We start from the raw sequence: 57671 nt of genomic DNA, 5'->3' as shown, positions 1-57671 counted from the left end.
CGGTAGTCGCAATCTCATATGCTTTCCTATAAAACCCTTTTCTCAATTTTTCTATGCTTTCCTGTTCCTTCAGCGCTTCGATCAGTTCTCTTTCACTGTAAACTTCAATCAGGTTGCTTTCCACGTTTTTGATAAAAGTGTAGATTTCATTCTGCATATTCTGCAATGAATTAGCGCTCTCTGCCTTAGCCCTGTCATATATAATACCAGAAGATGTTTCCTGAAATAAAATTGTCTGCAGAATTAACGCTATGAGTGTACAGCCGAGGCACATACACAAAATCTTCAATCTTAATTTCATCTTCTATCCCCCTTCTTATAACCGTTTTCATTATAGCATTTATGTAATGCTAAGAAAATAGAACAATTTATCATATAGACTTGGACTATTTTGACAGTATATCTCTTGACACTGTTGCAATACACAGAGACTCTCCTTCGTAAATAAAAAAACAGGGGCTGTGAAAAAAGCCCCTTTTGTGCCTCAATTTCTGGCAATATGTAATCATCATTTCATAACTGTCTTCCAAAACAACATTTGTAAGGACATGCTGCACGGAAATTTTTTTCCCGGTTCCTCACAAATAATATTCAATCCGTTCCTCCTCTTTCATCCCAAAAGCATCAAACACCTTATCCCGGACCACGAGAAAATCGTCGGATGTCCTGTCCCTGTGCTTTCCAAAAGGGACAGGGATAATGGTCTTGATTTTTCCGGGATTGGGTGTCATGACCACTATCCTGTCTGCAAGCGCCACGGCTTCCTCAATATCATGTGTCACAAAAACAACGGTGATGTTCTCTTCCTCTGCAATCCTGCGGATATCGTCCTGCATCTGCAGCCGGGTGATGGCGTCCAGTGCGGCAAACGGCTCATCCATGAATAAAATCTGCGGTTTTACCGCCAATGCCCTGGCAATGGAGACCCGCTGCTGCATTCCACCGGAAAGCTGGGAGGGCCTGAAATCTTTAAAACGCTCCAGGCCTACCAGCTTCAGGTAATCTTTTGCCGTCTTTGCCGCCTCACGCTTCTTCCACTTTTTCGCCAGCAGGCCCATCATGACATTTTTCTCCACACTCTTCCAGGGCAGGAGGCCGTAATGCTGGAAAACGGTCACATACTCCGGGGAAGGCTTCTCTACTTCTTTCCCGTCAATGAGGATACTCCCGCTATCCACACTTTCAAATCCTGCCAGGGCATTGAGAAGGGTTGTCTTTCCGCAGCCGCTGGGTCCCAGAAGGCAGGTAAACTCCCCTTTTTCCATGGACAGCGATACATGGTCCAGCGCCCGGAATTGTGTTTCCTCCTGCATATACTCCTTTGATACATCCTTCACTTCTATCAGGCTCATATCAGTTCCCGCCTCCTTGTGTAGTCTCAAATCCCCATATCTTTCCTGCCTGCTCCTCCCCATAGCGCATCAGTATATCCAAAACCAGCCCTAAAATACCGATCACCAGGATTGCCGCCATCAGAAGATCCGTTTCCAGACTGTTCCTGGCGTCCGATACCAGGTACCCCAGACCGGACTGCGCCCCGGCCATCTCCCCTGCAACCAGGAATATCCATGCAGTTCCCAATGCCAGATGGAGCCCTGATGCAATCTGGGGAAAGGATGCCGGAAAGATAATCCCAAAGAGGGTTTTTATCTTCCCCACCCCAAAGTTACCGGCTATCTTCTTATATACGGGATCCAGTTTCCCCACCGCGCTGACCGTGGTGAGCAGAACCGGAAAAAACGCCGCCAGGAAGATAATCACTATGGCCGGCACATCCCCTGTCCCTGCCCACAGGATAATAAAGGGAAGCCAGGCCACCGGAGATATGGGGCGCAGTATCTGGATAACCGGATTCATATAGTTCCATACTCCGGGCAGCCAGCCAAGAGCCAGCCCCAGAAGGACTGCCAGGATGGAAGCAAAGGTATACCCAATAAGAAACCTGTACATACTGGCGCCCACATCCAGCAGAAGCTTTCCTGAAAGCGCCCGGTCCGCCAGTGCATGAAATACTTCCCCCGGGCCTGGGAAGAGGCTCTTAGGGAAGATGCCGGCCCATGCCAGAAGCTGCCAGCCGAGAAGCAATACGGCAAACGGAATCACATGCGTCCTTACTCTTTTCATTTTCTGCCTCCTGTTCCCTGCTCTCCCTGTGTCTTAACAAATGCTTCATAAGAAGGTGGGTTCTGGCTCAGGCCAAAAGCCCTCTCTTTTTCACATAAGGTATCATATGCTTGCCTGCTTACAGACAAGTCCTCAAAGGAAATCCAGGCAAGGGACTGCCGGGCGACTTCCTTTTCCTGGCCCAGATATTTCTCAGCAAGAGTCTCTGCTTCTTCATCCGTCATGCTGTCGCCTGCCTGCAGATACGTCCTTTCAAACCGCTCTGCTTCCTTTTCTTTCCCCTGCACCGACTCCTTATTCCATACAATCCCGCAGCATATGGAATCCTCCCACAGTTCTCTGGATGTGGCAAATACTCTGCCTATCCCGGCGCTTACCGCTTTGGCTCCAAATGGTTCCGCCACACAGTACCCGTCAATCTGTCCGCTCTGCAGCGCGGAGGGCATCTCCGCGGGCGCCATCTCAAGTATCTGCACATCCTCTGTGGACAGTCCGTTTTTCTGCAGCAATTCCTGAAGCAGGATATTGTGGGAAGACTGCTCATTTGGAATGGCAAAGGTTTTTCCGCGAAGCTGGTCTCCCTGGGTAATGTCAGGCCTGGTTATGACCACATTCCCGTCCCGGTGCCCAAGGGCAGCCAGTTCCAGGGGGATTCCCTGTTCCTTTGCCTTCATAGCAAGTTCAATCAGCACGGACGCGCCGTCTGCCCTGCCTGTATTCAGGGCGTCCATCAGTTCCCCCCAGCCGCCGTACCTCACCAGTTCCACTTTCACATCTCCATCGAAAAGTTCCTTTGTCTTAAACAGCGGAAGGGAATGGGTGATTGGAAGATACGCTATTTTCAAAGTCACCTGTTCTTTCCCTGAATCGGCATGTATCTGATCATATTTATAGTATAATGCGCTGCCAAGCAGTAAAACCACTGTCAGAAATGCAGCAAATGCTTTTATTCTCTTCATTCCGTCTCCTTTTTATGAATCCCAGCCCAGCGCTTTTCTTTTCTCTTTCAGGTCATTCTCAATACGCTCCGCCAGGGCCATATGGTCAACATCCACAATCATTTCCGAACCCAAAAGTTCCTTTGTTCCATGTTCCAGGAACTTTGACACTTTTTCCGAACCCTGGGTGGGCGCATAGACGCTGTGGTAGGAATTCATGCCCAGAAGCCGGAAAGCCAGCGACGCACAGATGCCTTTTTCGTTGGACCACTCGGGGCTTACGAAAGCGTATGGCAGGTCTTTGATTGCATGGCCGCTTTTCGCCGCCACACCGGAAAACAGTGCGGAAGCCCGTGCATTGTCCAGGCATTCCCCCATCTGCCATACCGGGGGTACATCAGTAAGGAAGTTTCTCAGTCCCTCCCCCGTCTGTTCCAGGGCCTTTACCGAGCAGTATCCCAGCTTCATAAGCGGAAAGGACGCGCATCCGTTGGTCAGAATCAATACATTGTTCTTAAGCAGGACATCCGCCACTTCTGCCACGGCTTTTTCATAAATAATCCTGGGATTGCTGCATCCCACCAGATTTACAATACCAAGGATTCTTCCATCCTTCAGGGCTTCAGCAATCGTCTCCAGCCCGCCGAAATGTTCTGCGGCAAACTCAGCGGAAAACCCAATCTCCGCCTCCACTTCATATTTCGGGATGAACACGGGCACCTCCCGGCGTGCCTGAAAACTCTCTATGCCCCGCGTCACAATCTTCACAGCCAGGCCATGAATCTCCTCCAGATTGGAGTGGTGGTGGTCAAAGGCATAGTGCTCCGCTCCCGGCAGCCGCGCGGAATCGCTGGTGGTAACAACAGTTGTCTTAAAGCATTTCGCCACCTCCATAATAGAAGGGAACACATCCTGTACATCTGCCACCCACAGATCCAGTGCACCTGTTCCCAGCACCAGTTCCGAACCAACTGCATTGGAGAGGGGGATCACTCCTCCATAGCGGTACATGGCGGAAAGCCCGGAACAGCAGATCCCGTAGAACTGAATTCCATTTGCTCCGGCTGCTTTTGCCTTTTCCTGAAATGCTTCTGACTGCCCGGTGCGCACAATCTCGCTGACCAGCAGCGGAGAATGGCCGTGGACCGCTATGTTGACAAACCCTTTTTTCAGTGCTCCCAGGTTCATCTTCGACCTGCTTCTCTTGGGCAGCCCATACAGGCTGTCCATGGCGATGGAACTTCCCAGACAGCTGGTCCAGGCAAATGCCAGGCCTACCCTAAGGAACTGCTGCATGATATTCCTCCAGTCCCCGTCTGTTCCGGTGCTGGTCCTGTGCAAACCCTCAAATACCTCGTGGTATACACTGATTGGCAGGATATCCAACGCCGCCCATACCTCCTGTCTTTCCTTCGGTGCAAAGGACGTCAGTGTACGGTGAGCACCCGGGACAGTCCGGGACAGATCTTCCAGTAAAATATCCGCCACTTCCGCCGCCAGCCTGTTTATGCTCTTTCCCTCTGTATCTATCCCATAGATATCACATACGGCCCGGATCTTCGCTTCCCCTTCTATGGGCATGTCTAATGTCCCCTCCCCCGCTTTTTTCAGGGCAAGCATACTCTCCCGTCCCCTTGCCCCGTGGGCTGCTGCGCCTGCCGCTGCCGCCCGGAGCATATTCCTGGCAACGATTACATCTGCGTCCGCCCCGCAGACACCCCGGGGACATTTCTTTGTGATCTTGCAAGGACCCATATAGCAGTTTTTACAGCATACCCCGGCAATCCCAAAGGGGCACTGGGGCTGCTGGCTGTCGAACCGGTCAAATACGGTCTCCACTCCCATCTCCTGCAGATGGAGCAGCATTTCCCTCACAGCCGGATCCGGGGTCTGCTCCAGAACCTGCTGCTTGTCTGGAAATGTCTTCCGGTAGGCGTTCACGGCTTCCGTATAATCATGAAACCCGTCCATCCCGCCGTGGTGATGATGTGCGTGCCTCTCTGCAATAACTGTATGATTCTCCATGTATGTTCCTCCTTTAGTCTATTGGGTCGATAAAGACGATGCCGGATAGTTTTTTTAACTATCAATATGACAGGAAAAAACGGACACCCCTTTCCGGTATCCGCATCACTCGCAAACCTATGTAGGATATAACTCAGATCTTCCCATCAGGATCAGGAACCATATGGATACATGCAAAAAAAGGTTCTGTATCTTTACACATACAGCAGCACATAACACATATATATCTTTTTCCTGTAGTCCTATACTTCTGAATCATGATTTTCCCTCTTCCATTTCCTACTGTTTCTATATGTTTTGTAGTATATATTTATTGGAAGATTTTGTCAACATGTTTTTATGAAAATTTTTCTCCCCTATATCGTGCCTAAACCAGTCTTCTCTTTCACAATTGCATATATCCTGTCACATATCTGCTGTAACTTCTGTACCTGACTGCCCAAAATACGCACTGCCACATCCGATTCAGCCGTAAGCGTGACACCGCCGGAAATTTCCTGCTGTTCCTCAATCAGCCTGCGGATTTTTCCGATACATCCGGATGCATCTTCGTGAAAGAACAGGAGATTAGCAAGGTAGGAATACCCTTCAAACATTCCCACATCTTCCATAGCATTCAGGTCTGGATAGAACCGGTTGTTTTCTCTGTATATCAGTTTCCCGTGCCGCCATGCCTCTACCAGAGATAAATAATGCCGGTAGTCAAACCGCTCGCCTCTTGCTGCCCGCCCACAGGATACAATTTCCTGGTAAAACAGGCTGCTGCTTAGATCCTCCAGCCAGATTTCAGTGTGCCCCCGAAAGGCAGACTCTGCAAAAGGGATCACAGGGAGGGGACGGTACAGCAGGACAGCGTTCTTCCCCACCCTCAGGCAGGTTTCCCTGCCGGCACTGCCATTTTTCATTTTGTGGATCTTCTCATGGGACTGAGATACGCATTCCATTGCCGCACAGGATTCCGTTTCCAGATAGATCTTCTGTCTGTCTCCCTCCAGAATGCCTGCAGACGCCATAAGGGGCATAACCCTAATGCCCCCGTCAGGAAGCTTAAACGGGGACATCACTTTAAAAGGCGCAGTAAATGACAGTTCCTTCAGATAGGTTCTTCCGCCGTTTTCTCCGGCTACGACCCGCAGTTTGGACACCTTTCCGTAGGCATTTTTGCTCTCTTCCATGACATCACCCGGCCCCTTCCAGCAGCACACACTGTTTGATCCATTGAACCACCCGGTCCACGCCTTCATCATCCCGTATATTGGTAAATAAAAACGGCTTATCCCCTCTCATTTTCTTAGAGTCCCGTTCCATAATATCCAGTCTTGCCCCCACCATAGGAGCCAGATCGATCTTGTTAATGACAAGGAGATCCGACCGGGTGATACCCGGGCCTCCCTTGCGGGGGATCTTATCTCCTTCCGCCACATCAATGACGAAGATCGTGGCATCGGCAAGCTCGGGACTGAAAGTGGCGGACAAATTATCCCCTCCACTTTCAATAAAAATGATCTCAACATCAGGAAAGCGTTCTGTAATTTCGTCCACAGCCTCCAGGTTCATGGAGGCGTCCTCCCGTATAGCTGTATGAGGACATCCACCTGTTTCAACGCCGATAATCCTCTCCCTGGGCAGAATACTTTTCCTGCACAAAAACTCCGCGTCTTCTTTTGTATAGATATCATTCGTGATGACGCCGATGCTGTACTCTGCCGCCATCTTTCTGGCCAGAATCTCAATCAACGCGGTTTTGCCGGACCCCACAGGCCCGGCTACTCCTATTTTTACATATGACATAACTCCACTCCCTTTATATCTTCTGCTTTTGACTTTCCTTCATGACATATAAAGCCGTGAATACAGTCCTTCATGCTGCATACACCGTATCTCAAATCCCGGCGCAGCCGCTCCCAATTCCTCCGCTTCCATATTCTCCAGTCTCTCCATCACTTGCCCGAATACCCCATGGCACTCAAATAAAAGCTTTTGTCCGGCGGTTTGGCTTAAAGGGATGGTCTTTACACAGTTTGTCACCATGGCCGAAGCCTGGGAATACAGATAATGCTGCAATGCATCTTGGCAGGTAATCCCTGCGGCGGCACAAAAAACACCGTAAGCCACACAATGCGTCTTCGGACCGGACAGTTTCGTGTAATCCAGAAATACAGGCGTCTCATAATCAACGGAAAGCGCTTTTACCGTCTTGATAAAACGTGACCCCAATTTTTCGCCTGCCTGCCTCACTTCCCTGGCAGAACGGGAACAATGGATAATCTCCTCCAACTCCGCAATATTCTCCAGATTTTCCTTCCCCGCTTCCTCCCACGCCATACGGATGGCAAGCAACTCGTTGGGACACAGGCTGCAAAGGAGCATCTGCCTGATATAGACGGCGGCGGTCTGCTCACTGGTAACGATTCCCTTCTGAATATAGGTCTCCAAACCGTAGGAATGAGAATATCCCCCAATGGGAAAAAGTGCATCATTTATCTGCAGAAGCAGATACGCCTTTGCCTGTTCTGTCATTTCCAGCTCCTTTCCAAAGCCCCTGTAGTCTGATACTGCCTCAAAATCAATGGGTATGGCTGCTGACCGTTGACGAAACTGCCCGGTCAAAATCCAGTTTCCTTACCTCTTTTCTGGCCTGTACTCCGTGCAGCTTCTTCAAGAGCTGTATGGTTGGCTCATTATACGGGGTGATAAACTGCAGCTCTTCCTCTCCTTTTATAAGGGCAGCATGTTTATTTCCAATCTCATAGCACACCTTGTAAGCCATTTCCCGGTGGGCTTTGTCTACGTCAATAACAATCACTTCACAGGCTGGAATCTGCACGGCAATCACTTCCTGCCCCTCCTGCCACAGGACGTCTCCTTCCCGCAGGCCTTTCGTCAGGATTTCTGTCCCCAGTCGGATTCCGATTTCCCGTCCCTGCCGGGTAGTTTTTTGGTGGATGCGCTTGAATGCTTCATGCCATTCAATATCCACATAGTCCACTGTCATTTCTTTAAATTTGTCCTCGTTTACACTGCCCAGGACAGCCTCACACAAAATCATAGCGCTTTCCTCACTTTCACGATAATCTTCCCTCTCCGTCAAACGGATATGCGGAATTCCAGGGATTTCCCTGATAAAGTTAAAACAGGGAATAGAGCTGGGTCAGAGGAAGACTGCCGGCGGGCTTAGAAGTAAGATGCACTCCATCTGCTTTCACCTCATAAGTCTCCGGATCCACGGTAATCTCCGGGGTCGCATCATTATATACCATGCATTTCTTTGAAATATCCCGGGTGTGATGTACCGGAAGTATCATCTTCTGCAAGCCCAGTTTTTCCCGGATCCCGGCTTTTGCCGCCGCCTCTGACACAAAGGTGGCACAGGTACGGTACTTTGCTTTTCCATGTGCTCCGAACATGTGCTGATACATCACAGGTTCCGTGGTGGGGATAGAAGCATTGGCATCCCCCATCCTGGCAGCAAGGATCATGCCGCCCTTTATGATAATCTCCGGCTTTATGCCGAAAAATGCCGGGTTCCATATGACAAGGTCTGCCAGCTTGCCTGTCTCTACGGACCCCACATAATCAGAGATGCCGTGGGTGATCGCCGGGTTGATGGTATACTTGGCGATATACCGTTTGATCCGGCAGTTGTCATCCTCTGCTCTGTCCCCTTCTAATGGCCCCCGCTCTTCCTTCATCTTATGCGCGGTCTGCCAGGTCCGGGTGATCACCTCCCCGATCCTGCCCATAGCCTGGGAATCGGAGCTCATCATGCTGAACACTCCCATATCGTGCAGGACATCCTCCGCCGCAATAGTCTCAGGCCGGATTCTGGAGTCTGCAAAGGCAACATCCTCCGGTATATTCTTATCCAGATGATGGCAGACCATCAGCATATCCAGATGTTCATCCAGCGTATTTTCCGTAAATGGCATAGTAGGATTCGTAGAAGAGGGAAGTATGTTGTGTGCTGCTGCTGCCCGGATGATGTCCGGCGCATGGCCGCCTCCGGCTCCTTCCGTGTGGTAAGTGTGGATCGTCCTTCCGGCAATGGCCGCCAGGGTATCCTCCACACAGCCGCCTTCATTCAGTGTATCCGTATGGATGGCTACCTGCACATCATATTCGTCCGCCACGTTCAGACAGTGGTCAATGACCGCAGGAGTAGCTCCCCAGTCCTCATGAATCTTCAGTCCCATAGCTCCGGCCTCCACCTGTTCTGCCAGAGCAGCCCCGTCGGAGCAGTTGCCTTTTCCGAGGAAGCCTAAATTCATGGGGTATTCCTCCGCTGCCTCCAGCATCCGGGCCAGATTCCAGGGGCCGGGGGTACAGGTGGTGGCATTTGTCCCGTCTGCCGGGCCGGTACCGCCTCCGATCATGGTCGTGATCCCGGAGAACAGGGCACAGTCAATCTGCTGGGGGCAGATGAAATGGATATGGGAATCGATGCCTCCGGCAGTCACGATCATCCCCTCCGCCGCTAGGGCCTCCGTGGACGCGCCCACCGTCATTCCTTCTGTCACACCGTCCATAATATCCGGATTTCCTGCTTTTCCGATCCCCGCGATCCTGCCGTCCCGGATTCCGATATCCGCCTTATAGATTCCGGTGTAATCTATGACCACGGCATTGGTAAGCACCAGGTCTAAATCCCCGTCTGCCCTCGTTGTCTTCACGGACTGCCCCATGCCGTCCCGGATGGTCTTTCCGCCTCCGAATTTAATCTCATCCCCATAGGTGGTATAGTCTTTCTCAACACGTGCAAGCAGACAGGTGTCTGCAAGGCGCACCCGGTCGCCCGTTGTGGGGCCGTACATCATACTGTACTCTCTGCCGCTGATACGATAGCTCATCCTCTCACCTCCTCATCCTGAAGCATGGATTTTCCGGCCGCCCGCTCCATCGCCTGTTCCAGCCCTTTGGAGTCCGTCCTTCCCTGTGTTAAGTCATTGCAGCCGTAGACAGTCTTCCTGCCGCCGAGCTCAACCAGATTAACGCACTTCTCCTCTCCCGGTTCAAACCGTACCGAGGTTCCGGAAGGGATATCCAGACGGTATCCAAATGCCTCCGGCCGGTCAAACACCAGCAGACGGTTCACCTCGAAAAAGTGAAAATGGGAGCCAACCTGAATTGGTCGGTCCCCCGTATTGGCAACCGGTATCTGTTTCGTCTTCCTCCCCTGATTCAATATAATGTCCCTGTCCTGGGGCATGATTTCTCCCGGCTGCAAAAAATGACACGGAGCGCTTTCATACCCCTCTTTGGGCTGTATGGGATCGTGGACTGTCACCAGCTTGGTCCCATCCGGAAAAGTTGCTTCTACCTGGACGGAACCAAGTACCGGACTCACGCCGTCCATCACATCCGCTTCTGTCAGAAGCTGCCGTCCCAGTTCCATCAGCTCCACTACGGACTTTCCGTCCCTTGCCATTTCCAGAAGCCGAGAGCTTATATAAGCCACCGCTTCTGTATAATTAAGTTTCAATCCCCTGTTTTTTCTCTGTGCTGCCAGCTCTCCGGCCATATGCAGCATCAGTTTTTCCTGTTCCTTTGGTGTCAGTTTCATCCCCGGTCCTCCCCCTTAAAGTGACATAGTAGCCTGCAGGCGGTCCTGGTCTAAACATTCCGGCTCCCCATCCATGATGATTCTGCCGTTCTCCATGACATAACAGTAATCTGCGATATCCAGGACAAATTCCAGATACTGTTCTACGATCAGCACGGCCATCTTAGACTTCAGTTCTGTGATAACCCGCCCGATTTCCTGAATTACAGAAGGCTGTATCCCCTCGGTGGGTTCGTCCAGGATCAGGATCTTAGGTCCGGATACTACCGCGCGGGCAATTGCAAGCTGCTGCTGCTGTCCGCCGGACAGATCCCCGCCTTTGCGGTGCAGAAACTCCTGCAATATGGGAAAGGTTTCAAAAATAAAATCCGGAATTACGCCCTTCCCATTTCCGGCTTCCAGACCCAGGAGGATGTTTTCTTCCACGGTGAGCTGCGGAAATATCTCCCTTCCCTGCGGCACATAGCCGATTCCACGCTTCGCCCGCTCATATACGGGTAGCTTCTGCAGCTCACGCCCGTCTAAACTAATCTTCCCCTGCGGCGTCTTCACCAGTCCCATAACCGCCCTCAGTGTAGTCGTTTTGCCGGCTCCGTTCCGCCCGACTAAAGAAGTGATTCGCCCCTTCGGCGCTTCTAAATCCACATGGCGCAGGACCATCCCCTCTCCGTAGGTTGCGTATAGCCCTTCTAGTTGAAACATTCTCCTGCCTCCTCTCAGCCTCTTCCTAAATAAACGTCAATGACCTGCTGGTTCTGCTGTACCGTCTCCATCGTGCCCTCGTCCAGCACCGTCCCCTCATGGAAGACGGTCACGGTATCTGAGACATCCTTAGCAAACTGCATGTCATGCTCCACCACTATGATGGAACACTCCTTCTTAATATTCTTCAGCATCTCAGCTGTTTTTTCTGTTTCCCTTCGTCCCATGCCCGCAACAGGCTCATCCAGCAGCATGAGCTTTGGTCTTGCCGCCATAAGCATCCCGATCTCCAGCCATTGCTTTTCCCCGTGGGAAAGACTTGACGGGTATTGAAAACGTTTATCCTTGAGTCCGATGAACTCCAGAATATGATTCATATATTCCCTTTTTTCCTTTGACAGCTTTAAGAATGTGGTAGAATAAATGGAATGTTTTCTGGCAACAGCCAGTTCCATGTTCTCATCAATGGTAATCCCCCCAAAGACACTGGGAGCCTGGAATTTCCTTCCGATTCCCAGATCTGAGATCGCATACTCTTTCATTCTCGTCACATCCCGATCCCCGGAATCCCCGTGAAACACGATCTTCCCGTCTGATACCTTATTCTTGCCGCAGATCGCGTCCAGGATCGTCGTCTTTCCCGCGCCGTTAGGGCCGATAAAGAATCGGATCTCGTTTTTCCCGATGGATGTAGATACGTCTTTGATCGCTTTAAAATCACCAAACTGTATGCTGACATCCTCAATATCCAGAACAGGTGTAACTCCTGTATCCATTCTCTCCATGAGCTGTTCCATCTTAAATCCCTCCATTCTGACTCTTTTATTTGCTCCTTACAGCAGTCTTATCCGGAATCTTCTCTTCTGCGGAGGAGGTCTCCTCCCTGTGCAGCCTTAACTTTGCCCGTATCTTACCCGGGATCTCCTTCAGGGATATCACGCCTCCCGGAAGCCAGAGGATCACCACTACAAACAGGACTCCGATGAAGTAGGACCAAAGCTCCGGAAAATTTTCACTGGCTGTTGTCTTCAGGCTGTTTACTGCCAGCGCACCCAAAACAGGGCCGATGAGGGTCCCCTTGCCGCCGATAGCTACCCAGATGATCATCTCCACAGAGGGGACTACTCCCACCTCCGCCGGGGATATGATCCCCACCTGCCCTACGTAAAGGGCTCCGGCGATTCCTGCCATAAAAGCCGACAAGGCATAGACAAACACCTTATAGTTTGCTGTATTATATCCGGCAAAACCCGCCCGGTTCTCTCCGTCGCGGATAGCGATCAATACTTTTCCCACCCGTCTGCCTGTCAGGAACCGGCACAGGGCAAAAAGCAGCACCAGTACAAGCAGGGTCACATAAAACATAACGATTTTCGTCACAGGTGCATGGATATCCTGCCCGAATATGGTCTTAAAGTCAGTAAGCCCGTTAGAACCCCCGGTAAATGCCTGGCTTCCGATCAGCAGGGTGCCCATAATCATTGCCATCGCCTGAGAAAGGATGGAGAAATACACGCCGCGGATCTTGTTCGTAAAGGTCAGATATCCGATAATCACCGCCAACAGTACCGGTACCGCCACTGCCATCGCCACTGCAAATACGGGATTCCCGAAAGGTACCCAAGCCGCAGGCAGGCGGTCAAGCCCGCTCCAGGACATAAAATCCGGCAGGTTTCCCCCGGCCGCTTCTAATTTCAGGTACATGGCCATACAGTAAGCTCCCAGTCCGAAATAAACCCCATGTCCCAGACTCAGGATGCCGGTATAGCCCCAGATCATATCCAGCCCCAGGGCAATGATGGCAAAGCACATATATTTCCCAAAGAGGCTGACACGGAACATGGGCATATAGAAAGGCAGGGCTGCCAGCAGCAGAAAGATGACCGCTGCCAGGATCGTCGTCCCCTTGATTTTTTTCATTGTCTTCATATTCACACTCCTTTTTTACAAATCAGTCCTCAAGCGCCCTATTTTTCACTGCGAAAATTCCCTTTGGCCGAAACTGGAGAAGCAGAATGACACATAAGAAGATAAGCACCTTGCCTATGGAGGCTGTGGTGAAGAATTCAAAGGCTGTGCCTCCGATCCCGATAAATCCGGCTCCGAAGACAGAACCCAGCAGACTTCCTGCCCCGCCTACCACAACGGTCATAAAGGTATCTACGATGTAATTCGTGCCAAGTGTAGGGCCTATGGCACCGATCCAGGTGAGGGCACACCCCGCAAGTCCGGCCAGCCCGGATCCGATGGCAAAGGTCGCCGAGTCAATCCGTCCGGTGTTGACACCTAATGCCGCTGCCATATCCCGGTTCTGCATGACTGCCCGGATGTTCCTTCCCTGTCTGGTCCGGTACATCAGCCAATACACGCCGAAAAGGCAGAATACGGCAAGGATAAGGATAAAGATCCTCTTATAGGGAAGAGACAGCATGCCGTGAATCCTTAGACTTTTCTCCAAAAACGACGGTGCCTTCACTCCCACATTTGGGGAGCCGAAAATACTTCTGGCTGCCTGCTGGAGAATCAGGCTGATTCCCCAGGTGACCAGCAGGCTGTCCGCCGCCCTCCCATAAAGCCTGCGGATCACCAGACGCTCCAGGATAAATCCCAGAACTGCTGCCACCAGAAAGGACAACAGGATTGCCACAATGCAGTATGCATCAAATACACCGGCCGGCAGATACGCAATGAACAATTTCTGTACTATGTATGCCGTATAGGCTCCAACCATAAGGAATTCCCCGTGGGCCATATTTATAACGCCCATCAGTCCAAAGGTTACTGCAAGGCCAAGGGCGGCCATCAGAAGGATGGAGCTGACACTTATACCATTGAACAACTGCATCAGGAATAATTCCATACCAGATACCTCCTCTCAATTTTCTCTTTCAATTACTGGACGTTGGATAAGCCCTTGGCCCACTCATAGCTTTCCAGATACGGGTCTGGCTTCACCGGACCATCTGTGCTCCATACCTCATCAATCAGTCCTTCTCCATTCACCATTCCGATTCTCACCGGTTTATACATATGCTGGTTCTCTCCGTCTATGGTTATGGTGCCTTCCGGAGCCTTGAATTCAATTCCGCCTGCGGCTTCCCGTACCTGATCCACATCCGTTGTACCCGCCTTTTCTACTGCTGCTGCCCACAGGTAAACGGCATCATAACCTGCCTCAATGGGATCGTCCGTCACCCGCTCCTCTCCATATTCTGCTTTATAGGCTTCCACGAATTTTTTATTCTCCGGGGTATCCGTCGTCTGATAATAATTCCAGGCTACCAGATGTCCTTCCAGGTAAGATGCGCCGATGCCTGCGGCCTCCTCCTCCGCGATGGAAACAGACAGGGTCTGGATCTCATCCGGGGTAAGCCCCGCATCTTTATACTGTTTGAAAAATGCCACATTGGAATCTCCATTTAGTGTATTAAATACGAAATCCGGCTTTACATCCTGGATCTTGCTGATGATGGTGGTATAGTCCGTATGTCCCATGGGTGTATATTCCTCGCCAACTACCTCCATTCCCAGATCTTCTGCCTGCTTCTTCACAATGGAATTGGCAGTACGTGGAAATACATAATCAGAACCCAGAAGGAACACCTTTTTTCCGTAATTCTCATTCATATATTCAATCGCAGGTACGATCTGCTGATTAGGCGCCGCTCCTACATAGAAAATGTTTTTGGAAGCCTCCATCCCTTCATACTGGACCGGATACCAGAGCAGTCCGTTGTTGCTTTCAAAAGTTGGCAGGACTGCCTTGCGGCTGGCTGAAGTCCAGCAGCCAAATACCGTGGCAACCTTGTCATTGAGGAGCAGCTTCTCTGCTTTCTCCTTAAATGTGGCATTATCCGATGCACCGTCCTCCACAACCGGCTCGAGCTGCTTTCCTAAGACCCCGCCGGCTACGTTGATCTCCTTGATTGCCAGCAGCTCCGCATCTCTGACAGAGGTCTCACTGATGGCCATCGTCCCGCTCAGGGAATGCAGGATACCTACCTTAATGGAATCTTTGGAATCCTCCTCGCTGCCGCTTGCCGTCTCTGTCTTATTTGTTTCCTTGTCTGTAATCTCTGTCATAGCACCGCCGCTGCAGCCTGCCAGGGATGCTGCCAGCACTGCAGATAATACAATGGCTCCAAATGTACGTTTTTTCATAATGTCATCCTCCTCAAATAAGTTGAAAAACCTGACTGTCTTGTCCTCAGGATGGTTTCCCCTCTGTATCTATACAAAAAGGAAAGCCGCCATTTCCCACAATGGGATATGACAGCTTTGTCCACCGGTTTTTCTAATTGAATATATAATAATCATAATGGATATGGAAAAAATAATAAACCATAGTAATCCGGTTTTATACCCAAGAATTCCGTTTTTATCCTGTTTTACTGTTCCGATACGTGGTTGGTGTAACTCCCGTATAGCTTTTAAATAACCCGGTAAAATAGTCCACGGTGGTATATCCCAGCTCTCTGCTTATTTCGTAAACTTTCTTCGTGGTCCCTGTCAGCATCGCCTTTGCCTGTTCCATTTTGAGGCGTGTGCAATACTCGGAAATGGTGATTCCGACTATGCTTCGGAACCGTTTCCCCATATAATCCTTACTGAGCTCCATCTGCTCTGACAGGTAATCCAACAGCCGGGGACGGCATATGTTATGTTTTAGAATGGTCACCATCTTCTGTACCACCGGATCCGGTTCCCTTAGCTGATACCGGTTCACGATATTCAAATATTCCTGTAATACCCTGCTGGTGTCCTCTGGTATATTTTCCCCGATGTAGATGTCCACACCGCCCATTAGCTCCAGCCAGGGCGCCCGCTTTACCAGTTTTGCGTAAACCCCCTGCAGGACGGCCGCTGCTTCTTGCCGGTCCATAAGCGGATTATCCGGGAACACAGCCTGCAGCTGTCCGGTTAAATACCCGGCCATTTGCTGCGCAGTATGGTTCTGGTGCATCAGACGGTCATAGATTTCATCCTCCAGCGTATTCCCACCCAGGAAACGCCCGGCCAGTTCCAGGGCCTCTTCCAGTTTTTCTTCGCTAAAGGGTTTTTCTATGTATTCCACAGCCCCCAGACGCATCCCCTCCTTTGCATACGCAAAGTCGTGATAGGTGCTGGCCAGGATAACTATGGTCCGGTATCCCAATTCCCGGACTCTGCGGCACAACTCCAGCCCGTCCATGACAGGCATACGAATATCCGTGATCAAAAGGTCATAATGAGCAGCTGCCAGTTTATCCAGCGCCTCCCTTCCGTTGGCGGCAGTCCCGGCGATCCGGTACTGCCCCTGTCTCCAGAGTTTATACCGGGATATCAGGAACAGGATATCCTCATCGTCTTCCACAAACAGAATTTGATACATGGCCATTCCCCCTATCACTCATCCAAAAGCTCCAGTGCATTCTGATAATCGTATCGATTCAGAGCCGTCTCCACTGCTTCGGTTTTCCTCCATCCCAGATAAGCGGCAAAAGCAGGACGGTTCTCTTTCCATTGTTCCAGGGCTTTAAATTCTCCCCTGGCTGCGAGCTGTCTCCATTTTTTTATCTGCTCGGCCGTATCTTTTTCTGCATATATTTGTTTAACAGTACCGTACTCCCCCTGCATCTTCTGATCAATCTGTTTCCATGCCGCAAATTTTCTCTCCATCTCCCGGGCCATATTTATCAGTCCCTGTGTTCCGGAATTTTTCAGGCGGTCTTCCATGGTACAGCACGCTGCATGGATATCTTCCGCCCCCACGGCTGCCGATGCTCCTTTCAGCTTATGGAGCAGCTCCGCAGCCTCTTTCGATTTTCCCTCTTCAATATCATCTGCAAGGGTATGGAAATCCTCCGCATGTTCCAGACAGTAGATGTGGAGCAGTTCTTGCTTTACTTTCTCTGTCTCTTCCTCTGCTGTCTTTCCCAAATCCACAAATTTACCGGCTGCCTCCTTTAGTGCATCAAGGGTTATCGGCTTCACCAGTATGTCATCCATCCCGGCTTTTTTCACTTTCTCCCTTACCATTTCCTCTCCATCTGCGGTCAGGGCAATGATGTGGGTATGAATCCCTTTCTCCTTCTCACAGGCACGTATCTTTTCTGCCGCCTCATAGCCGTCCATAACAGGCATACGCAGGTCCATAAGGATCAAATCATAGGTTCCCTTTTTATATAACGCTACTGCTTCTTCCCCATGGGAAGCCGCCACCACAGACAGCCCCAAAGAATACAGCAGCCGGGTCTGCATAGTCTGATTCACCTGATTGTCCTCCACCAGGAGGACATGTCTGCCTGCCGGGACAGGAACGGCCCCCTTTCTCCCGCCTGTCCCTTCTTGTAAGGGCAGTTCTGCGGTAAAGGTACTGCCCGTCCCTGTACTGTCCGCTCTTACCCTGCCGCCCATCAGGCCTGCCAGGCTGCGGCTTATGGGAAGCCCCAGTCCGGTTCCCCCATACTGCCCGGTCCCTGCATCACCTGCCTGTTCAAAAGGTTCAAAAATCCGTTCCAAATCCCTGGATCGGATCCCGGGTCCGGTGTCCTTCACAACCAGAAACAGACTCCCCTCTTTGGTATCATCCGGCTTCCTTTTCCAGGACAGCGTGACTTCGACACTGCCTTTCTCTGTAAACTTGACTGCATTGGAAACCAGATTGGCGGCAATTTGACGAACCTTACCCTCGTCCCCTATGAGGACAGGCGGGATATTTCCTTCTGTCCGGAGCATAAATTCCAGTTTCTTCTCTGCTGCCAGATGCCCAAAGCCGTGCTCCAGATATAGCAGAAGACTTTCTGACGTCCACTCTTTGCAAATAAGCCTCTGCCCGGTATTTTTCAGCCTGGCATAATCCAAAAGATGGCTTACCATTTCCATAAGATGCCGGGAGGCATACTTCATACAGGACACATACTCCTTCTGTGCCCGGTCAAGCCTGGTCTGCTCCAGTAGAGTTTCGTATCCAATCACGGAGTTTAAAGGTGTCCGGATTTCATGGCTCACTGACGCAAGAAAGTCATCTTTTGCCTTCAGCGCCTGATTGACGGACTCCCCAAGTTTGTGGATTTCCCGAATCCCGAATGGTACCAGAGGCTCCCTGTCTTTTTCGCCCAGACAGCTATGGTAACGCATGACCGGACGGATCACAAGCCGATAATAGGAGAGTATCATGAGCAGGAATACCACAACAGCTGCGGCTTGTAGAGACCATTGCAGTGTTAATGCCCGGGAAACACCTTTATCTGCCCGCTCCAAATCTCCATCCAATTCCTCTTCCGCCTGTCTCAGAAATTGTCTGGTGTACTGTCCGATCACTTCTTTCTCAGATAGATATTCTTTCCCGAACAAAAGCTCTACTGCAGCCATATGTCTCTCCTCAGGACTCATAGATTTTTCAACGGTATTCAGTATGTATCCTTCCACCTCCGGAGACAGTGCGGTCTCTGTTAAGGCAGAGGCATCTGACGCAAGGCACATCGCACGGGTTTCTAAATAAATCAGCAAGTCTGAATAATTTTTTGCAGATCTCAATAGCCGGACTCGCTCTTCTGATATCCCCACCCTTTCCAGCTTCACAAAAGCTTCTTCCCTGCGCTTCCCGGTATGGACCTCCTCCCAATGCCCCTTAAGACAATCCGGATTCCCGGTTATTACGTAATTTCTCGCCTGCTCAGACAAATAATCAGCAGCCGCTTCCAGATCATCGCACAGCTCCCCGCACAAAAGGCGCCGCTCCTGGATATCCTGCTGTACGGATGCCGCCTTCTTCAGATTCCAGGTCCCTACGGCCATGAAAAAGATCATGAAAACCATCAGCGGCACCCATATACAATTCAGTTTTTTCTGGCTTATTTTGTACGCCTTCATTTTCCATCCACCCTTTTCTTGAATAATGAATTATCGTGTAGTAAAATAAAGCCCAAATACAACCGTTTTTTATTCCCAGCATCCAAAGGAGGTCTTTTACATGAAACAGCCCGCTGTCATACTGATTGTCGATGATTCCCCGGAGCAGATCCACATAACCGGCTCCATTTTGGCAGAGCACGGCTATGAGGTGCTGGTCGCTTCCAGCGGGAAAGCTGCCCTCTCCTTATTGGAGCGGGAACTGCCGGATCTTATCCTCCTGGACATCCATATGAACGATATAGACGGGTTCTCCCTCTGCCAAAAAATTCGCTCCAATCCCTGCTTTCAGGATACTGCGGTAATCTTCATGACCATTTCCCAGGACCGGAAAAGCCTGGAAAGAGGATTCGCCCTGGGCGCCCAGGACTATATCATAAAACCCTGCCACAAATCTGAGCTGTTAGCCCGCGTGGGCGCCCATGTTCGCATTGTCACACAATCCAAAGAATTAAAATCCGCTTATAGAGAGCTGGACCAGTTCTGCCACACCGTATCCCACGACTTAAAATCTCCGCTTCAAGTCATGAGACAGCTCACTCAGCTCCTCCAGGAAGAGTTAATACCTGCAGGGGCCCCCTCCACAGAAGACACACAGATAATTTTAAAGAGGCTGGAACACAAGTGCGAGACAACAGAGGCCATGATCAGCCGCCTGCTGGAATTTTCCGAAATGGTCACACTCCCCTGCTGCCCGGAACCCATTGATACAGCGGCTCTCATTCAAAATATCTTTGCTGAACTTACCGCTCTGGAACCGGACCGCCACATCACGCTTGAGCTGGGCACACAGCCCTTACCGCAGCTGTCCGGTGATCCCACGCTTTTTACCTTGTTATTTCAAAACATCCTGGGGAATGCCATCAAGTTCACCCGCATCCGGGATGACGCGCGGATTTGTGTCACCGCCTCCTGTCAGGCTGATGTGCTGCTTATAAAAATACAGGACAACGGTGTGGGTTTTGATATGACAGCCTCCGGTAAGCTGTTTCATATATTTGAGCGTCTTCATAGGGCGGAAGAATTTGAGGGAAGCGGTGTGGGGCTGGTGATCGTAAAGCGTATTATGGAACGGCATGGCGGCTCAGTTTCCATTGAATCAAAGTTAAATTGCGGAACCACTGTTTCCCTTTTTTTCCAGACTTCCCGATAAGAACTAACACAGTTCATTCTACAAAAAAAGAGACTCAAGGAATCATCCTCAAGCCCCTTTGCTTTCTTCTATCCAGTACTTGGCTAATTATTATAGCAAATATCAGTCTTCCTTAGACCATTCCGTACAGTCTGATTGGATCTCTCACAACGTAGTCAAACATATAGAGCCCTATTTCCCAAAAAAGGCATAAACTAAATGTTTAAGCCTTTATATATACTGCCGGTGACCGGACTTGAACCGGTACGGGATTGCTCCCGAAGGATTTTAAGTCCTTTGCGTCTGCCTATTCCGCCACACCGGCATATATGAAACACCCTGGAAACACCCTGGAATTTGGAAGGATGTTTTGGAGGGATGTAAACATATCTACCCCATATGAAATTATAAAATCTTTAATTTTATGCGTTTCTACGCCTGAAATGTGGAACTGACCTATTGGATTTTAAGTCCTGTGCGTCTGCCAGTTCCGCCACTGCGGCAGTGGATAAACAATCCAGTGGATGGAGAAGGATTCGAACCTTCGAAGGCGTTGCCAACAGATTTACAGTCTGCCCCCTTTGGCCACTCGGGAATCCATCCATACATTGGTTTTCCAAAGAAAACCAATGGTTATTGCTTCTGACAAGATCCGATTTTACCACAATCCATTTGAGAATGCAAGTACTTTTCCTCTGTTTTCCCGAGGAATTCAGCTTTTATTTGACGGTATTTTCCGGAGTACAACCGCGGATACCGGAGGCAGTTCTATCTCAAGCAAACCGTTCTTGCTCTGGTACACAGTTTTGTCAAAGGTATACCCCTCTGAGGTGGTAAGAGCCATCCGCTCGTAGATATCCACACCGGATCTGTCAGCCCCCAGCTGCCATACGGGAATGGTGAGGAAGGCTGATTCCTGCCTGTTATTGACACTGATTACCATCTTGTAATGCCTGGTAAATCTTCCGTAGGTAAGTCTCTGATAATCGTTATGAAGATATTTTAAGGAGCCGTGCAGCAGAGACTCACTGCCTTTGTGTATCTGAATCATACCTTTATAGAATTCCAGCAGCTCCATATCTTCTCGTCCCCAGGGGTACGTTCTTCTGTTGTCCGGATCTGTAAATCCACAGAGTCCCACCTCATCACCGTAGTAGATCGTGGGCGCCCCTGGCCAGGTCATCTGCATGACAATCGCCTCTCTGAATACAGCCTTGCTTACCCCCTCCTCCGCTGCCCGGGGACCCAGCTGCGCAACTCTTCCCACTTTTTTGTTGGTCCGGGTAAGAAACCTGGAGTGATCATGATTGGATAATTCATTCATTGCCACCTCCAGGGTGGGCTCTGTCATTCTGGATAAATGGTATGTCATGGCATTCTTAAACGCGTCGCTGTTACCATAAAGGCCTCCGTTATACTCATCGCTGTGCTTCTCCATCCCTGTCAAAAACCAGGTAATGGGTTCCATGAAGGCGTCATAATTCATGATGGTATCCCACTCATCTCCTCGAAGCCACTCTCTTGCCTCCCCGTAATGCTCTGCCAGAATAATAGCGTCGGGATTGGCTTCCTTCACATTTTTTCGGAAGTCCTTCCAGAATCTGTGGTTGTATTCGTTGCTGTGTCCCAGATCCGCTGCAACATCCAGCCGCCAGCCGTCCACATTATAAGGAGGGGATACCCATTTCCTGGCAACCTCCATAATGTATTCATAAAGCTTACCCGATTGCTCATAATTCAGTTTCGGGAGGGTATCGTGCCCCCACCAGCCGTCATAAGAGTCATTGTAAGGCCATGCATTTTCATTGTAAAAATGGAAAAAGCTTCTGTATGGGCTGAATGCATCCACATAGGCCCCCTTTTCATAGCCTTCCGCGTACTCGTAGATCCGTTCTCTGTCCAGCCATTTATTGAAGGATCCGCAGTGATTGAAGACCCCGTCCAGGATAATGCGCATTCCTCTCCGGTGCACTTCCTCCACAAACTCCGCAAAAAACTGGTTGCTGGCCTCCAGGTTTTTTTTGTCTGTGACCCTTTTGATATATTTGCCGGCATGGGCATTAGCCCGATCCCAGTCTGCCAGCAGTTCGCCTCCGTCTTCCACAATTTTTCCATAGTGCGGATCGATATAGTCATAGTCCTGACAATCGTACTTATGATTAGACGGGGAGACAAATATGGGATTCAGATACAGGACATCCACCCCCAGTTCCTGGAGGTAATCCAGTTTATCCCAAATACCCTGAATGTCCCCGCCGTAAAACCTGTGAATGTCCATGGGCTGTGGCGTTTCGTACCAGTCCAGTACCTTCTGGCTTTTGGCACCGATGTAGAAGTACTCTCCCGTCTCCACATCATTGGAAGGATCCCCGTTGCAGAAGCGATCCACATAGATTTGATACATCACCGCCCCTTTTGCCCACTGTGGAGTATGAAAACCCGGGACAATGGAAAACTGGGTGTAAATGGGCTGTTCCTTTGCCAATCCCTGCTCTCCGAAATAGCAGCGGATCCTGCCTGAGGTTATTTCAAAATAATAGTAGACCGGATCTTCCTCTACCTGTATCTTTGTCTCATAAAAATCAAACCCGCACTCTGTATACGCATAGTCCATAAGTGTTTTCTCTTCCCCCCGGACAATGTAGACTCCATCCACATTATTCTCCAGGGTTCTGAAGCGGATCGTTACCGTATCCCCCGGATCCGGCTCATAGGGTTCTCTGTAGTTCTGTGTTCTGTCGCTATATAAAGCAGCCTTGTTAAACATCGGCCGCATATTTGATACATACTGCTGAATCTTACGAACTTCCTGATAATTTCCATGTTGCATCATATTCCGTCCCCTTTATTCAATGATGGAAATGCCTCTTTTTATTTTATACGCTGACATCCTCCAATACAACTATTTTTAAACGTAAAAAAGACAGCTACCGAACGCTGTCTTTTTTGGAGAAGGTATTTCTTCTTATGGGGTGTAGCAAAAACTATATAATGTATTGGGGGGTTTTTACAGTTATTATTATAGCAAGTGGCAAGGGAAAAGTGTGCACAATCTTCACTGATATTTCAGTTCATTTTTGGGCGTTTTTTCTGCAGCCCCATTTCCTTCTTCCGCCTCCTGCCAAAAAATTATACAAAAACCCTTTTCTATCGGTAAAAAACCTTCTAAGCCATAGCCTTCTCTTCAAACAGCGCTTCAAACTCTTCTCTTCCGATTTTTTCTTTTTCCAATAATAAATCCACGCATTTATGAAGAACATCCTCATGACTCTGAATTAATGTTTTTGCTTTCTCGTAAGCTTCATCAATAATACGCTTCACTTCGCTATCAATAGTAGTAGCTACATTTTCTCCGTAGCCTCTGGTATGGGCCAGATCTCTGCCGATAAAGACTTCTTCATCGTCTTCCCCATAATTGATAAGTCCCACTTTTTCGGACATACCGTACTTGGTTACCATAGCCCGCGCCAGTTTTGTTGCCTGTTTAATATCCTGGGAAGCCCCTGTAGTCACATCCTTAAATACCAGCTCCTCTGCCACACGTCCTCCCAGATCTACAACAATATGCTGCAGCATCTGATTCTTGGTGTTAAACATCTCATCCTTTTCCGGAAGAGGCATCGTATATCCTGCAGCCCCCATTCCTGTGGGAATGATTGAGATGGTATGGACAGGCCCCACATCAGGCAGAAGGTGGAACAATATAGCATGCCCAGCCTCGTGGTATGCTGTAATCCGCTTCTCTTTTTCAGAAATAATCCGGCTCTTCTTTTCAGATCCGATTCCTACCTTTACAAAGGATTCTTTCAGATCCGCCTGGACAATGTAGGCACGTTCCTTTTTTGCCGCCAAAATAGCCGCTTCATTTATCAGGTTTTCCAGATCCGCTCCGGTAAACCCTGCCGTGGTCTGTGCAATCTCTTTCAGATTTACATCGTCTCCCAGAGGCTTTCCTTTGGCGTGGACATGAAGAATCTCTTCTCTGCCTTTTATATCCGGTTTTCCCACTCCAACCTTCCGGTCAAATCGTCCCGGCCTCAAGATGGCGGGATCCAGAATATCCACACGGTTTGTGGCTGACATTACAATAATTCCCTCATTCACCCCAAAGCCGTCCATTTCCACAAGCAGCTGATTGAGCGTCTGTTCTCTCTCGTCATGGCCGCCGCCCATTCCTGTTCCCCTGCGTCTGGCCACTGCATCAATCTCATCTATAAAAATAATACATGGGGCATTCTTCTTTCCTTCCTCGAATAAATCTCTCACACGGGAAGCGCCCACACCCACAAACATCTCTACAAAGTCAGATCCCGAGATACTGAAAAACGGAACTCCCGCCTCTCCCGCTACTGCCTTTGCAAGGAGTGTCTTGCCTGTACCCGGAGGTCCAACCAGAAGAACCCCTTTTGGAATCCTTGCACCTACTTTAGTATACTTCTGTGGATTCTTAAGGAAATCTACGATCTCGACTAAGTCCTCTTTTTCTTCCTGAAGTCCTGCCACGTTGGCAAAGGTAACTTTTTTCTCTGCATCCACGGACATCTTGGCACGGCTTTTACCAAAGTTCATCATTTTGGCGTTGCTGCCGCCCCCTGACATCTGTCGGTTCATCATCATAATCATAAAGATTACCAGACCTCCGGTCAGCAGCAGGGGCAGAATAGATGACATGAACACATTATCTCCCGGAACATCGTACAGGGTCGGCACAATATAGGACCCTTCCAGATATTCCTCTACCTTTACCACGTCGCTTACATAAAATTGTCTCTGTTCTCCTCCCTTTAATTCCAGCACTACCTGTCCTGTGGGCACTGCATTGTTGGGATGAATGGCTACTTTTGTTACATTTTGGCTGTCTACATCTTTCACAAAATCCTGATACGTATAAGAATTATTTGTTGTCACCTGATTGGTAATGAACCACCAGGCCCCGATAATCAGAACTCCAAGGACCAGATAGAATCCTAACCCTCTTGTTTGCTTATTCACTTCCTGCTCTCCTTTTCCCTAAAGTTCTACCACACCTATATATGGAAGATTTCTGTATTTTTGTGCATAATCCAGGCCGTATCCAACAACGAACTCGTCCGGGATATTGAAACACACATAATCCACCTGCACGTCCCGCACTCTGCGCTCCGGCTTATCCAGGAGTGTACAGAGCTTCAGGCTTTTTGGTCCTCTCTGGCGCAGAACCTCCATCAGATAGCTCAGCGTTCTTCCGGAGTCAATAATGTCCTCCACAATTAATACATCCTTGCCCTCCAGCGGCTCATCGAGATCTTTTACAATTCTCACAACCCCGCTGGATTTCGTGTCGTCACCGTAGCTGGACACAGACATAAAGTCCAGGCTGACCGGTATTTTGAGCCTCTTTGCCAGTTCACAGGTGAAAAATACGCCGCCTTTCAGCACGCAGATTAAATGCACGCTTCTGCCCTCATAGTCCCTGCTGATCTGCTCCCCGATCTCCCGTATCCTTTTCTCTACTTCCTCCTCGCTGAGCAGCACATGAACCTTTTCACTCATGTTGATTTCCTCCTTCTACCCGTACTTCTAAAACCGTTTTTGTCTCTTGGGTAACTTTATAGTATTCACTGATCCGGTAACCCACAACCCACAGAATATGTGAGCCGTCCGCAAGCAGAAGAAGCTCCTCTCTTTCTCTGCGGGGCACCTTGCAGTCAATCAGGTAATCCTTTATTTTTTTCCTTCCGCCGGAGGCATTGATCACGAGATAATCCCCTGGTCTGCGCGTCCGTACGTTTAGACTATCTTCTATTTTATCATAATCAAACCATTTCGTATACTTTTTTTCCGGAATTGGCTGATTTTCGTAGGAAAACCTTCTCCAGCTCCAGGCCGGCCGGGGCGTCTCCGGCAGCTCTGCCTCTCCCTTTTTCCTCTTTGCCAGCCAAAGGGCCTGGTATTCCATTTCTCCCTGGATTCTTCCGGGGAGAGAAACCAGTTTTCCCGAACCGCCTTTTGCAAGGTCCATGAGGCTCCTGATATGATCTGCACCTATGTCCTTTAATCCCCCCGCCAGCTCTCCCAGTGTTCTTCGAAGCACATATTGCTGAAGGATCTCTTTTTCCTGAAAAAGTTCTTTGCTGACTCTAATTCTTCCCTTTTCTTCCCTTACATATTCCTCTTTCAGTTTCCCTGCCAGCTCATCCAGAAAGTTATCTGCTTCCAAAAGCATCCCGGCTGTCCGGGCAATATGTGAAATTGTCTGCTCGTTAATATCATGAACCAGTACCGGCAAAACCTGATGCCGTATCTTGTTTCTTGTATAATCCACACACAGATTGGTACTGTCTGTAAGATACTTTATGCCTTTCTGCTCCAGATAATTCTCAATTTCTTTTCTCTCCACGCCAAGAAGAGGCCGGATAATCCGCTCCCGCACAGGTCGTATCCCGCACAGGCCCCGAATCCCACTGCCTCTGGCCAAATGATAAAGAAAGGTCTCAGCCACATCGTTCTGATGATGTGCCAAAGCCACCTTATCTCCATTCCACTCCTCCATAAATCTCTGAAACGCATCATAGCGGGCCTTTCTCCCTGCTTCCTCCAGGGTCATATGCCCTTCCTTTGCCATTTGCTCCACCGGATAAGAGTACTCTCTGCAGGGAATCTTCCACAGCCTGCAGAGCCTGTCTACATAATCCGCATCTCTTCTTGCCTCTTCTCCGCGAATCTGGTGATTCACATGGACCACGCCAAGCGCGAAGTCTGTCTGTTTCTGATATTCTTTTAAAAGCGCAAGAAGGCATACCGAATCTGCCCCGCCGGAGACCCCTGCCACAATGCGGTCTCCATCCTCTATCATATGATATTGCCTTATATAAGCAAATACCTTATTTTCCATCCTTTGTCTCCTACTTTTTCCAGATACCGGCCACCAATACGGTCATATCGTCCACTGCCCGGTATTCACTATATCCCAGCACCCGTTCGAGAATCCCCCGCCCCAATTCTTTGGGGGCATTTCCCCGGGTCTGCAGTATAATTTCTTTCATTACTTCTTCCTGGCGGTCCAGGGGCAGCGCGTCCAGCACCCCATCGGTCACCATAATCAAAAAATCCCCGTCGTATAACTTCTTTGTGGTAGTTTCAAAGTCAATCTGCTGCACCAGACCCAGTCCCAGGCTGGTGGATGAGATTGCCTCTACCCAGTTGTTCCGTTTGATAAATGTTGTTGCCGCTCCGGCTTTGAGGAAGTGCCCCATACCAGAATACAAATCCATCACACAGATGTCAACCGTAGAGAAATGTCCATTTTTTCCCTGAAGAACCAGGGCTGAGTTTACCATTTTTGCAGCCGTCTCTCCTGTGAATCCCGCATCTACAAACTCCTCCAGAAGGTCCACTACCATCTCACTCTCCTGGCAGGCCTCCAGACCGGAACCCATGCCATCCGAAAGGCACATAAAAAACTGGCCGGTGTCCTCCATGGTACACATATAATTGTCTCCGGATACGCTCTCTTTATCCTTGGTTATCTTGGCCGCACCATACAGCACCTTGAAATTAACGTCCTCCACAAAACTGTATGTAGTAAATTCCCCGTTGATCAGCGATCGGCTGTCCTTGCGCGCTACCATAGAACATCCGCATTCCTTTGAGAGCTGTGCCGCTGCCTCATTCACCGGGATGCACTGGCCTCCCCTGCTTCGAAGCCGCATAAAATACTGCTGTTTTCCATCCGGAAGCTCCAGCATCCAGATACTTTTCAGCACAATATTTTTTTTCTTCAGCCTCCGCTCCAGATCATCCTTGAATTCCGGCAGTACATCGGTCACCTCAAACATATCTCTGGACATAATCTGCATGATCCGCGCCATCTCACTGAGCTGTTCCGCCACCGCCAAGCGGTTTTCGATTAGTTTGTTGCTCCAGACCAGGTTCTGCCGCTCCCTGGATATCATCCGGTACAGCTCGTCCCCAAGCTTTCCCTGATTCACACAAATACCCATGAGCTCTACCTTCCCCCGTCTGATTTTTTCCTCATCTCCCTCTTCCATGATTCTCAGAAGATTGTATATTCTCTGCTGGGTCTGCAGATACTGCTTTTGCCAGCACACATGGTGCAGATGACATTTCTGGCAGAAATTCTGTTCCACTTCTCCAATCAGTTCTTCTATTTCTCCATTGCTCAGATAATCTTTCCGGTAAGGCATACCGTAAAAACTATTAGCTAAACGCTGAAAAGAGGTTGCATATCGTTCCATTTTCTCTTTCTGTGGATGCTGGTCATATACAATGGTTGCCGCACTTTTTTTCATTCCTGAAAAAATAGTTTTTGCCATGTCCCGGATAATCAGTAGCGCGCTGATTACGAGCATGGCAATAATCCATTCCTGCATCTATGATTACCTCCCCTGAATTAGCATTCGCTATCAAAGGTGTATTATAGATGTTTTTTCCTTTAATCTTTGTCAAAAACACTACTCTGTGCTTAAAAACTTTTAGACAAAATATGGTATTTACTGAGCCGGCTACTTTTCCTCTTTGAATACAATCTCATTGTTCTTAACCAATCCCAGTTTATCTCTCGCGACTTTTTCCGCGTATTCATCTGACTGCATGTATTCTTTTGTCTCTTCTATCTCTTTTGTACGCTCTTCTTCCTTCTTTATTTCTTCAGAAATCGCCACCTTTCTCGCCTCGTTGCCGGCAACCTTCTTTTTCAGAGCCGCGCCTTCGTAGAGGAGTGCTCCAAGAAGAACACACACGACAAAGGTTATACTAATCATGGCGATCCGGTTTCGAACGCCTCTTCTTTTTTTCTTTTTTGACTGCATTCTTTTTTTTGTCCGTTCTCTCATCATTTTTCTTCCTGACTTTCCTTGCTGACAAATAGTTCAATACTAAAATTTTACCTCGTGACAGTGGAAATTTCAACCTTTTTATCCATCGTGCTGTCAATTTCAGAGGTATTTTAAGGAAACCTTTTATTTTATTTAAAAAAAATGATATGTATTTTACTAATAATTCGCTGACACTGTAATGATATAAAATAACTCCCAGAAGAATGCCTGCAAGGGCGTACAGGCGTATGACACCGTCATTTTCCTCATACATTCTGGAAAACAAAAAAACACCGCCGGCTGTCCAGTACAGAATGTCTTCTATGCTGATCCACAGGGCAGGATGAGCGCAGACTCTTCGAAAAATCCGCAGCACATCATAAGCTGCCACCATCAGCACTCCTGCCCAGACAGAGCTGGCAAATAGAATAAGCTCCTGATTCATATACTCGCTCATAGGCGCTTATTTGAACAGCCGTTTCAGCAGATTCTCCCCTGCTTTCTGGCCGTGGATTCCTCCCTCAGTATAGGTCAGACTGTCTATGGTCCCCTCCAGGTCTACCTCCTGCTTTTCCAGATTCAGTCTTGTGACATGGAGGTCCTTCCCCTTGATCGTCAGCATTCCCTGCTGTGTATCTAATAAAATCTCATTCATATCGAAGGATACTACATCCCTGACGCCTGTAACATTGCCTGTCTGGCGGTTTTTTAGTATGAAACCATGGAGCATCGTCGGTTGCTTCTCATCCACAATACAGCTTCCTCCATCTATACTTTCTTCCATCATTATATGGGGGAATGGGCTGTATTAGTACTGTATATCTCTAGAGATAGCGGAACATTTTATCCGCATCTTCCTTTTTAACGGTCTCTTTTACCTCCAGAATCTCCGCTTTTACAACATTGCTGCCAAACTGGATCTCCAGAATATCTCCAGGCTTAACCTTTGTGGATGCCTTGGCGGGTTTGCCGTTTACCAGGACGCGTCCGGCATCGCATGCTTCGTTGGCAACGGTACGCCTTTTAATCAACCGGGAAACTTTTAAAAATTTATCCAATCTCATGTCTGCTCTTCCTTTCTTTTCCGTGTTCGGGCCTGTTCCCACCTGCCCCGGGGTATATAAAAAGGGACTGACGAATCAGTCCCCTTATTCACTCAATACTTATTTTTCATTAACTAAGTCTTTTAATGCTTTTCCTGCTTTGAACTTAGGAGATTTGGAAGCTTCGATCTTCATGGTTTTTCCTGTCTGAGGATTTCTTCCTTCCCTGGCAGCTCTCTCTGATACTTCAAAAGTACCAAAACCTACTAATTGAACCTTTTCACCTTTTTTTAATTCATCAGAAACAACATCTACGAACGCTTTTAATGCCGCCTCTGCGTCTTTCTTGGATAATTCAGTTTTTTCAGCGATAGCCGCTACCAATTCAGTTTTGTTCATGAGTATTTCCTCCTATTGATTTGTCTACAATAAATTTCGATGCCATATCCCAATGCTTACTCTGCATCAGTGGCTACGCCCCAAAAACAAGCGTGAAGTTCTAATAACTCTATTGATAGTTATAACCTCTTTCCCTGTGTTTGTCAAGTTTTTTAGGCATTTTAGCGGCTCTTTCACAGCTTTTTTTCCGCGTTTTTCCGGGCTTTTTCCTCTTTCTCTCTCTTTTTTATCTCTTCCCAGGTCTGAAGCACCTCGGCAGAGGAATTGGCTGTGCCCCGGCCAAAGACATGAGGGTGGCGGCGGATCATCTTCTCACTGATTCCCTGTATTACGTCATCAATGGTAAACAGTCCCTCCTCCTCCGCGATCTGGCTGTGCATCATCACCTGCAGCAGCACATCCCCAAGTTCTTCGCAGAGGTTGTCCGCATCCTTTGTCTCCTCCAGCAGACGAATCCCGTCCACTGCCTCCTGTGCCTCTTCCAGCATACACGGAATCAGACTCTCATGGGTCTGCTCCCTGTCCCAGGGACAGCCGTCAGGAGCCCGCAGTCTGCGGATGATTTCTCTGAACTCTGTGAATGAATATCTTTTATCCATAAAAGGCTTGTCTCCTACAGCATTTTGTCAACCATTTCCAGTACGGCTTTTCCAAGAGCCTGTGATTTTTCGTCCGCATCGGACAGTGAGGTTCCCTTGATTCCATAATAGAACTTAACCTTTGGCTCAGTTCCGGAGGGCCTTACGCATACCCATGCATCATCTGTGAGGTCATAGTAGAGAACATTAGAGCTTGGAAGGCCGGTAGGGGTAACTTCCCCTGTTTCCAGATCTGTGATGGTATCTCTCTTGTAATCTCTTGCTGATACAACCTGATATCCTCCGATCTCTGTAGGCGGCTCCTTCCTCAGCGTATCCAGAATGGACTGGATCTTAGCCAGTCCTTCAATTCCCTTTAAAGTGACAGACTGGATGTCATCCTTGTAATATCCATATTTCTCATACATATCTATCATGGCATCCCAGAGGGTTTTGCCCTGTGTCTTATAGTAAGCCGCAGCCTCACAAAGAGCCATGGAAGCCACAATTGCATCCTTATCTCTGGCATAGGTACCGATAAGGCAGCCGTAGCTCTCCTCAAAACCGAACAGATACGTTCCTCTTTTATTTTTCTCAAAGCCCAGAATCTGCTGGCCGATATATTTGAATCCGGTCAGAACCTCAATTAAACGGATATCATAGTGTCTGGCAATTGCATTGGCCATATTAGTGGTAACTATTGTCTTTATCAGTGCACCGTCCTCAGGCAGGCCCTGGAGCTCCTTCTTTTGGCCAATCTCATATTCCGCCAACAGGCAGCCGGACATGTTTCCTGTAAGTGTGTGATATTCTCCGGTCCTGCTGTCCTTTACCCGCACGCCCAGGCGGTCTGCATCAGGGTCAGTGGCCAGAACAATATCGGCATCCATTTCCTTTGCCAGCTTTAACCCCAGTTCAAAAGCTTCCTCAGCCTCCGGATTGGGATAGCTCACCGTTGGGAATTCTCCGTCCGGGAGTTCCTGCTCTTTTACCACATATACATTGTCAAAGCCCAGTTCCTTTAACACCCGTCTCACAGGAATGTTTCCGGTTCCGTGCAGAGGGCTGTACACTATCTTAAGTTCCCCGGCCATCTGTGAAATGGCATCCATATGCAGTACCTGGCTCTTCAGCTCCTCCATGTAGGCATCGTCTATCTCTTTGCCGATCACCTCATAAACACCTGCTTCTATGGCATCCTTTTCATCCATGGTCTTTACATTATTGTAATCCGTAACTTTTTTCACTTCGCCCATAATTCCGGCGTCATGGGGAGGCGTAATCTGCGCGCCGTCCTCCCAGTATACTTTGTACCCGTTATATTCCGGAGGGTTATGGCTGGCTGTAATATTGATACCGGCTACACACCCCAGTTTGCGCACTGCATAAGAAAGCTCCGGAGTCGGCCGCAGGGATTCAAAAATATAAGCCTTAATTCCATTGGCAGCAAGGCAAAGGGCAGCTTCTTTTGCAAACTCCGGGGACATGCGGCGGGAATCATGAGCAATCGCTACGCCTTTTCCTTTCGCCCCCACAGATTCAATATAGTTTGCCAGCCCCTGTGTGGTCTTCCTCACCACATAGATATTCATGCGGTTTGTACCAGCACCAATTACCCCGCGAAGCCCTGCGGTACCGAACTCCAGATCCATATAAAAACGTTCTTTAATTTCATTTTCATCTTCAGCAATTGCTTTCAATTCTGCTTTCGTTTTATCATCGAAATACGGATTATCCAGCCATTCTTCATACAATTTTTTGTAGTCCATATTCTTGTACCTCCCTGCAATAATGTTTTTTCTATTATAGCAGATTCAGGTAATAATGCCTAGTTTTTTCCCCGCATTTTGCACATTTCCTCTAAAAACCCCAGCCAAACCCCCTTCTGAGCGATAAGCGTATCCAGTTTTTCCTCGCTTTTTTGGGAGACCCAGGCCTTCTTGTGATTGTAATAATAATTGGCCAGCTTCCAGAATTTTTCAGGATATGCAAACCGCAGTCTCAGATTATCAAGCTCCATGCCGGACAGCGGCCTTTCCTTATTGTATTCCTCCAGCATTTGTTTTCCCAGTTCCTTATCCCAGTTATGCTTCTCCAGAATTTTTCTCATAAACTGGTAGAGATCTGCTGTCTGGATGTCGTAATTCCACTTGTCAAAATTCGTTACTGCAATTTTCTGATTCACGAACAGTACGTTATGCTGGTTAAATTCCCCGTGGCAGATATCCCCTCTGGACATCGCATCCTTCCTAAGGGTATCATAATCAGACGCAATCAGCTGGCGGATCACTTCTTCCCCCTGAGCCAGATACCATCCCACGCTTTCCAGATAGCGGAGTTCAAACCTGTTCTTCTGGCGTTTGCTGCGGATAAACTTCTGGATCTTTCTCAATTCAGCATTATGTCTCCCGTATTCCTGAAGCAGGGATTCCTTTACATAATTCTCCTCCACAGGCATGTGCATAATTTTATGTAAACTAGCCAGAGCTTTAATGCTCCTCAGTATATCCTCTTTCGCCTTTGTATCACATTCCCTGCCCTCATACCAGCGCCTGAGATAATATGGGATATTATCCTTATCAAAGGACACCAGCTGCCCTTCCTGATTTGCGTACACAGTGTCAATCAGCAATTCGCCTGCCTCCAGCTGTCTCTGCAGAACTTCCTGCTGCACCAGCTTTTTCGCAGACCCCTGGAATTCCTTGATCAGCACAAGTCCCTGCTGGGTATTACAGATGAGGGATCCTCTCCCCCGGTATGTATTAGTCGCTGTTAAATCATACTGCTCCAATATACTTAACCCACGGTCATACACTTATGTTCATCCCCCTTTATTTTGCGTCCTTTTTATTTTATGAACCCCGGAGCACAAAAATGCCAAAAGGGGACGTGTTCCTTCTACAAAGAACACGTCCCCTTTTGACTTCAGGGTGTCCCATATTCAGTTTGACCTGTCCCTTTTTAGGTCTTCCTTCATTACCTGAAGAAGGAAGTCTCTATCATTCTTCTCCGGTTCCTCCAACACCAGTTCAAGGAGCCGGTTCAGTTCTTCCCCAATTGCCCTTCCCGGCTTCATACCGCACTGTATCAGATCCCTGCCTGACACTGCCAGATCCTTCAGGGATACGCATTGTTTTTCTTCTATTATATGCCGGTACATCTCTTCTACTTCATCCAGACGTCTCAGCTTTTCTTCCTGCTGATAATTGCTTTGGGCCAAAGCGTCTGCCCTCTGCACTTTTAATAGGTATGGGTATAGTTCCTCCCCGACTTTGTTCACAGCCCTGCGCACTGCACGATATTTGGGCTGTACCCAGTAATCGTGCCATTTCACCAGCCTGCTTACTTTTGCAATGGTATCATTATCGAATTTCAGACGGCGGAGGATCTCTCCGGCGAGTTTTTCTCCCACTGCGTTATGGGTCTTAAAATGATCGATCCCTTCCTCATCGGTTGTTTTTACCAGGGGCTTTCCCACATCATGAAGAAGCATGGTAAGCCTTAATACTTTATTGTTTTCCACATACTCCATTGACTTGAGCACATGCTCTCCCACCGAATACTTGTGGTGAGGATTGTTCTGATCGGTTCCCATCATACTGTCGAATTCCGGTAAAAACTGCTTTGTCATCCCTGTGGAAAAGGCCTCCCCCAGCATTTCCGGATGATCTGATACAATGAGCTTTACCAGCTCCGTCTGTATTCGCTCCGCGCTGATTGCCTTCAAGTTCGGCGCCAGAAGTTTAACCCCTTCTCTTGTCCGGGACTCTATAGAAAACCCCAGCTGGGCAGAAAACCTGACGGCCCTCAGCATACGCAGAGCATCTTCCTGAAACCGTTCCAAAGGTTCCCCCACACAGCGGATTCTCTTCTTTTCCAAATCTCCCATCCCGTCAAAGATATCGATCAGCCCGTCCCGGTGATTATAAGCCATAGCATTTATGGTAAAATCACGGCGCTTTAAATCTTCTTTCAGACTGGGAGTAAAAGTCACTTCCAGGGGATGCCTGTTGTCTTCGTACGCTCCGTCAATCCGATAGGTTGTCACCTCAAAGCCTTCTTTTCCGATCATAACTGTCACAGTGCCGTGTACCAGCCCTGTGTCTACCGTTCTTCCAAATATTTTTTTAACTTCCTCAGGCCTGGCCGACGTAGTGATATCCCAGTCATCCGGAATTCTACCCAAAATCGTATCCCGCACACACCCTCCCACGGCATACGCCTCGTATCCGCAGCTGCTGAGTGTTTCGATGATAGATTCAACCTTCCTGGGCATCTCTATCTGCATTCATTCACCTCCTTATGAAAAACAAGGAAACAGCTATTTTCAATCTCTGCTTCCATTGAAAATAGCTGATTCCCACACATGTGCCCACGGGCACTTTCCTTGACTAAACGGTAAAACGAATCTCCCGCCCTGTTCTGCTGTATTTATAATACCGCACACCCGCGGCATCCATCATGCGCTTTGACGCAACGACGGAGGGGGTATCTGCATATTTGTCATTATCATAGACCACAGTTTTAATTCCTGCCTGGATAATCGCTTTGGCACACTCATTACACGGGAATAAGGACACATACAGCTTGGCCCCTTCCAGGCTTCCCCCCCGGTAATTCAGTATGGCATTCAGTTCACTGTGGGTTACATAGAGGTATTTTGTATCTGAGGGTTCTCCTTCCCTGTCCCAGGGGAATTCATCATCTGAACATCCTCTGGGAAAACCGTTATAGCCCATGGACAATATTTTATTGTCCGCACTGACAATGCAGCACCCCACCTGAGAATTCGGATCTTTTGAGCGCATCCCGGCCAGTTTGGCTACCCCCATAAAGTATTCATCCCATGAGATATAATCTGTTCTTTTTCCCTGCATCACAGCCCTCCCAGCTTACTTGGTACCGAATATTCGATCTCCGGCGTCTCCCAGTCCCGGCACTATGTAGCCGTGTTCATTCAGGTGATCGTCCAGGGCACCTACATAGATATCAACATCCGGATGGGTTTCCTGTAGTTTCTTGAGTCCCTCCGGCGCGGCTATGAGACAGAGGAAGCGGATATTCTTTACCCCTTTCTCCTTTAACATGGCGATGGCAGCCACAGCGGAACCTCCGGTTGCCAGCATAGGATCCACTACAAAGACCTCCCGCTCGCTGGAATCTGCCGGAAGCTTGCAGTAATACTCTACCGGCTCCAGCGTATCCGGATCCCGGTACAGGCCGATGTGCCCCACCTTCGCTGCGGGTATCATGGCAAGCATCCCCTCCACCATTCCAAGTCCTGCCCTTAAAATCGGTACAACCGCCAGTTTCTTTCCCGCCAGCTGCATAGCCTTTGTCTTTGCCAGGGGAGTCTCAATCTCAATCTCCCGAAGCTTCAGATCCCGTGTTGCCTCATAAGCCATAAACATAGCTACTTCTCCAACCAGTTCCCGGAATTCCTTTGAACTGGTGCCTGTCCTGCGGATAATACCAATCTTATGCTGAATTAAAGGGTGTTCCATCACCATTACCTTTGCCACAACGCTTCCTCCTTTGTCTATAGAAATGCTTATTTTTTATTCCTCTTCGGATTCAATTAAGTCAATTCTCCTCTGATGTCTCTCTGCATGGGAAAATTCAGTATTTAAAAATGTATCTACAATCTTTACAGCAAGGCCGGGGCCTACTACCCTTCCGCCCAGCGCAAGAACATTGGCATCGTTATGCTGTCTGGTGGCTTCCGCACAGAAACAGTCCGTACAGAGGGCCGCGCGGATCCCGGGCATCTTGTTGGCTGCGATTGAAATTCCAATTCCCGTCCCGCAGATAATAATTCCTTTCTCACATGTTCCGTCTAAGATAGCATGTCCAACCTTTCTGGCATATACAGGGTAATCCACTGCCTCTGTACTGTCACAGCCGAAATCCTTAAAGGGGATCTCCTTCTCGCTGAGATATTTAATAATTTCCTGTTTTAATTCGTAACCTCCATGGTCACATCCTAAAGCTATCATTCTAGTATTTCCTCCTCACATAGTTTTATTACCAGTTCCTCCATCAACCCTTTGAGTACTTCATAAAATAAACCGTACTCGATGAGCGGAGCCCCATAAAGTGCCCTCAAATCCCCGCTGTGTCCCAAAAACTCGCGCACCGTATACACATGCTTTAAATTGCTGTATTCCTGAAACACCTTTTCTTTCTGACTGTCTTCCATCGTCAGTAGCAGCACACCGGATCCATCTCCAATGTCATCCTGTGTCAGCGGTTTTGACATATGTTTCTGTGAACCATATCCATTGCTGATTAAAATCGCCTCTGCCTTCTGATTCATAGGTTCCGGAAAAAGGACCACAAGTCCTCTGGAGTGTATGGAAATAGGGTAATCCATTTTCATAGATTTTAATACTACCTCCGCCATAGGGCTCCGTGTGGTATCACTAGAGTCCACGAAGATAATTTTCTGATATTGATTCATTCGCCTTGCTCCTTACACATAAATGATTCGGTGACCGGCAGCTTTCAGCAGCCGGTTCATAATTGCCTGTCCCATCTGGGGCGTCCGGAATGATTCAGAAAATATAAAGTCCACATCTGCCTCATCAAATTCCCGCAAAATGCCAAATAGATGCAGCGCAATGCTTTCTTCTTCTTTTCTTGTGCCAATGCTTTTCACCACATCCGCCCGATACTGACCGGCAGTTTCATCTGTCCCGATAATTCCCACTCTTGCACCTTGTCTCCGGAATTCGTCAGTTAATTCATTAATTCTGCGAACCACCAGGGTGCTTTCACCCTCAACAATCGTAAGCTCAGCCTTAGGGGCGTAATGCCGGTATTTCATCCCCGGGGCTTTTGGCTTTACGTTTTCATCTGTAATCAGAAGTCCTTTGTCCATCTTCACTCTGCCGACAATCTTTTGGATCATCTCCTGGTTAATATAACCCGGTCTTAAGATAACCGGTACCTCTTCGGTGCAGTCCACAATTGTAGACTCCAGACCAATCCCTACCATGCCTCCATCCACAATCATATCAATCTTCCCCTGAAGATCTTCAATTACATGTCTGGCCTCTGTGGGGCTTGGACGCCCTGACGTATTGGCGCTGGGGGCAGCTATAAAACCGCCCCCAGCCTGTATTACCGCCATGGCAACAGGGTGGCTGGGCATACGTACAGCTACGCTGTCCAGCCCTCCCGTGGTTTCATAAGGCACCTTACTGCTCTTTTGAAGTATCATAGTCAGCGGGCCCGGCCAAAATGCATCTGCCAATGCCTCAGCCTGCCAGGGAAATTCAGAGGTAATCGTGTTCAGACTGTCTGAATCCGCAATATGAATGATAAGGGGATTGTCTGACGGCCTTCCTTTCGCCCGGTATATTTTCCCGGAGGCTTTTGGATTCAGCCCATCTCCTCCCAGGCCATATACCGTCTCCGTCGGAAAGGCTACCAGTCCGCCTCTGCGGAGTATTCTCCCTGCTTCTTCTATCACATGCCGATCCGGATCCTTAGGATCCACAGTTACTATTTTTGTCTCCATCTCGTACCTCTTATCACATGATACCCAATGGCACCTGTAAATACATGTCCATCGGGCAGGCATACGGCCTTCGCCGTATGCTAAAGTATACTCCTTAACATTATACCACCAGATTAGGCAAAGTAAAATATTTTTTTCCGCGTTGGGGAAATCCGTGTCCCCTGTCTCCAAACTCCCTGAAACTTATGGATTCACAATATTTCGGCACGCCTTTCCTTCCAGCAGGTCCAGAGCGTTGCACAGAGCAATATCCAGCATCTTTTCTGTAGCCTCTCTGGTGTTGGCCCCTATATGAGGCGTGATATATGCATTGTCCAGTGTAAACAGCTTATCCCTGCCGGGCGGCTCATTCTCCATAACATCTGCTCCGTAAAATTTTAGTTTGCCGCTGATCAGCCCATCATATACTGCCTCATGATCCACTAAAGCCCCCCTTGCCGCATTAATCAGTCCTGCTCCGTCTTTCATTAGGGCAATGGTCTCACGGTTAATCATATGATGTGTCTGATCATTGGCCGGCATATGCAGAGAAATAAAGTCACTTCTGGTCAGAAGTTCCTCCTCCGTAACCTGCTGTATCCCGTTTTCTCTGCAAAATTCCTCCCGGGAGAGAATATCGTTGGCTAAAATATTCATGCCAAATGCTCTCAGCCGCAGGGCTACTCCTCTTCCGATAGCGCCAAGCCCCCAGATACCAATCGTCTTCCCCTTCAGCTCTGAGCATTTTTCTCCGGCCTTCCAGCAGTATTCTCTGCACTCTGACACATGATCGGGTATCTTTCTGGCACAGGCTAACAGCAGGCCAACGGTGAGCTCGGCCACAGAATCCGAATTGGCGCCGGGAGCATTGCACACTGCAATTCCCCTCTCTTTTGCCGCCGCCACATCCACCCGGTCATATCCCACAGCAGGTCTGGATATAATCTTCAGGCATTCGGGCAGCTGTTCAATGACATCTCTCCGCATCCAGTCCGTCCCTGTGATCAGCGCATCTGCTCCCTGTACAAATTCCAGAAGCTCATCCTGTGTGAGATTCTGGGATTTGCTGAGAACAACATCTGCCATTTGTACCGCCCGTATCCAGGTCGGATGTTCTTCCGGAAGCTTCGCGTAGTGGCAGGTAATTGCAATCTTCATAAAATTCCCCCTTTTTCCTATGGGTTTCTCGGCTACGTACTTTATTATAAAGAAACTTTATTGTCATTTTAAGTTGTTTACCCTCTTTTTTGTAGACAATAATTATTTTATTTATATATTGTCTATTTATTGCCCAGATATTCCAAAACCCCCTGGCATACAGCTTCCGCGACCTTATCCTGATATTCTTTTGTCTGCAGTTTTGCAGCTTCATCCGGATTCGTCAGAAACCCGCATTCTACTATAGTAAGAACACCCTCACTCTTCTTTAACAGATAGTAAGTACTGTTGCCTTTCTCAACCCTGGGCCGGGCAACCTCCAGATATGTATTCAGCTGATCCTGGATGGATTTTCCCAGCTTTGCCCCCTCTGCAGAGTGTGTAAAATAAAAAACCTGGGGACCGCAGACTGATGCATCGGGATAACTGTTCTGGTGGATGCTGATTGTCATAACCGGCTTTTTCTCTTTGATCAGATTGCATCGGTTCTGCATATCCTGAACTTTTTTATTATTAGTATTTTCCTCGTAAAGACCTTCATCTTTGGTTCGGGTCATTACAATGGTGTAGCCTTCTTTCTCCAGTTTTTTCTTTACTTTCTTAGCAATCTGAAGATTGATATCTTTTTCTTTCAGCCCTCCGATTCCGATAACCCCAGGATCGATTCCTCCGTGTCCTGCATCTACCACTATAACTTTTGCATCCTGTGCCAGCTCCTTACTGACTAGCTCAGCCCCTTCTTTTGACAGAAAAAATGCCCCTACCAGTAGAAGAACCGCCATCAGAAGCTCAATTGCCTTTTTTCTCATAATGAGAAGCTCCCTTAAAGCATATTCTTTAAAGTATATGCTTTAAGGGAGCTTCTAATAATCCCAATCTTCCGGCTCTAGTCTTCCAAATCATCATCCAGGTCATCACCCAGCATACTTTGAATTTTATTCACCAGCTGGTCATTAATCTCATCTTCCGCATCGTATTCATCCAGGTCTGCAATACTGTCCAGGGCATCCATTACCTCCAGCTCCTGGGTGTCCCCCAGATGTACCTCTTTTGCCTTCTCCTTCTCTATCTCATGTATCTCCAGCTCTTCCATCGGGTGCAGGAGATCCACGTCCCGCTCATCCTCAATGTCCTGCAGCGAAGTAGGCATCGTGCTGATGATCTGATGCACCTCTTTATAAGAGGCCATAAAACGTTTTTGAGCCTGATTGATCAGTTCCACAATGCCGTTCATCTCATCCTGAACCGCAAGGTATTTTTTCTTGCCCTCAACCAATTTATCGTCAATCTCAGACTGCACAGAATCTACCCGCCGTTTTGCCTCTTCCTCAGCCTGAGTGATAATTTCCTCGCTCTTCCTCTGCGCTTCGGCAACCATATCTTCTGCTTTCACCTGAGCCTCAAATACCAGCCTTCCAATACTGTCGTAACGTTCAATATATTTCTGGTATTTGTTATGTATCTCCTCTTCCAGCCTGGCCTGCTGGGCATCCTTTAACTCCAGGCGCTTAATCAGCTCTGCTATCTTGGCGTCCTTAGCCTCCAGCTCTTTCTTCAGCTTGGCAAGCCTTGATGCAGAATCGTCCTTCAGCTTCTGCACCTGCTCCAAAACATCCTCTTTATCAAAGCCTCCCATGATTGTAGTCTTAAACATTTCCTGTTCGCCCATATACTCCACCTCTTTCTTCTGACTCCCGGTATCCTAATTCACATATTTACTGATTAAATCCCAGACACTCGGGCGTTCCAATCCAAGTTTCCACTCTGCAACCCCGGCCAGCTCATACTGCTGTATCAGCTTCAGTTTTTCTTCCAGCGACTGTTCGTCCTCCAGCCATATCTTATAGGTCGCATCCTCCGTGGAAAGTTCACCGTAATTCTGACCGGACTCCTTATCCCAGAAAGTTTCAATCTGATTCTCGCTGATATAAGCAGATGCCTGATCCATTGCCATTACTTCACTGGTAACCTCGCTGCCGCTGTCCGGAACCTTCCACAGTCTGGTGTAAAACGGAATTCCGTTAATCACCCGGTCTGCCGGCACTTCTTCCAGCGTTTTTTCAATTCCCTTCTGCACAAAAGGAAGAGATGCCACCGATCCGGCCTCCTCATCACCTTTAAAATGCTCATCGTACCCCATGATGATCACATAATCTGCCACTACTCCCTGTTCCCTGCGGTCATAAAGCATCGTATAATTCTCAGGAACGGGATTATCTATGGATAATACCAGACTGTTTTTTCTGCACTGAATGGAGAGTTCTCTGATAAACTGTATAAAGTGAGGCCCCTCTTCCTCTTTCAGACTTTCAAAATCAACATTAATCCCGGCAGCCCCCGCCCCAAGAACAGCCTGTACCAGATTATTTATGAGATTCTGTCTGGAGGTTGTGTGTGACAGTACTTCATACGTACTCATCTCTGTATTAAAATTATCTACCAGCGCCCACACTTCCATACCAAGCTGCTTTGCCGCAGCCACATAATTGGCATCCGCAAGGGAAGTAATATTCCCGGCGTTATCACTCACAGAAAACCATGTGGGGGATATTGTATTCACTCCTTTCACATTGGCTACTGCCTGTGTCAGACCGTCATTGGCAGCCTGGGAGGTAACCTGGTGCCACAGAAGGTTAATCTTATAGTCCCTCCTCTGACTAGTGTACTCCGGTGCTGTGTATCCTGAAGTTGACTCAAGACTTTTATTCTCCGGACTTCCTATATCTTTTTTCCGCACATAGCCAATAAACCCGTCCGAAGAGGCTACCTTACTCCACTCTTCCAATTCCTCCAGAAGGATCATCGTGTCCCCTTTGGCCACATGGGTCAAAATCTCGCTTTTAATCCCGCCTCTATAACGTATCACTGTATCATCGCTGGCCGTTACCTCGGATACCGCTCCCCATTGATACCGAATTACAACTTTATTGGGAGATTCATACTGCTGAACATCCATGTCCGTATATTGCTTTACAAAATCAAGGGCCAGATACCCCTCCTCCCCTTCTTGTTTAAAGATCACATAATCTACGGACTGTTCCTGACCCGATACCTGATAGGTATTGCCATCTATAGAAATTGTTATAATATCCGTAGGAGTGGTATATAACAATTTGTTCTCATTCTTATCCCAGTAAAACCGTTTGTTCAGCGTACTGCTCACGGTTCCATAATCCAGATATACTTTTCCGTCAATTAACTTTCCTTTTTTCTCACTTACCGCATCCTGCAGTATCACTGCCACATCATCACTGTTTTCTACCTTATAATATGTACCCGCATCCATCTCCTTATCCGACGGCGTGTGTTTCTTAATCGTCATCGTTACAATGCCGACCAATGCTACAACTACTACCAGCAGCATAGCAACTAAAATCGGTATTACTTTTTTCTTCATTATGTTTACCTCCTGCTTTCCGTACCATTATAACATATTTTTAAATTTCGTCATTACCTTATTCGACATTTTATGTTTTTTTCATACATCTAAAAAAATTACGGCTTTTTTCCCATATCATACCAAAATGCCTCCGCTGCGCAGACATATGATTCTGCAGGATACAGATATACTGGCATCCCTCTATGGGAAACACCCCTTTAGCAGGCACAGAAATCGGCGCAAGTCCCCAGCCGCGATCCAGCCATAATTCGCAGAAGAAAAGCAGTACCCCGGTTCAGATAAGCGGCCTTTCAGCTGTACTGTGGGACCTTATAGACTAAAAGGCCGCTTTCCTTATGTATTATTTAGTTTTTACAAAATCAAATTCCAGCTTCTCAATCTCTCCTTTCTCATTTTGGACATAGTCCCGCATGTAGACTCCGTCTTCAGCAATCTTGTGGGCCTTTTCAATCTCCCTGGGCGTGCTGGCCTTGCCGTCCAGCCACAGAGAGATTCCCTTGCTTTCATAATACTTTAATTCTTCACGGAGAGTTTCCGTCTTTTTGGAACGTTTTTTCCCCATACTTTTTACGGATAACCAGCAAAATTGTGATATATTATAAGCTGCAGCTACCCCTTCTCCTTTCTGAAACAGCTTTACCGAAAAGCGTCAAATATGATTAGAAAAGACAAGGATTCTGCAGTATGCTTCTATTACTATAAATCTTTGTTTTGGGAATCTAAGAACAATTGAATCTGTTCATTCTTTTGCGGCAGAGACACCGCATGATTGGAATACAGAACTTTTTTACTTACATGGGAATACTATTATCTGCTGTTATCTTTAGCGACCACATCCTTTCCTGTGAAAATGATGTGCAGTTTCCCTGACTTTTCTTATGGTTATTATATCTTATTTTGAGGGGATTGCAAGAGGTTTTGTAAAAAAATATAGTTTTGTGTATGTGAAGTTCGGGGTTATGTAGGCGGGAAGCAGAGTGTCGCAGACGGACGGATATAGAAGGGAGCACCGGGGAGACAGGGCCAGGGGCCGGGGGATAGGGACCAGTCAGCTCGAGGCTCCGTTCCCCTAAGCTAAGTCCTACCAGCTGCTAAACTCGTCAGGAAAGCCTTCCTCGTTAATCAGCTGGTGGACTGGATCTTCGGCTCACTCCGCTTAACCTCCCTGACTGGTCCCTATCCCCCGGCCCCTGGCCCTGTCTCCCCGGTGCTCCCTCCTATATCCTGGTTGAGACTCACTTCACATTCACGGAAAACGGGTGGGGAAGGTCGGGAGTTGTACACTTTTCCTCTACTTATTTCTCACTATTGGCGACTTGATGTTTGGGATAAACTGCCAAAAATCTCCCCCTGGAACTTCCCTATACCCAGGTGAGAGGAATCTTGCGGCGGGGGGCTGGCCGGTTCGGGCGGGAGGGAGGCTTAAGTTCCGCGGACGATTCCGCAGGAGTGACTAGAGAGTCTTTGGCAAAACCGGGATTCACGCTGGAGATTTTTTCGGCAGTCCAGGCCGAAAAAAAGTGAGCATGGGCAGGGAATGCACATAAAGCATTCTTTGCACATACGAACGGTGCTCCGGCGGGGATTCCGGTTTTGTCTTAGACTCTCTTCACGACGGAGGTGTCCCCGGAACTTAAGCCTCCCTCCTGTCCGAACCGGCCAGCCCGCCGCCGCGGGATTTCTTTCACCGTCCCCCGCCACCACATACACTCCGACTTGAATCACTTTAAGCTGAAGTCCAAGCGCTACACTCCTAAATCCCAATTTTCCATTTTTACGAAAACTCTCCAAAATTCTTTACATAAACACACTTGGTAGTATATAATATAAAAGGAAGACCAGAACTTTTTACGGTTTTTAACATAGATTAATAGATAGGATGTGATTATAATGAAGATAGAAAAAATCAACGATAACCAGATTCGCTGCACACTTACCCAGGCTGACCTGGAAGACCGTCAGATTCATTTGAGTGAACTGGCCTATGGGACAGAAAAAGCAAAGACTCTGTTTCGTGATATGATGCAGCAGGCTAATTTCGAATTTGGTTTTGAGGCTGACAACATCCCTCTGATGATAGAAGCAATACCTGTTACACCTGACAGCATTATTTTAATCATAACAAAAGTAGAAGATCCGGAGGAACTGGATACCAGATTTTCCAAATTTGCCCCATTTTTAGAGAATGGAGGTTCGGAAGAAAGTCCTGTAGAATTTGAAGGTGCGGACGATATCCTGGATATCTTCCAGAAGATTTATGAAGCTAAATCCAAAGCACTGAATAAAAAGAAATCCTCCAAATCCGATGCTAAGGTTACCCCTGAAGTACCCATTAATCTGGTAAGGGAATATCAGTTCTCCAACATTGATCTGGTAATAGCCGCCTCCCATGGTCTGAATCATTTCTACAAAGGAGATAATTCACTCTATCAGGATCAGCGTACCGGGAATTATGTTCTGATTATCCATCAGTCCGGCCACTCGCCGGAAGAATTCAATAAGATATGCAATATTCTGTCGGAGTATGGAAGGGGCAGGTCTTTTACATCCGGAGGCGAGGCATACCTGGTGGAACACGGAGATTGTATCCTTTCCAGAGATGCACTCCAAAAACTTTATCATTTGTAAAATATCTAAGGGCCGCAGAGCTTTCCTCTGCGGCCCTGTTTTGGCATATACCGGCAGCCTTCCGCAAAAATAAGGCCGGGAACATCTCCCGGCCTTAAAAATCAGCTTTTTATAAATTTATTTGTTTGCCAAAAAATCATTGATCTGACTCTCTAATGTGTCTGCGTCAATGCCGTGTACCATGGCAGCCTCTGCCAGAGATTCTCCCTGTGCGGACGGGCATCCGATACAGTGCATTCCTGCTCTCATAAGAATCGGAACAATATTTTCATCAAGCTGGATCAGCTGTCCAATTGTCATTTCTTTTGTGATCTGCATTGGTCATTTCCTCCTTCATTGGTTTTGTCCTATCATTATAATACCATTTTAGATGATATTCAACCACTTTTGGCAACATCCCGTTTTCTTTACGGTTTCCATGGATTTCCTTTACCAATTGTTTAGAAATTTATACTTGTATTCTAATACTAAATAGTTTAAAATGACTCTAGAAACTAATCTAAGTTTTAACGAAAATGAGGGATAAGGAGGATAATACATATGGCATACGTAATTACAGACGAATGTGTAAGCTGCGGAACATGCGAAGGCGAATGTCCTACAGAAGCAATCAGCCAGGGCGATGACAAATATGTAATCGACGCTGATGTTTGCGTAGACTGCGGAACATGTGCAGAAGCTTGCCCTACAGACGCTATTGTAGAAGGCTAATATATTTTAACTAACACAACAGAGGATTAGGCATAATGTCTAATCCTCTGTTTTCTATATCCAGCTGCAGTCCCGAAATGCCAGGATTTCCTCTTTTAAGTTCTCCGGGATAGGAATCTGGGAAAAGCCCTTCAGGTGGGCATCGCGCCCTTCGGTTATCAACACGCAGCTCCCCCGCTCCATAGCAATATTATGCCACATCATGGCAGGCACATTATAAGTAATTCCCTCTCTCAGAGGTATTAAGCCGCTCTCATGGGCAGCACTGTCATAGATAATCAAAAATGCTCTTCCCCTTACAAGTGTAAAAGTCTCATCTGTAAAATCGTGCTGATCCAGCTTTTCTAACGCTTCCGGTTCCTGTTCGGGGGTATAATTAAGCTGTGCCAGCTGCCAGTTCTCCGTGAGTACCAGGGGTTTGTATCCATACCCCTCATGATACAATGGTTCTAATCTCATTCTGCATCCTTTCTGACAGTATGTTTATTCAGTCTGTAAAATCTCCAGATATTCTCTGCTCCCATATTTTCTCACTGCTTCAACCATCGCCGTCACGTTCTCGGGTTTTGTATTCGCTCCCAGTGCACAGCCTGAGCTTACAATAATCCCTCTGCCCCGGGTAGCCTCAATAATCTTTTTCACCTGTGCCTCTACCTGGACCGGTGTCCCCAGATACATAGGATCACTGGGATTGATATTCCCCATGAGCACTGTATTTTCCGGAACCAAAGCACGCGCTTTCCCCATGTCCACTTTCCAGTCAACCTCCAGGATACGGGCTCCCGTATCCCCCATTTCTTTTATAATACCCGTGGTATCTCCGCAGATATGGATGGCATAGGGATGCTCCCTTGACTGTACCTCATCGACTGCCATTTTCTCCCAGGGAGATGCAAACTTACGGTAGGCAATGGGAGAGATTAGATTTGGACTGGCATATGCATCTCCCATACTTGCAGCATGGGCTCCGGCTTCCAGCTGCGCCTTTGCAAATCTCACATGAGCCTTTGTTGTCCAGGCCAGCGCATGCAGTATCACTTCCTCATCCTCTGTAATTAAATCTTCCATAAACTGCTGGGCACCACGAAGCAGGCACAGAAGATTAAAAGGTCCCTGATCTGCTCTCCCAATAATAAAGCATTCATCCCCTGCCTTTTCAGCAATGCGTTCTGTCACCTCCAGCCATTCCGGAAGCCTGCCGTCCCGAAGAGGATCCGGTAGAGAAAGGCCGTCTATTTCCCTGAGGTCTCTGAGCACAGGTTCGCTGTCCTTGACTACTGCAACATTATCCTCTCTGTATACCACACTGGCCCCGCATGCCTCTGCCAGTGAGGCGTCGTCCACATCAATTATGCAACCGTCATATCCGAATCTCTCCCGGCTGTTCAGATGGCATTTTGCCATAATATCCGGCTTTCTGTTGATCTGCCCTATGGAATATCCATCCATTTGGGCAGCAAACATAAAGCTCTGAGGAAGCACCGGCAATCGATCCGGAATCTCTCCTCTCAGAACCGCTTGGATCCGTTGTAGAGAATTCATAGCATATATCCTGCCTTTCTTCTATTTTTCATAATATCCATATTTCTCCGCAAGTTCATTTACTCTGCGAATCCGTTCAAAAGATGCACCTGGTACGACCTGATCGCCCACAGCCAGAACACTTCTGCCGTCACGGCACATCTCTTCAATAAGCGGAATGACAAATTGGTCAAATGCCTCATCGCTGTAATCCGGAGTAAAAAATCCACCCGGGATTCCGCCCCACAGAATTGCCTTTTCATTGGCAATATCCCGCATCTGGGAATACTTCATATCTCCCACCGGATAGGGGGTCAGTCCCTCCACAACATCAAAGCCGGCCTCACAGACTTCTGTAAGCAGAGGATTTACAGTGCCGTCCAGGTGAACGAAGGAGTACTTTCCAGCCTTCCGGATTCGATCGGTCCATTTTCTTGAATAATCAAATGCATATTTCCGATATAGATTCCTGCCAATGGAACCGGAAGAAAGATTATCAGGGATCATAATGCATTCACAAGGCGCTTTCAACGCAATCTCACAGGCCTCCCCATGCTTTTTTTCCATAACTGCTATGGTTTCTTCCCACTCCTCCTCGGCATCCATAATCATATAAGTTACAGATTCTATTCCCGCCCGAAGGGCAATCATCTCCATAATAGGGCATTTCGGCATATAAACCAGCACAACCCCCTGTTCCCCTACGATCTGTGTCCTTTCCTCGGCCAGCTTATAGTTGGGTTCATAGAACGTATGCTCATAAAGATATCTTACTTTTTTCAGATCCTCTTCGTCCTTTACCATATGAATCCTGGGACCCCAGCTGTGAGTGGTAAACACATATTCCCATACCTCCTGCATATCTCCGTACGGGGTCTTAACCGTGGTTGTTCTGGTTGTCCCCTTAAGCTCTGTCACAACTTCCACTCCGTCGTATACTGTGTCAAAGGGAAAATATCCCTGGAGATAAAACCCCACATTGAGATCCCGGTGCAGTTCCATCAGGCCTTTGCCGTGAAACGGAGCCGCAAGCCCCTGGCTTAATATCTCCCGTTCTTCCAGTGACTGGTCTCTCAGATATTTCTCAGGCATAATTTTTTCATCATTTAAATAGTCGATCCAATAAGCCAGATCTCCGCACCATGGAATTCGGTCTATTTTCTCTCCCTTAAGCATTCCTAAAATTCTTTCTCTCGCTGTCATACTCCTGCTCCTTTACTCCACTTCAGGTAAGTGTAATGAATATTTTCTATACTGCTTCACCGTCTCTATCATTATAAAAATTCTGTCTGCTGCCTGTGAGCCATAACAGTTAAAAATTGTTCTCTTCCATTCATAGACACTCTCCTTTTATGTCCTTGCCTGGATGGCACTGGAAAGCAGTTTCTCCTGTGTTGCCTCCTCTGCGGTATATTCCCCTACTATCCGCCCTCCCCGCATGACATAAATCCGGTCACAAACGCCCAATATCTCCTGCATTTCCGAGGACATTACCACAACTGCAAGCCCGCTTCTGGCCAGTGAATCCAGCAGTCCGTAGATCTCCGCTTTTGCTCCGACGTCAATCCCTCTGGTCGGCTCATCCACAATTAATACCTTCAGGTTCTTTTTGGCCAGCCATCTGGCAATCAATACCTTCTGTTGATTTCCTCCTGACAGATTCACGATCAGCTGTTCCCGGTCAGGTGTCTTTATCCGAAGCTCTTCAATCATGCGATCCGTAATTTCTCTTTCTCTGGCACCTTTGATGACACCTTTTACAGAGCACCCTTCCATAGAAGAAATGGTTGTGTTCTTCTTTATGCCAAGATTGGGAAAGATTCCCTCGTCCTTTCGGTCCTCCGGTATAAATCCCATTCCCATTTTTACCGACTTTTCTTTAGAATTTTTTCCAACAGGTTTTCCGTAAATCTCTACAGTACCCTTCAGGCGGGGATCCTCCCCATAGACAGCCTTTGCCAGTTCCGTTCTTCCCGCTCCCATCAGGCCGCTGAATCCCACAATCTCGCCTCTTTTCACGTAAAAGTCAATATCCTTTACCTTTTCTGAGGTTAATCCCTCCACCTTAAGAGCGATTTCCTCTTCTGCACAATTTGATCTGCGGAACATTTCGTCCAGCTTTCGTCCTACCATAAGGTTAATCAGCCTGTCCTCCGTAGACTGACTGTCCTCCAAGCACTGAATAAATTCCCCATCCCTCAGAACAGTAATCCGGTCGCAAATTTCCAAAACCTCATCCAGCTTGTGAGAAATGTAAAGAATGCCTACCTTTTGTTCCTTCAGTTTTTTTACAATATGCAGTATAATTTCTATCTCCGTGGGAGCCAGGGCAGAGGTTGGCTCATCCATAATAATGACTCTGGGGTTCATAGATATGCTTCTGGCAATCTCTACCAGCTGTTTCTGGGCAATACTCAGATATCCTACCTTCCGTTTGGGATCTATCGACAGCCCAAGGCGCTCCAGGATAGTCCTGGTATCCTCATATAACTTTTTCCATCTCACAGTGCCTGCTGCGGTTCTTGGAAGACGTCCAAAATATATATTTTCTGCAACACTCAAACTATCCACCACATTCAGTTCCTGATACACCACAGCAATCCCCGACCGTATAGCATCGTTTGGGCTGTGAATCTGAGCCGGCTTCCCTTCGATGAGGTACTCTCCCTGGTTTGCCGTATGATAGCCGGCCATTACTTTGATAAGAGTTGACTTTCCCGCCCCGTTCTCTCCTACCAGTCCGTGTACCTCCCCCGGATAAACAGAAAGGGAAACGTCTCTCAGCGCATACACACCAGGAAAGGTTTTATGGATATGATTCAGCTGTATATATGGTTTTTGTTCCATACTGCACCTCCTGGTTTATTTGTTGTCAGTCTCTGCAGCAAATCTGGCCTGGGTTAATTTCCTGGTTGTCTGCATCTTCCGCCGCTCGTCAATATAAACCGCCAGTATAATCAGCACGCCCCGCATGATATCCTGCCAGAAGGAGGAGACATCCATCAGCACCATCCCGTTCGTCAGCACATACAGAGTCAGCACTCCAATCATAGCACCTCCCAGGCTTCCCCGTCCTCCGGACAGGCTCACACCGCCTATGATTACCGCCGCAATGACTGTCATTTCAAATCCGGTACCTGCAGTAGGCTGCCCTGAGGCCATTCTGGCACTTAGGATCACTGCCGCAAGGCCTGTCAGCATACCGGATATGGTATAAGTAATAATAATAATTTTATTCACCGGTATACCGGCCAGAGCCGCAGACCTCTGATTTCCTCCAATGGCATAGATGTAGCGGCCGTAAACCGTATGATTAAGAATGAAATAGAAAATAATGACCAGCACAAGTAAAATAATTACCGGGATGGGAATGGCACCGATCCTTCCAATCCCTATCTGCATATATGTTTTGTTAGTGGCCTGAAAAGAAACGGCATTGGTAGTTACGAGCGCCATGCCACTAATAATAGACATGGTACCCAGGGTACAAATAAGAGGAGTAATGTGCATCTTCGTTATGATCAGACTGTTAATAAACCCTACGGCAGCCCCCACTGCAAGTCCGGTAAGGACCGCTATGCACACACTGTCTGTCCGGTTCAAAGCCACAATAGCCGCGACTCCTGCAAGGCCCTGGACAGAACCAACCGAAAGGTCGATTCCGCCCAGCAGGATTACCATAGTCATCCCGATGGCACAGATTCCAATCTGTGAGGCCTGCCGCAGCACATTGATAATGTTGCCGCTGGTGAGAAACTTATCACTTAGCAGAGACATGAGAATACAAAGCGCCAATAATGTTAGAATCAGCGTAAATTGTTCATGTTGAAACACGTGCGACAACTTTTTCTTCTCTTTCATACGTCAGCTCTCCTTACTTCTGAAGCAGCGCATCAATAGCTGCAAACTCTGTGGTGTACGTTCCGTCACCGTTGTCTTTATAAAAATCCGCAAAATTATCTTTTGTTATTACTGTAGTCGGTATGGAATAAACCTCGGGAACCTCTTCTTTTGCGGCTGCCATCTTTGCCACATCAACTATAGCTGCCCCTACATAATCAGGAAACATAGCAACTGCAGCCTTGTACGGAGAGCCGGACAATAGAGCATCTCTTCCCACACTGCCCTCAAACCCAAATCCAAGCACTGTGAGTGCGCTCTCATCCAGACCGTGTTCCAGATATGCGTTCATGGCCCCTGTGGAGGAGTTATCATTAATGCCGAATATTACATTTACCTCCGGGTGGGCCGTCAGTGCATCCGTAGCTACCGCCAGAGAGTCCTCTTTCGTTCCGTTGCCGTCTACCTCCTGTGCCACAGTATAAGCCGCACCTGCTTTATCCAACCCTGAGAGAAATCCGTCTACACGATCTCTGCAGGCTTCATAAATGGGCTGCCCGACAATCAATATGTTCATCTCTATGCTATTATCCTTGGCATATTGGGCCATCCACTCACCAATGTGCTCTGCCGCATCAAAATCTGTAATTCCTACAAAACTGGTCATTCCGTCAAACTTGCTGGACTCTGCAATCAGGGGAATCCCAGCCTCTTCAGCCATAACAACCACAGAATTCAGAGCCGCGGGATCCACAGGGGTAATAATCAGCGCATCCACTCCCTGATTGATATAATTTTCCGCGTAGCTAATCTGTTTGCTGGAATCCATAGCTGCATCTGAGATAGAAAGTTCTACCTTCTTTTCCTCTGCCCTTCTCTCCGCTCCGGAGCATATATTCTGATACCATTCATGGCTCATATTACTTACGATGTAGCCGACTTCATATGTCTCCTCTGACGAAGCATCTTCCTTTTTCTCCTTCCCGGCATCGGCTTCCTTTTCTTCTGTCCCGGTATTCTCCGCCGGTGCATCCTCTTTTTTATCCCCGCATCCCATCAGTAACCCAGAAACCATAACCGCCGTCAGAACGAAAGAAATCCATCTTTTCTTCATATTTTTCCTCTCCCTTTACATTTTTCATCTTAATTAAGTATTTTCCTTCTCTTTCAACATATTGCACAGCATATCAATTGCAAAGGCTCCTCCTCTCCGAATAAATTTGTAAATTAATTCCAATTTCAAGTGCAATATTGTTTTTTTATTGTTGACTTTCTACAATTCACATTATATAATCATTAAAACTGTATTGCAATTAGTTTTATATGTAATACAAATTTAATGTATTGTTAAGGAAGTGACAATATGAACACCCCTGTAAACTGGAAAGATGACTACTACACCTCCAAAGAAAGAATTGTACTCACAAGTCAACAGCTGCGCGTTCCGGGGCTTAGGACCTTTGGCATGCACACGATGCAGGCTGCCATCTCTCCCCTGGTTCCGCATTTCCACGAAAACTCCTTTGAAATCACTTTTGTCACCAAAGGAGTAATTCTCTTCTATGCCAATGAGGCAGAATACAGAGTAAATGGAGGAGATGCCTTCATTGCCTTTCCCGATGAAGTCCACAGTACCAACGAAACCCCCATGTCTGTAGGCCAGATCTACTGGATTCAGCTGGATGTGAGCGACAGCAGTAATTTTCTGTTTCTCAGCCAGGCCGCCGCCGAATCCCTGATCCGCCAGCTCCGGGCCATTCCCCGCCATAATATCCGTACAGACAACAAAGAAATTCGCACCGTACTGACCAAAGCCTTCTCCCTCACCTTCACTCCTGGAAATGAAGTTATGATCGCCAGCTATCTTACCATATACCTTCACCTGCTGATCTACTTCTCAAACGTCACTCAATTTCCGCTGACTCCTGATATCGGGAATTCACTGACTTACATCCTGGACAACATCACCTCTGACCTGTCCCTTGAGTTTCTGGCAGACTACTGCCACCTGTCCCTCTCCCATTTCAAGCAAAAGTTCAAAAACGAGATGGGGATATCTCCCAGGAACTTCATTAACCAGCAGAAAATCGAATACGCAAAATCTCTACTTCTGGACGGGCAGTCGATTACCGATGTGTCCATGACCTTAGGGTTTTCCACCAGCAGTTACTTTGCTTCTGCATTTAAGAAATATACGTCCTATACCCCTTCGGAGTATGTGCAGAATCATAGGGCGAAAAGTATAAAATTTTAGTTTTGTGTAATTGTTTTGTGTATGTAAAGTTCGAGATAAAATAGTCGGCCAGCGCAGCGTCGCAGACGGACGGATATAGAAGGGAGCACCGGGGGGACAGGGCCAGTCCAGGGGCCGGGGGATAGGGACAAGTCAGCTCGAGGCTCCGTTCCCCTAAGCTAAGTCCTACCAGCTGCTAAACTCGTCAGGAAAGCCTTCCTCGTTAATCAGCTGGTGGACTGGATCTTCGGCTCACTCCGCTTAACCTCCCTGACTTGTCCCTATCCCCCGGCCCCTGGACTGGCCCTGTCCCCCCGGTACTCCCTTCTATATCCTGGCAGAGACTCACTTCACATTCACGGAAAACGTGTGGGGAAGGTCGAATGTTGTACACTTTTCATATTATTCATCATTTATGATCGCTCGATGTTTTAGATAAACATCCAAACCTGTTACCGTTATCACCTCCATACTTTCTGGCTACATTACAGCTATATTCTATCTGACAATTTTACAGTCATATCTTATATGAAGGATATCATTCCCCTTCTGATAAATCTACACCCTGGAACTTCCCCATATCCAGGTCAGAGGAATTCCGCGGCGGCGGGCGGGCTGGGTTGGCCGGGAGGGAGGCTTAAGGTCCGCGGACGATTCCGCAGGAGTGAATAGAGAGTCTTAGGCAAAACCGGGATTCACGCTGGAGATTTTTTCGGCAGTCCAGGCCGAAAAAAAGTGAGAATGTGCAGAGAATGCATCTAAAGCATTCTTTGCACATACGAACGGTGCTCCGGCGGGGATTCCGGTTTTGTCTTAGGCTCTCTTCGCGACGGAGGTGTCCCCGGAACTTAAGCCTCCCTCCCGTCCGAACCAGTCAGCCCGCTGCCGCGGGATTTCTCTCACCGTCCCCCCGCCACCCAAACCTGCCGTCCTGAATCGCCTTGAGCCGATGTCCAAGTTACACTCCTAAATCCCAATTTTATTCGATCTGTCAATTTTACAGCTATCTCCTATGTGAAGGATACCATTCCCCATCTGAGCAATCTACCCCCTGGAACTCTCCCATACCCAGGTGAGAGGAATCCTGCGGCGGCGGGCGGGCTGGGTTGGGGGGGAGGAAGGCTTAAGTTTCGCGGACGATTCCGCAGGAGTGAGTAGAGAGTCTTAGGCAAAACCGTGATTCACGCTGGAGATTTTTTCGGCAGTCCAGGCCGAAAAAAAGTGAGAATGGGCAGAGAATGCATCTAAAGCATTCTTTGCACATACGAACGGTGCTCCGGCGGGGATTCCGGTTTTGTCTTAGACTCTCTTCTCGACGGAGGTGTCCCCGGAACTTAAGCCTCCCTCCCGTCCGAACCAGTCAGTCCGCCGCCGCGGGATTCCTCTCACCGTCCCCCTGCCACTCACACCTTCCGACTGAAAAAGTCTCAACCTTAGGAAGTTAACTCCAAGTTTTCCCTATGCGCAAAAAAAGAAACGCCGTACCGCAGCCAGTTTCCCTCCTGCATTACAACGTCTCCGCATTTCCTCACATACCCCTACGATTGAACGGCAGACCGGTTTATAATCTTAGCCTCAGAACAGCTTTCCAATTCCCCTTTTTGGAAGGTAAAGGTCTGCTCCAGAGTTTCAGTCTCCCGGATATGGTCTAGACTATATGCAATATACTTCCCCTTGTAATTCTCTATTTCCTGTAAATCTTCCGAGTGATACCCAAGTACCAGATCTGCCCCTTCTTCAATCGCTGCATGTCCCAGTTCTCGCTGCTGCTCCTCTGTATTTTCCGCTCCCCAGTTAATACAGAGAATGACCAGCTGGGCATCCATGTTTCTTCCGGCCAGTATGTTCTTTTTTATTGCTTCCTGGCTTCCTGTTGTCCCATCTGCTGCATTGATCCCTGCGAATGCAATTTTTATTCCCCTCACCTCCTTTACAGTGACTCTGTCATAGCCAAAACTGGTGATACCTGATTTTGTAAGGTGATGCACCGTATCCAGGTATCCTTCCTCCCCGTAGCCTTTGCTGTGACTGTTCGCAAGATTCACTGCATTGATACCACCCTTGTGTAGAAGTTCTACCTGTTTTGGAGATGCCTTCACGGCATTCTTACTTTCCTTTTCCAGGTCTTCTTCTGTCAGAACACTTTCCAAATTCGTGATAATAATTTCTCCCTTTTCGGAGGCAAGATTCAGATGTTTCAGCTCTGCAGCAGCTTCTTCTTCCAGGCTGCAGCTTGCGATAGCGCGAAGTTTAATGGTTTCTGTATACTCCGTTGCCGCTCCGACCGCTCCATCAGCTGTTTCTCCAGGCATACTGTTTACCCTGAGAAAATGAAAGAAAAAGCAAACCAGAGCTCCTGCCCCTGCGGCCAGGAACAGCTTTATCATTTTAACCGCAAGGGCCCTTCTCTGCTGCTGCCTGATTCTCGGATTACTATATTTTGATTTTCTAACCACTTCTTTCATCTGAAGTCACCCCGCCTGCCTTTTACCGGTCCGAAAGGGAATTCCGGCGTTTCTTGCTTTGACTCCCAAAGTATACCATTTTTAAATTAACATACTGTATTATATCTTTTACTTTTTGTCCACGTTTGTATAATATATTGATTACACTGCTGTTACACCGGAGTCTGTATTTTTTACGGAAATAAAAAATATATTTCGGAATTTCTTCAAATTATTAAAAAGTTATGCCGGAGTATATTAGAATACGCAAAAACGGCAGGGGAGCATTTGATGGCTTCCCCGCCGTTTTTGTGTATTCTAAATTTCGTCGCTTAAATTTTCTATCTTTTCCATTATTCTTGTCTTTTCGTCACCTTCTGCCGGCGTGGGCTGATAATTATTCCGGCTGGAGGAGGAAGATATGGAACATGGAATAATATTCACTGTCTCGTCCTCCTGGAGTTTCCCGTCCAGAAAGGTAAATGTCTGCTGGAAAATCATAGTGTCCTTATCGCTGGGATTTTTATTTCCGCCGAAGCAGAAATTTCCCAGGCTGTATACAATTTTCTTTCCATTATAGGTTTCAATTCCCTGCAGTACATGAGGATGGTGGCCTACCACAAGATCTGCACCATTGTCTACTGCTATATGGGCAAGATCTTTTTGTATTTCATTGGGCACAGTGGCCCTTTCTTCTCCCCAGTGGAAACTTACTATTACAAGATTGGCACCCTGTTCTTTTACCGCCGCGATATTGGTTTTCAGCTGTTCTTCTCTCTCCATGCCATCGGCAAGTACATAGATTCCCACCAGGCCGACCTTCAGCCCTTTGATCTCCATCACCGCGGTCTTGTCATAACCAAAGGTTGTGATATTTGCTTCCTCCAGATACTTTACCGTATCCTCATAACTGGACTCCCCATAGTCTTTGCTGTGGTTATTAGCCATGTTGGCGGCCTCTACTGAACCGTTAGTAAGAATATCCACATAGGATGGATCTCCCTTAAAGGCATAAAGCTTTTCTG

At 47.9% G+C, this 57671-nt stretch carries 55 protein-coding genes and 2 tRNA genes (2 of these 57 cut by a window edge); 4 read left to right on the top strand and 53 right to left on the bottom strand.

What is annotated here, in order from left to right; all coding sequences use genetic code 11:
* From BUA56_RS11265 to BUA56_RS11180, 18 genes are all read right to left on the bottom strand, one after another.
* On the bottom strand, positions 1-301 hold the 5' portion of the coding sequence (locus BUA56_RS11265; RefSeq protein ID WP_084067860.1) for a cache domain-containing sensor histidine kinase. Its footprint begins 1499 nt before the window's first position; the window shows 301 of its 1800 coding nt (coding positions 1-301); its start codon is at positions 299-301; the stop codon falls past the left edge of the window.
* 277 nt (positions 302-578) lie between these two features.
* On the bottom strand, positions 579-1352 hold the full coding sequence (locus BUA56_RS11260) for an ABC transporter ATP-binding protein (RefSeq protein ID WP_072851727.1): 774 nt from the start codon (positions 1350-1352) through the stop codon (positions 579-581).
* 1 nt (position 1353) lies between these two features.
* On the bottom strand, positions 1354-2124 hold the full coding sequence (locus tag BUA56_RS11255; protein WP_072851725.1) for an ABC transporter permease: 771 nt from the start codon (positions 2122-2124) through the stop codon (positions 1354-1356).
* Complete coding sequence (locus BUA56_RS11250) at positions 2121-3083, bottom strand: ABC transporter substrate-binding protein (protein WP_072851723.1); 963 nt, start codon at positions 3081-3083, stop codon at positions 2121-2123. Before BUA56_RS11250 ends, BUA56_RS11255 begins: the two co-directional genes overlap by 4 nt.
* A 12-nt stretch (positions 3084-3095) precedes the next feature.
* Positions 3096-5087 carry an anaerobic carbon-monoxide dehydrogenase catalytic subunit gene (cooS, locus tag BUA56_RS11245; RefSeq protein ID WP_072851721.1) on the bottom strand — a complete coding sequence of 664 codons (1992 nt, stop codon included), beginning with the start codon at positions 5085-5087 and terminating at the stop codon, positions 3096-3098.
* Between the two features lie 356 nt (positions 5088-5443).
* Positions 5444-6262: an urease accessory protein UreD gene (locus tag BUA56_RS11240; RefSeq protein WP_072851719.1), complete on the bottom strand. Its 819-nt coding sequence runs from the start codon at positions 6260-6262 to the stop codon at positions 5444-5446.
* A 4-nt stretch (positions 6263-6266) separates the two neighbouring features.
* Complete coding sequence (gene ureG / locus BUA56_RS11235; protein WP_072851717.1) at positions 6267-6878, bottom strand: urease accessory protein UreG; 612 nt, start codon at positions 6876-6878, stop codon at positions 6267-6269.
* Between the two features lie 39 nt (positions 6879-6917).
* Entirely contained in the window at positions 6918-7697 is a 780-nt protein-coding gene (locus tag BUA56_RS11230; protein ID WP_341443418.1) for an urease accessory protein UreF, read from the bottom strand.
* Positions 7654-8178 (bottom strand): urease accessory protein UreE, encoded by a 525-nt coding sequence (locus tag BUA56_RS11225; RefSeq protein WP_242946763.1) that lies wholly within the window; start codon positions 8176-8178, stop codon positions 7654-7656. Before BUA56_RS11225 ends, BUA56_RS11230 begins: the two co-directional genes overlap by 44 nt.
* A 37-nt stretch (positions 8179-8215) precedes the next feature.
* The gene (ureC, locus tag BUA56_RS11220) at positions 8216-9934 is read right to left on the bottom strand and encodes an urease subunit alpha (protein ID WP_072851713.1); all 1719 of its coding nucleotides are present in this window, start codon (positions 9932-9934) and stop codon (positions 8216-8218) included.
* A complete protein-coding gene (gene ureA, locus BUA56_RS11215) occupies positions 9931-10647 on the bottom strand; it encodes an urease subunit gamma (protein ID WP_072851711.1) in 717 nt (238 codons plus the stop codon). The genes ureC and ureA overlap by 4 nt, the downstream gene beginning before the upstream one ends.
* A 15-nt stretch (positions 10648-10662) precedes the next feature.
* On the bottom strand, positions 10663-11349 hold the full coding sequence (gene urtE / locus BUA56_RS11210) for an urea ABC transporter ATP-binding subunit UrtE (RefSeq protein WP_072851709.1): 687 nt from the start codon (positions 11347-11349) through the stop codon (positions 10663-10665).
* A gap of 14 nt (positions 11350-11363) precedes the next feature.
* Positions 11364-12161 carry an urea ABC transporter ATP-binding protein UrtD gene (urtD, locus tag BUA56_RS11205; RefSeq protein ID WP_242946762.1) on the bottom strand — a complete coding sequence of 266 codons (798 nt, stop codon included), beginning with the start codon at positions 12159-12161 and terminating at the stop codon, positions 11364-11366.
* Between the two features lie 10 nt (positions 12162-12171).
* The gene (urtC, locus tag BUA56_RS11200) at positions 12172-13278 is read right to left on the bottom strand and encodes an urea ABC transporter permease subunit UrtC (protein ID WP_072851707.1); all 1107 of its coding nucleotides are present in this window, start codon (positions 13276-13278) and stop codon (positions 12172-12174) included.
* Between the two features lie 22 nt (positions 13279-13300).
* Positions 13301-14209: an urea ABC transporter permease subunit UrtB gene (urtB, locus tag BUA56_RS11195; protein WP_072851705.1), complete on the bottom strand. Its 909-nt coding sequence runs from the start codon at positions 14207-14209 to the stop codon at positions 13301-13303.
* A 32-nt stretch (positions 14210-14241) separates the two neighbouring features.
* A complete protein-coding gene (gene urtA, locus BUA56_RS11190) occupies positions 14242-15510 on the bottom strand; it encodes an urea ABC transporter substrate-binding protein (protein ID WP_072851703.1) in 1269 nt (422 codons plus the stop codon).
* Positions 15511-15727: 217 nt separating this feature from the next.
* Positions 15728-16720 (bottom strand): response regulator transcription factor, encoded by a 993-nt coding sequence (locus BUA56_RS11185; protein ID WP_072851701.1) that lies wholly within the window; start codon positions 16718-16720, stop codon positions 15728-15730.
* Positions 16721-16734: 14 nt separating this feature from the next.
* The gene (locus BUA56_RS11180; RefSeq protein ID WP_072851699.1) at positions 16735-19203 is read right to left on the bottom strand and encodes an ATP-binding protein; all 2469 of its coding nucleotides are present in this window, start codon (positions 19201-19203) and stop codon (positions 16735-16737) included.
* Between the two features lie 100 nt (positions 19204-19303).
* On the opposite strand from BUA56_RS11180, the gene BUA56_RS11175 reads away from it, so the two are divergent.
* Positions 19304-20395 (top strand): response regulator, encoded by a 1092-nt coding sequence (locus tag BUA56_RS11175; RefSeq protein WP_072851697.1) that lies wholly within the window; start codon positions 19304-19306, stop codon positions 20393-20395.
* A 220-nt stretch (positions 20396-20615) separates the two neighbouring features.
* Here the strand turns inward: BUA56_RS11175 and BUA56_RS11170 are convergent.
* The 26 genes from BUA56_RS11170 to BUA56_RS11045 all read right to left on the bottom strand — a co-directional run bounded on the left by BUA56_RS11170 (position 20616) and on the right by BUA56_RS11045 (position 43831).
* Positions 20616-20699 (bottom strand) — tRNA-Leu (locus BUA56_RS11170).
* Positions 20700-20895: 196 nt separating this feature from the next.
* Positions 20896-20977: transfer RNA gene (locus tag BUA56_RS11165), tRNA-Tyr, on the bottom strand.
* Between the two features lie 109 nt (positions 20978-21086).
* A complete protein-coding gene (locus BUA56_RS11160) occupies positions 21087-23204 on the bottom strand; it encodes a glycoside hydrolase family 13 protein (protein WP_103711101.1) in 2118 nt (705 codons plus the stop codon).
* Between the two features lie 335 nt (positions 23205-23539).
* Positions 23540-25366 (bottom strand): ATP-dependent zinc metalloprotease FtsH, encoded by a 1827-nt coding sequence (gene ftsH, locus BUA56_RS11155; protein ID WP_072851693.1) that lies wholly within the window; start codon positions 25364-25366, stop codon positions 23540-23542.
* A gap of 18 nt (positions 25367-25384) precedes the next feature.
* Positions 25385-25906, bottom strand: a complete 522-nt coding sequence (gene hpt, locus BUA56_RS11150; protein ID WP_072851691.1) for a hypoxanthine phosphoribosyltransferase — start codon at positions 25904-25906, stop codon at positions 25385-25387.
* Positions 25899-27248, bottom strand: a complete 1350-nt coding sequence (gene tilS, locus BUA56_RS11145) for a tRNA lysidine(34) synthetase TilS (protein WP_072851689.1) — start codon at positions 27246-27248, stop codon at positions 25899-25901. The genes hpt and tilS overlap by 8 nt, the downstream gene beginning before the upstream one ends.
* A 10-nt stretch (positions 27249-27258) precedes the next feature.
* Complete coding sequence (locus BUA56_RS11140) at positions 27259-28746, bottom strand: SpoIIE family protein phosphatase (RefSeq protein ID WP_072851687.1); 1488 nt, start codon at positions 28744-28746, stop codon at positions 27259-27261.
* Between the two features lie 132 nt (positions 28747-28878).
* Complete coding sequence (locus tag BUA56_RS11135) at positions 28879-29136, bottom strand: septum formation initiator family protein (protein WP_072851685.1); 258 nt, start codon at positions 29134-29136, stop codon at positions 28879-28881.
* Positions 29129-29647 (bottom strand): spore cortex biosynthesis protein YabQ, encoded by a 519-nt coding sequence (gene yabQ / locus BUA56_RS11130; protein WP_072851683.1) that lies wholly within the window; start codon positions 29645-29647, stop codon positions 29129-29131. Before yabQ ends, BUA56_RS11135 begins: the two co-directional genes overlap by 8 nt.
* A gap of 6 nt (positions 29648-29653) precedes the next feature.
* Positions 29654-29977 carry a sporulation protein YabP gene (gene yabP / locus BUA56_RS11125; RefSeq protein ID WP_423241194.1) on the bottom strand — a complete coding sequence of 108 codons (324 nt, stop codon included), beginning with the start codon at positions 29975-29977 and terminating at the stop codon, positions 29654-29656.
* 37 nt (positions 29978-30014) lie between these two features.
* Positions 30015-30254, bottom strand: a complete 240-nt coding sequence (locus BUA56_RS11120; RefSeq protein ID WP_072851681.1) for an RNA-binding S4 domain-containing protein — start codon at positions 30252-30254, stop codon at positions 30015-30017.
* 99 nt (positions 30255-30353) lie between these two features.
* Positions 30354-30632 carry an HU family DNA-binding protein gene (locus BUA56_RS11115; RefSeq protein WP_072851679.1) on the bottom strand — a complete coding sequence of 93 codons (279 nt, stop codon included), beginning with the start codon at positions 30630-30632 and terminating at the stop codon, positions 30354-30356.
* 173 nt (positions 30633-30805) lie between these two features.
* A complete protein-coding gene (locus BUA56_RS11110) occupies positions 30806-31231 on the bottom strand; it encodes a MazG family protein (RefSeq protein ID WP_072851677.1) in 426 nt (141 codons plus the stop codon).
* A 14-nt stretch (positions 31232-31245) separates the two neighbouring features.
* The gene (locus tag BUA56_RS11105) at positions 31246-32979 is read right to left on the bottom strand and encodes a phospho-sugar mutase (RefSeq protein WP_072851675.1); all 1734 of its coding nucleotides are present in this window, start codon (positions 32977-32979) and stop codon (positions 31246-31248) included.
* A 59-nt stretch (positions 32980-33038) separates the two neighbouring features.
* Positions 33039-34025, bottom strand: a complete 987-nt coding sequence (locus BUA56_RS11100) for a protein kinase family protein (RefSeq protein ID WP_072851673.1) — start codon at positions 34023-34025, stop codon at positions 33039-33041.
* A 126-nt stretch (positions 34026-34151) separates the two neighbouring features.
* A complete protein-coding gene (locus BUA56_RS11095; protein WP_072851671.1) occupies positions 34152-35498 on the bottom strand; it encodes a CCA tRNA nucleotidyltransferase in 1347 nt (448 codons plus the stop codon).
* A gap of 103 nt (positions 35499-35601) precedes the next feature.
* Positions 35602-36087: a deoxycytidylate deaminase gene (locus tag BUA56_RS11090; protein ID WP_072851669.1), complete on the bottom strand. Its 486-nt coding sequence runs from the start codon at positions 36085-36087 to the stop codon at positions 35602-35604.
* A 15-nt stretch (positions 36088-36102) separates the two neighbouring features.
* Positions 36103-36732, bottom strand: coding sequence for a uracil phosphoribosyltransferase (gene upp, locus BUA56_RS11085; RefSeq protein ID WP_072851667.1), 630 nt, complete (start codon positions 36730-36732; stop codon positions 36103-36105).
* A gap of 36 nt (positions 36733-36768) precedes the next feature.
* Positions 36769-37206, bottom strand: coding sequence for a ribose 5-phosphate isomerase B (gene rpiB, locus BUA56_RS11080; RefSeq protein WP_072851665.1), 438 nt, complete (start codon positions 37204-37206; stop codon positions 36769-36771).
* Complete coding sequence (locus BUA56_RS11075) at positions 37203-37670, bottom strand: arsenate reductase/protein-tyrosine-phosphatase family protein (RefSeq protein WP_072851663.1); 468 nt, start codon at positions 37668-37670, stop codon at positions 37203-37205. Before BUA56_RS11075 ends, rpiB begins: the two co-directional genes overlap by 4 nt.
* Before the next feature lie 12 nt (positions 37671-37682).
* Positions 37683-38732, bottom strand: a complete 1050-nt coding sequence (locus tag BUA56_RS11070) for an L-threonylcarbamoyladenylate synthase (protein WP_072851661.1) — start codon at positions 38730-38732, stop codon at positions 37683-37685.
* A gap of 183 nt (positions 38733-38915) precedes the next feature.
* Positions 38916-39869 carry a phosphoglycerate dehydrogenase gene (locus tag BUA56_RS11065; protein WP_072851659.1) on the bottom strand — a complete coding sequence of 318 codons (954 nt, stop codon included), beginning with the start codon at positions 39867-39869 and terminating at the stop codon, positions 38916-38918.
* A 122-nt stretch (positions 39870-39991) separates the two neighbouring features.
* Complete coding sequence (locus BUA56_RS11060) at positions 39992-40678, bottom strand: N-acetylmuramoyl-L-alanine amidase (protein ID WP_072851657.1); 687 nt, start codon at positions 40676-40678, stop codon at positions 39992-39994.
* Positions 40679-40755: 77 nt separating this feature from the next.
* Complete coding sequence (locus tag BUA56_RS11055; protein ID WP_072851655.1) at positions 40756-41538, bottom strand: coiled-coil domain-containing protein; 783 nt, start codon at positions 41536-41538, stop codon at positions 40756-40758.
* 33 nt (positions 41539-41571) lie between these two features.
* Positions 41572-43266 (bottom strand): glycosyl hydrolase family 18 protein, encoded by a 1695-nt coding sequence (locus BUA56_RS11050; protein WP_072851653.1) that lies wholly within the window; start codon positions 43264-43266, stop codon positions 41572-41574.
* Between the two features lie 343 nt (positions 43267-43609).
* On the bottom strand, positions 43610-43831 hold the full coding sequence (locus tag BUA56_RS11045; RefSeq protein WP_072851651.1) for a hypothetical protein: 222 nt from the start codon (positions 43829-43831) through the stop codon (positions 43610-43612).
* Between the two features lie 1328 nt (positions 43832-45159).
* On the opposite strand from BUA56_RS11045, the gene BUA56_RS11040 reads away from it, so the two are divergent.
* On the top strand, positions 45160-45897 hold the full coding sequence (locus tag BUA56_RS11040; protein ID WP_072851649.1) for an adaptor protein MecA: 738 nt from the start codon (positions 45160-45162) through the stop codon (positions 45895-45897).
* 117 nt (positions 45898-46014) lie between these two features.
* On the opposite strand, the gene BUA56_RS11035 is transcribed toward BUA56_RS11040, so the two are convergent.
* Positions 46015-46215: a DUF1858 domain-containing protein gene (locus tag BUA56_RS11035; RefSeq protein ID WP_072851646.1), complete on the bottom strand. Its 201-nt coding sequence runs from the start codon at positions 46213-46215 to the stop codon at positions 46015-46017.
* A gap of 222 nt (positions 46216-46437) precedes the next feature.
* Between BUA56_RS11035 and BUA56_RS11030 the strand changes: the two genes are divergently transcribed.
* Positions 46438-46608: a DUF362 domain-containing protein gene (locus BUA56_RS11030; RefSeq protein WP_072851643.1), complete on the top strand. Its 171-nt coding sequence runs from the start codon at positions 46438-46440 to the stop codon at positions 46606-46608.
* A 54-nt stretch (positions 46609-46662) separates the two neighbouring features.
* Here the strand turns inward: BUA56_RS11030 and BUA56_RS11025 are convergent, their stop codons facing one another.
* The 6 genes from BUA56_RS11025 to BUA56_RS11000 all read right to left on the bottom strand — a co-directional run bounded on the left by BUA56_RS11025 (position 46663) and on the right by BUA56_RS11000 (position 53083).
* Positions 46663-47067 carry a cupin domain-containing protein gene (locus BUA56_RS11025; protein WP_072851641.1) on the bottom strand — a complete coding sequence of 135 codons (405 nt, stop codon included), beginning with the start codon at positions 47065-47067 and terminating at the stop codon, positions 46663-46665.
* Between the two features lie 24 nt (positions 47068-47091).
* Positions 47092-48150, bottom strand: a complete 1059-nt coding sequence (locus tag BUA56_RS11020; protein ID WP_072851638.1) for a uroporphyrinogen decarboxylase family protein — start codon at positions 48148-48150, stop codon at positions 47092-47094.
* A gap of 21 nt (positions 48151-48171) precedes the next feature.
* Entirely contained in the window at positions 48172-49332 is a 1161-nt protein-coding gene (locus BUA56_RS11015) for a uroporphyrinogen decarboxylase family protein (RefSeq protein WP_072851635.1), read from the bottom strand.
* A 147-nt stretch (positions 49333-49479) separates the two neighbouring features.
* Complete coding sequence (locus tag BUA56_RS11010; protein WP_072851632.1) at positions 49480-50976, bottom strand: sugar ABC transporter ATP-binding protein; 1497 nt, start codon at positions 50974-50976, stop codon at positions 49480-49482.
* A 15-nt stretch (positions 50977-50991) separates the two neighbouring features.
* Entirely contained in the window at positions 50992-51990 is a 999-nt protein-coding gene (locus tag BUA56_RS11005; RefSeq protein ID WP_072851629.1) for an ABC transporter permease, read from the bottom strand.
* A 13-nt stretch (positions 51991-52003) separates the two neighbouring features.
* On the bottom strand, positions 52004-53083 hold the full coding sequence (locus BUA56_RS11000) for a sugar ABC transporter substrate-binding protein (RefSeq protein WP_072851626.1): 1080 nt from the start codon (positions 53081-53083) through the stop codon (positions 52004-52006).
* Between the two features lie 249 nt (positions 53084-53332).
* Here BUA56_RS11000 and BUA56_RS10995 point away from each other — a divergent pair, with 249 nt between their 5' ends.
* Positions 53333-54223 (top strand): AraC family transcriptional regulator, encoded by an 891-nt coding sequence (locus BUA56_RS10995; protein WP_072851623.1) that lies wholly within the window; start codon positions 53333-53335, stop codon positions 54221-54223.
* A 1517-nt stretch (positions 54224-55740) separates the two neighbouring features.
* On the opposite strand, the gene BUA56_RS10990 is transcribed toward BUA56_RS10995, so the two are convergent.
* On the bottom strand, positions 55741-56667 hold the full coding sequence (locus tag BUA56_RS10990) for a CapA family protein (RefSeq protein ID WP_072851620.1): 927 nt from the start codon (positions 56665-56667) through the stop codon (positions 55741-55743).
* 297 nt (positions 56668-56964) lie between these two features.
* Positions 56965-57671: the 3' portion of a CapA family protein gene (locus tag BUA56_RS10985; RefSeq protein ID WP_072851617.1), read on the bottom strand. Its footprint extends 439 nt past the window's final position; the window shows 707 of its 1146 coding nt (coding positions 440-1146); the start codon falls outside the window, past its right edge — the gene reads right to left on this strand; the stop codon is at positions 56965-56967.

Source organism: Lactonifactor longoviformis DSM 17459 (assembly GCF_900129135.1).
In the GTDB taxonomy this organism is placed as follows: Bacteria; Bacillota; Clostridia; order Lachnospirales; family Lachnospiraceae; genus Lactonifactor; species Lactonifactor longoviformis.
Note: the sequence above shows the minus strand (reverse complement) of the source record. Positions and strands in the feature narration are given on the sequence as shown.

Bases quoted from the DNA above. Each gene is read 5' to 3' on its own strand.
- BUA56_RS11260 (WP_072851727.1), bottom strand. From the start codon at position 1,352: ATGAGCCTGATAGAAGTGAAGGATGTATCAAAGGAGTATATGCAGGAG.
- BUA56_RS11255 (WP_072851725.1), bottom strand. From the start codon at position 2,124: ATGAAAAGAGTAAGGACGCATGTGATTCCGTTTGCCGTATTGCTTCTC.
- BUA56_RS11250 (WP_072851723.1), bottom strand. From the start codon at position 3,083: ATGAAGAGAATAAAAGCATTTGCTGCATTTCTGACAGTGGTTTTACTG.
- cooS (WP_072851721.1), bottom strand. From the start codon at position 5,087: ATGGAGAATCATACAGTTATTGCAGAGAGGCACGCACATCATCACCAC.
- BUA56_RS11240 (WP_072851719.1), bottom strand. From the start codon at position 6,262: ATGGAAGAGAGCAAAAATGCCTACGGAAAGGTGTCCAAACTGCGGGTC.
- ureG (WP_072851717.1), bottom strand. From the start codon at position 6,878: ATGTCATATGTAAAAATAGGAGTAGCCGGGCCTGTGGGGTCCGGCAAA.
- ureC (WP_072851713.1), bottom strand. From the start codon at position 9,934: ATGAGCTATCGTATCAGCGGCAGAGAGTACAGTATGATGTACGGCCCC.
- ureA (WP_072851711.1), bottom strand. From the start codon at position 10,647: ATGAAACTGACACCAAAGGAACAGGAAAAACTGATGCTGCATATGGCC.
- urtE (WP_072851709.1), bottom strand. From the start codon at position 11,349: ATGTTTCAACTAGAAGGGCTATACGCAACCTACGGAGAGGGGATGGTC.
- urtD (WP_242946762.1), bottom strand. From the start codon at position 12,161: ATGGAGGGATTTAAGATGGAACAGCTCATGGAGAGAATGGATACAGGA.
- urtC (WP_072851707.1), bottom strand. From the start codon at position 13,278: ATGAAGACAATGAAAAAAATCAAGGGGACGACGATCCTGGCAGCGGTC.
- urtB (WP_072851705.1), bottom strand. From the start codon at position 14,209: ATGGAATTATTCCTGATGCAGTTGTTCAATGGTATAAGTGTCAGCTCC.
- urtA (WP_072851703.1), bottom strand. From the start codon at position 15,510: ATGAAAAAACGTACATTTGGAGCCATTGTATTATCTGCAGTGCTGGCA.
- BUA56_RS11185 (WP_072851701.1), bottom strand. From the start codon at position 16,720: ATGTATCAAATTCTGTTTGTGGAAGACGATGAGGATATCCTGTTCCTG.
- BUA56_RS11180 (WP_072851699.1), bottom strand. From the start codon at position 19,203: ATGAAGGCGTACAAAATAAGCCAGAAAAAACTGAATTGTATATGGGTG.
- BUA56_RS11175 (WP_072851697.1), top strand. From the start codon at position 19,304: ATGAAACAGCCCGCTGTCATACTGATTGTCGATGATTCCCCGGAGCAG.
- BUA56_RS11160 (WP_103711101.1), bottom strand. From the start codon at position 23,204: ATGCAACATGGAAATTATCAGGAAGTTCGTAAGATTCAGCAGTATGTA.
- hpt (WP_072851691.1), bottom strand. From the start codon at position 25,906: ATGAGTGAAAAGGTTCATGTGCTGCTCAGCGAGGAGGAAGTAGAGAAA.
- tilS (WP_072851689.1), bottom strand. From the start codon at position 27,248: ATGGAAAATAAGGTATTTGCTTATATAAGGCAATATCATATGATAGAG.
- BUA56_RS11140 (WP_072851687.1), bottom strand. From the start codon at position 28,746: ATGCAGGAATGGATTATTGCCATGCTCGTAATCAGCGCGCTACTGATT.
- BUA56_RS11135 (WP_072851685.1), bottom strand. From the start codon at position 29,136: ATGATTAGTATAACCTTTGTCGTGTGTGTTCTTCTTGGAGCACTCCTC.
- yabQ (WP_072851683.1), bottom strand. From the start codon at position 29,647: ATGAGCGAGTATATGAATCAGGAGCTTATTCTATTTGCCAGCTCTGTC.
- yabP (WP_423241194.1), bottom strand. From the start codon at position 29,977: ATGATGGAAGAAAGTATAGATGGAGGAAGCTGTATTGTGGATGAGAAG.
- BUA56_RS11120 (WP_072851681.1), bottom strand. From the start codon at position 30,254: ATGAGATTGGATAAATTTTTAAAAGTTTCCCGGTTGATTAAAAGGCGT.
- BUA56_RS11115 (WP_072851679.1), bottom strand. From the start codon at position 30,632: ATGAACAAAACTGAATTGGTAGCGGCTATCGCTGAAAAAACTGAATTA.
- BUA56_RS11110 (WP_072851677.1), bottom strand. From the start codon at position 31,231: ATGGATAAAAGATATTCATTCACAGAGTTCAGAGAAATCATCCGCAGA.
- BUA56_RS11105 (WP_072851675.1), bottom strand. From the start codon at position 32,979: ATGGACTACAAAAAATTGTATGAAGAATGGCTGGATAATCCGTATTTC.
- BUA56_RS11095 (WP_072851671.1), bottom strand. From the start codon at position 35,498: ATGCAGATAGAGATGCCCAGGAAGGTTGAATCTATCATCGAAACACTC.
- BUA56_RS11090 (WP_072851669.1), bottom strand. From the start codon at position 36,087: ATGCAGGGAAAAAGAACAGATTATATCTCATGGGATGAATACTTTATG.
- rpiB (WP_072851665.1), bottom strand. From the start codon at position 37,206: ATGATAGCTTTAGGATGTGACCATGGAGGTTACGAATTAAAACAGGAA.
- BUA56_RS11075 (WP_072851663.1), bottom strand. From the start codon at position 37,670: ATGAATCAATATCAGAAAATTATCTTCGTGGACTCTAGTGATACCACA.
- BUA56_RS11070 (WP_072851661.1), bottom strand. From the start codon at position 38,732: ATGGAGACAAAAATAGTAACTGTGGATCCTAAGGATCCGGATCGGCAT.
- BUA56_RS11065 (WP_072851659.1), bottom strand. From the start codon at position 39,869: ATGAAGATTGCAATTACCTGCCACTACGCGAAGCTTCCGGAAGAACAT.
- BUA56_RS11060 (WP_072851657.1), bottom strand. From the start codon at position 40,678: ATGAGAAAAAAGGCAATTGAGCTTCTGATGGCGGTTCTTCTACTGGTA.
- BUA56_RS11055 (WP_072851655.1), bottom strand. From the start codon at position 41,538: ATGGGCGAACAGGAAATGTTTAAGACTACAATCATGGGAGGCTTTGAT.
- BUA56_RS11050 (WP_072851653.1), bottom strand. From the start codon at position 43,266: ATGAAGAAAAAAGTAATACCGATTTTAGTTGCTATGCTGCTGGTAGTA.
- BUA56_RS11045 (WP_072851651.1), bottom strand. From the start codon at position 43,831: ATGGGGAAAAAACGTTCCAAAAAGACGGAAACTCTCCGTGAAGAATTA.
- BUA56_RS11040 (WP_072851649.1), top strand. From the start codon at position 45,160: ATGAAGATAGAAAAAATCAACGATAACCAGATTCGCTGCACACTTACC.
- BUA56_RS11035 (WP_072851646.1), bottom strand. From the start codon at position 46,215: ATGCAGATCACAAAAGAAATGACAATTGGACAGCTGATCCAGCTTGAT.
- BUA56_RS11030 (WP_072851643.1), top strand. From the start codon at position 46,438: ATGGCATACGTAATTACAGACGAATGTGTAAGCTGCGGAACATGCGAA.
- BUA56_RS11025 (WP_072851641.1), bottom strand. From the start codon at position 47,067: ATGAGATTAGAACCATTGTATCATGAGGGGTATGGATACAAACCCCTG.
- BUA56_RS11020 (WP_072851638.1), bottom strand. From the start codon at position 48,150: ATGAATTCTCTACAACGGATCCAAGCGGTTCTGAGAGGAGAGATTCCG.
- BUA56_RS11015 (WP_072851635.1), bottom strand. From the start codon at position 49,332: ATGACAGCGAGAGAAAGAATTTTAGGAATGCTTAAGGGAGAGAAAATA.
- BUA56_RS11010 (WP_072851632.1), bottom strand. From the start codon at position 50,976: ATGGAACAAAAACCATATATACAGCTGAATCATATCCATAAAACCTTT.
- BUA56_RS11005 (WP_072851629.1), bottom strand. From the start codon at position 51,990: ATGAAAGAGAAGAAAAAGTTGTCGCACGTGTTTCAACATGAACAATTT.
- BUA56_RS11000 (WP_072851626.1), bottom strand. From the start codon at position 53,083: ATGAAGAAAAGATGGATTTCTTTCGTTCTGACGGCGGTTATGGTTTCT.
- BUA56_RS10995 (WP_072851623.1), top strand. From the start codon at position 53,333: ATGAACACCCCTGTAAACTGGAAAGATGACTACTACACCTCCAAAGAA.
- BUA56_RS10990 (WP_072851620.1), bottom strand. From the start codon at position 56,667: ATGAAAGAAGTGGTTAGAAAATCAAAATATAGTAATCCGAGAATCAGG.